55 protein-coding genes (1 of these 55 only partly in view) are annotated in these 56532 nt (G+C 67.6%); 42 read left to right on the forward strand and 13 right to left on the reverse strand.

The features are described from left to right. Positions 1 to 292: 292 nt before the first annotated feature. The 18 genes from H0T81_RS03170 to H0T81_RS03255 all read left to right on the forward strand — a co-directional run bounded on the left by H0T81_RS03170 (position 293) and on the right by H0T81_RS03255 (position 21635). On the forward strand, positions 293 to 844 hold the full coding sequence (locus tag H0T81_RS03170) for a division/cell wall cluster transcriptional repressor MraZ (protein WP_294009682.1): 552 nt from the start codon (positions 293 to 295) through the stop codon (positions 842 to 844). After that, complete coding sequence (gene rsmH, locus H0T81_RS03175; protein WP_294009684.1) at positions 841 to 1917, forward strand: 16S rRNA (cytosine(1402)-N(4))-methyltransferase RsmH; 1077 nt, start codon at positions 841 to 843, stop codon at positions 1915 to 1917. The genes H0T81_RS03170 and rsmH overlap by 4 nt, the downstream gene beginning before the upstream one ends. Next, a complete protein-coding gene (locus H0T81_RS03180) occupies positions 1914 to 2711 on the forward strand; it encodes a hypothetical protein (RefSeq protein WP_294009688.1) in 798 nt (265 codons plus the stop codon). The genes rsmH and H0T81_RS03180 overlap by 4 nt, the downstream gene beginning before the upstream one ends. Before the next feature lie 80 nt (positions 2712 to 2791). Next, on the forward strand, positions 2792 to 4408 hold the full coding sequence (locus H0T81_RS03185) for a penicillin-binding protein 2 (RefSeq protein ID WP_294009691.1): 1617 nt from the start codon (positions 2792 to 2794) through the stop codon (positions 4406 to 4408). 4 nt (positions 4409 to 4412) lie between these two features. Further along, complete coding sequence (locus H0T81_RS03190) at positions 4413 to 5828, forward strand: UDP-N-acetylmuramoyl-L-alanyl-D-glutamate--2,6-diaminopimelate ligase (protein ID WP_294009694.1); 1416 nt, start codon at positions 4413 to 4415, stop codon at positions 5826 to 5828. Next, positions 5825 to 7228, forward strand: a complete 1404-nt coding sequence (gene murF / locus H0T81_RS03195) for a UDP-N-acetylmuramoyl-tripeptide--D-alanyl-D-alanine ligase (RefSeq protein WP_294009697.1) — start codon at positions 5825 to 5827, stop codon at positions 7226 to 7228. Before H0T81_RS03190 ends, murF begins: the two co-directional genes overlap by 4 nt. After that, entirely contained in the window at positions 7216 to 8286 is a 1071-nt protein-coding gene (gene mraY, locus H0T81_RS03200) for a phospho-N-acetylmuramoyl-pentapeptide-transferase (protein ID WP_294009700.1), read from the forward strand. Before murF ends, mraY begins: the two co-directional genes overlap by 13 nt. Beyond that, a complete protein-coding gene (murD, locus tag H0T81_RS03205) occupies positions 8283 to 9635 on the forward strand; it encodes a UDP-N-acetylmuramoyl-L-alanine--D-glutamate ligase (protein ID WP_294009702.1) in 1353 nt (450 codons plus the stop codon). Before mraY ends, murD begins: the two co-directional genes overlap by 4 nt. Then, positions 9632 to 10852, forward strand: coding sequence for a putative peptidoglycan glycosyltransferase FtsW (locus H0T81_RS03210; protein WP_294009705.1), 1221 nt, complete (start codon positions 9632 to 9634; stop codon positions 10850 to 10852). Before murD ends, H0T81_RS03210 begins: the two co-directional genes overlap by 4 nt. A 4-nt stretch (positions 10853 to 10856) precedes the next feature. Then, complete coding sequence (murG, locus tag H0T81_RS03215) at positions 10857 to 12023, forward strand: undecaprenyldiphospho-muramoylpentapeptide beta-N-acetylglucosaminyltransferase (protein ID WP_294009708.1); 1167 nt, start codon at positions 10857 to 10859, stop codon at positions 12021 to 12023. A gap of 31 nt (positions 12024 to 12054) precedes the next feature. Then, entirely contained in the window at positions 12055 to 13500 is a 1446-nt protein-coding gene (gene murC / locus H0T81_RS03220; RefSeq protein WP_294009711.1) for a UDP-N-acetylmuramate--L-alanine ligase, read from the forward strand. Continuing rightward, the gene (murB, locus tag H0T81_RS03225) at positions 13497 to 14393 is read left to right on the forward strand and encodes a UDP-N-acetylmuramate dehydrogenase (protein WP_294009714.1); all 897 of its coding nucleotides are present in this window, start codon (positions 13497 to 13499) and stop codon (positions 14391 to 14393) included. The genes murC and murB overlap by 4 nt, the downstream gene beginning before the upstream one ends. A gap of 8 nt (positions 14394 to 14401) precedes the next feature. Beyond that, the gene (locus tag H0T81_RS03230; RefSeq protein ID WP_294009716.1) at positions 14402 to 15337 is read left to right on the forward strand and encodes a D-alanine--D-alanine ligase; all 936 of its coding nucleotides are present in this window, start codon (positions 14402 to 14404) and stop codon (positions 15335 to 15337) included. Beyond that, entirely contained in the window at positions 15334 to 16227 is an 894-nt protein-coding gene (locus H0T81_RS03235) for a cell division protein FtsQ/DivIB (RefSeq protein ID WP_294009718.1), read from the forward strand. The genes H0T81_RS03230 and H0T81_RS03235 overlap by 4 nt, the downstream gene beginning before the upstream one ends. A gap of 10 nt (positions 16228 to 16237) precedes the next feature. Further along, the gene (gene ftsA / locus H0T81_RS03240) at positions 16238 to 17494 is read left to right on the forward strand and encodes a cell division protein FtsA (protein WP_294009720.1); all 1257 of its coding nucleotides are present in this window, start codon (positions 16238 to 16240) and stop codon (positions 17492 to 17494) included. A gap of 173 nt (positions 17495 to 17667) precedes the next feature. Next, the gene (gene ftsZ / locus H0T81_RS03245) at positions 17668 to 19050 is read left to right on the forward strand and encodes a cell division protein FtsZ (protein WP_294009722.1); all 1383 of its coding nucleotides are present in this window, start codon (positions 17668 to 17670) and stop codon (positions 19048 to 19050) included. A gap of 108 nt (positions 19051 to 19158) precedes the next feature. After that, entirely contained in the window at positions 19159 to 20436 is a 1278-nt protein-coding gene (locus tag H0T81_RS03250) for a hypothetical protein (protein WP_294009724.1), read from the forward strand. After that, a complete protein-coding gene (locus tag H0T81_RS03255) occupies positions 20433 to 21635 on the forward strand; it encodes a deoxyguanosinetriphosphate triphosphohydrolase (RefSeq protein ID WP_294009726.1) in 1203 nt (400 codons plus the stop codon). The genes H0T81_RS03250 and H0T81_RS03255 overlap by 4 nt, the downstream gene beginning before the upstream one ends. Here the strand turns inward: H0T81_RS03255 and H0T81_RS03260 are convergent. After that, entirely contained in the window at positions 21632 to 22351 is a 720-nt protein-coding gene (locus H0T81_RS03260) for a CDP-alcohol phosphatidyltransferase family protein (protein ID WP_294009729.1), read from the reverse strand. The genes H0T81_RS03255 and H0T81_RS03260 overlap by 4 nt on opposite strands. 105 nt (positions 22352 to 22456) lie before the next feature. On the opposite strand from H0T81_RS03260, the gene H0T81_RS03265 reads away from it, so the two are divergent. After that, positions 22457 to 23905: a phospholipase D-like domain-containing protein gene (locus H0T81_RS03265; protein ID WP_294009732.1), complete on the forward strand. Its 1449-nt coding sequence runs from the start codon at positions 22457 to 22459 to the stop codon at positions 23903 to 23905. A 48-nt stretch (positions 23906 to 23953) separates the two neighbouring features. Here H0T81_RS03265 and H0T81_RS03270 read toward each other — a convergent pair whose 3' ends face one another. Further along, positions 23954 to 24319, reverse strand: coding sequence for a WGxxGxxG family protein (locus H0T81_RS03270; RefSeq protein ID WP_294009734.1), 366 nt, complete (start codon positions 24317 to 24319; stop codon positions 23954 to 23956). 119 nt (positions 24320 to 24438) lie between these two features. Here H0T81_RS03270 and argS point away from each other — a divergent pair, with 119 nt between their 5' ends. From argS to tatC, 9 genes are read left to right on the forward strand one after another with little or no spacing between them, the layout of a single operon-like run. Next, positions 24439 to 26172, forward strand: coding sequence for an arginine--tRNA ligase (gene argS / locus H0T81_RS03275; RefSeq protein WP_294009737.1), 1734 nt, complete (start codon positions 24439 to 24441; stop codon positions 26170 to 26172). Next, a complete protein-coding gene (locus H0T81_RS03280) occupies positions 26172 to 26972 on the forward strand; it encodes an SPOR domain-containing protein (protein ID WP_294009739.1) in 801 nt (266 codons plus the stop codon). The genes argS and H0T81_RS03280 overlap by 1 nt, the downstream gene beginning before the upstream one ends. Next, positions 26969 to 27646, forward strand: a complete 678-nt coding sequence (locus H0T81_RS03285; protein ID WP_294009742.1) for an SPOR domain-containing protein — start codon at positions 26969 to 26971, stop codon at positions 27644 to 27646. Before H0T81_RS03280 ends, H0T81_RS03285 begins: the two co-directional genes overlap by 4 nt. Beyond that, entirely contained in the window at positions 27646 to 28653 is a 1008-nt protein-coding gene (nagZ, locus tag H0T81_RS03290) for a beta-N-acetylhexosaminidase (RefSeq protein WP_294009744.1), read from the forward strand. The genes H0T81_RS03285 and nagZ overlap by 1 nt, the downstream gene beginning before the upstream one ends. Positions 28654 to 28674: 21 nt before the next feature. Continuing rightward, positions 28675 to 29427 carry a ScpA family protein gene (locus H0T81_RS03295; protein WP_294009747.1) on the forward strand — a complete coding sequence of 251 codons (753 nt, stop codon included), beginning with the start codon at positions 28675 to 28677 and terminating at the stop codon, positions 29425 to 29427. 13 nt (positions 29428 to 29440) lie between these two features. Continuing rightward, positions 29441 to 30022: an SMC-Scp complex subunit ScpB gene (gene scpB, locus H0T81_RS03300; RefSeq protein WP_294009750.1), complete on the forward strand. Its 582-nt coding sequence runs from the start codon at positions 29441 to 29443 to the stop codon at positions 30020 to 30022. A gap of 31 nt (positions 30023 to 30053) precedes the next feature. Continuing rightward, entirely contained in the window at positions 30054 to 30377 is a 324-nt protein-coding gene (locus H0T81_RS12750; protein WP_366474082.1) for a twin-arginine translocase TatA/TatE family subunit, read from the forward strand. A gap of 24 nt (positions 30378 to 30401) precedes the next feature. Then, positions 30402 to 30779, forward strand: coding sequence for a twin-arginine translocase TatA/TatE family subunit (locus H0T81_RS03310; RefSeq protein ID WP_294009752.1), 378 nt, complete (start codon positions 30402 to 30404; stop codon positions 30777 to 30779). Then, a complete protein-coding gene (gene tatC, locus H0T81_RS03315) occupies positions 30776 to 31615 on the forward strand; it encodes a twin-arginine translocase subunit TatC (RefSeq protein WP_294009754.1) in 840 nt (279 codons plus the stop codon). Before H0T81_RS03310 ends, tatC begins: the two co-directional genes overlap by 4 nt. Before the next feature lie 122 nt (positions 31616 to 31737). Here tatC and H0T81_RS03320 read toward each other — a convergent pair whose 3' ends face one another. Continuing rightward, positions 31738 to 33285 (reverse strand): sensor histidine kinase, encoded by a 1548-nt coding sequence (locus H0T81_RS03320; protein ID WP_294009755.1) that lies wholly within the window; start codon positions 33283 to 33285, stop codon positions 31738 to 31740. A 24-nt stretch (positions 33286 to 33309) separates the two neighbouring features. Beyond that, entirely contained in the window at positions 33310 to 33519 is a 210-nt protein-coding gene (locus H0T81_RS03325; RefSeq protein ID WP_294009758.1) for a NepR family anti-sigma factor, read from the reverse strand. 316 nt (positions 33520 to 33835) lie between these two features. On the opposite strand from H0T81_RS03325, the gene H0T81_RS03330 reads away from it, so the two are divergent. The 3 genes from H0T81_RS03330 to H0T81_RS03340 all read left to right on the forward strand — a co-directional run bounded on the left by H0T81_RS03330 (position 33836) and on the right by H0T81_RS03340 (position 35570). Continuing rightward, on the forward strand, positions 33836 to 34636 hold the full coding sequence (locus tag H0T81_RS03330) for a response regulator (protein WP_294009760.1): 801 nt from the start codon (positions 33836 to 33838) through the stop codon (positions 34634 to 34636). A gap of 73 nt (positions 34637 to 34709) precedes the next feature. Next, positions 34710 to 34847 carry a hypothetical protein gene (locus H0T81_RS03335; RefSeq protein ID WP_294009762.1) on the forward strand — a complete coding sequence of 46 codons (138 nt, stop codon included), beginning with the start codon at positions 34710 to 34712 and terminating at the stop codon, positions 34845 to 34847. 84 nt (positions 34848 to 34931) lie between these two features. Continuing rightward, positions 34932 to 35570: a sigma-70 family RNA polymerase sigma factor gene (locus H0T81_RS03340; protein ID WP_294009764.1), complete on the forward strand. Its 639-nt coding sequence runs from the start codon at positions 34932 to 34934 to the stop codon at positions 35568 to 35570. Between the two features lie 6 nt (positions 35571 to 35576). On the opposite strand, the gene H0T81_RS03345 is transcribed toward H0T81_RS03340, so the two are convergent. After that, positions 35577 to 35714 (reverse strand): hypothetical protein, encoded by a 138-nt coding sequence (locus H0T81_RS03345; RefSeq protein ID WP_294009767.1) that lies wholly within the window; start codon positions 35712 to 35714, stop codon positions 35577 to 35579. A gap of 109 nt (positions 35715 to 35823) precedes the next feature. Here H0T81_RS03345 and H0T81_RS03350 point away from each other — a divergent pair, with 109 nt between their 5' ends. Continuing rightward, a complete protein-coding gene (locus H0T81_RS03350; protein ID WP_294009769.1) occupies positions 35824 to 38514 on the forward strand; it encodes a bifunctional [glutamine synthetase] adenylyltransferase/[glutamine synthetase]-adenylyl-L-tyrosine phosphorylase in 2691 nt (896 codons plus the stop codon). After that, complete coding sequence (locus H0T81_RS03355) at positions 38511 to 38981, forward strand: peroxiredoxin (RefSeq protein ID WP_294009771.1); 471 nt, start codon at positions 38511 to 38513, stop codon at positions 38979 to 38981. Before H0T81_RS03350 ends, H0T81_RS03355 begins: the two co-directional genes overlap by 4 nt. Here H0T81_RS03355 and H0T81_RS03360 read toward each other — a convergent pair. The 4 genes from H0T81_RS03360 to H0T81_RS03375 are packed head-to-tail and all read right to left on the reverse strand — an operon-like array spanning position 38978 to position 42822. Further along, positions 38978 to 40360, reverse strand: a complete 1383-nt coding sequence (locus tag H0T81_RS03360; protein ID WP_294009774.1) for a M20/M25/M40 family metallo-hydrolase — start codon at positions 40358 to 40360, stop codon at positions 38978 to 38980. The two genes, H0T81_RS03355 and H0T81_RS03360, sit on opposite strands and share 4 nt — an antisense overlap. A 48-nt stretch (positions 40361 to 40408) precedes the next feature. Next, complete coding sequence (gene zapE, locus H0T81_RS03365; RefSeq protein ID WP_294009777.1) at positions 40409 to 41524, reverse strand: cell division protein ZapE; 1116 nt, start codon at positions 41522 to 41524, stop codon at positions 40409 to 40411. Beyond that, the gene (locus tag H0T81_RS03370) at positions 41521 to 42036 is read right to left on the reverse strand and encodes a PaaI family thioesterase (protein ID WP_294009780.1); all 516 of its coding nucleotides are present in this window, start codon (positions 42034 to 42036) and stop codon (positions 41521 to 41523) included. The genes zapE and H0T81_RS03370 overlap by 4 nt, the downstream gene beginning before the upstream one ends. A 6-nt stretch (positions 42037 to 42042) precedes the next feature. Then, positions 42043 to 42822 carry a succinate dehydrogenase iron-sulfur subunit gene (locus H0T81_RS03375; RefSeq protein WP_294009782.1) on the reverse strand — a complete coding sequence of 260 codons (780 nt, stop codon included), beginning with the start codon at positions 42820 to 42822 and terminating at the stop codon, positions 42043 to 42045. A gap of 187 nt (positions 42823 to 43009) precedes the next feature. On the opposite strand from H0T81_RS03375, the gene mdh reads away from it, so the two are divergent. The 6 genes from mdh to H0T81_RS03405 are packed head-to-tail and all read left to right on the forward strand — an operon-like array spanning position 43010 to position 51172. Then, complete coding sequence (gene mdh / locus H0T81_RS03380; RefSeq protein ID WP_294009785.1) at positions 43010 to 43972, forward strand: malate dehydrogenase; 963 nt, start codon at positions 43010 to 43012, stop codon at positions 43970 to 43972. Beyond that, the gene (sucD, locus tag H0T81_RS03385) at positions 43969 to 44853 is read left to right on the forward strand and encodes a succinate--CoA ligase subunit alpha (protein ID WP_294009788.1); all 885 of its coding nucleotides are present in this window, start codon (positions 43969 to 43971) and stop codon (positions 44851 to 44853) included. Before mdh ends, sucD begins: the two co-directional genes overlap by 4 nt. 19 nt (positions 44854 to 44872) lie before the next feature. Then, entirely contained in the window at positions 44873 to 47686 is a 2814-nt protein-coding gene (locus H0T81_RS03390) for a 2-oxoglutarate dehydrogenase E1 component (protein WP_294009790.1), read from the forward strand. After that, positions 47676 to 49037, forward strand: a complete 1362-nt coding sequence (odhB, locus tag H0T81_RS03395) for a 2-oxoglutarate dehydrogenase complex dihydrolipoyllysine-residue succinyltransferase (protein ID WP_294009793.1) — start codon at positions 47676 to 47678, stop codon at positions 49035 to 49037. Before H0T81_RS03390 ends, odhB begins: the two co-directional genes overlap by 11 nt. 23 nt (positions 49038 to 49060) lie before the next feature. Next, positions 49061 to 50464, forward strand: coding sequence for a dihydrolipoyl dehydrogenase (gene lpdA, locus H0T81_RS03400; protein WP_294009795.1), 1404 nt, complete (start codon positions 49061 to 49063; stop codon positions 50462 to 50464). Beyond that, positions 50465 to 51172 (forward strand): PepSY domain-containing protein, encoded by a 708-nt coding sequence (locus tag H0T81_RS03405; RefSeq protein WP_294009798.1) that lies wholly within the window; start codon positions 50465 to 50467, stop codon positions 51170 to 51172. A gap of 73 nt (positions 51173 to 51245) precedes the next feature. Here the strand turns inward: H0T81_RS03405 and H0T81_RS03410 are convergent, their stop codons facing one another. Beyond that, on the reverse strand, positions 51246 to 51494 hold the full coding sequence (locus H0T81_RS03410) for a hypothetical protein (protein WP_294009801.1): 249 nt from the start codon (positions 51492 to 51494) through the stop codon (positions 51246 to 51248). After that, complete coding sequence (gene sppA / locus H0T81_RS03415) at positions 51485 to 53347, reverse strand: signal peptide peptidase SppA (RefSeq protein WP_294009804.1); 1863 nt, start codon at positions 53345 to 53347, stop codon at positions 51485 to 51487. Before sppA ends, H0T81_RS03410 begins: the two co-directional genes overlap by 10 nt. 233 nt (positions 53348 to 53580) lie before the next feature. On the opposite strand from sppA, the gene groES reads away from it, so the two are divergent. Together groES and groL are read left to right on the forward strand one after the other, a co-directional pair. Next, positions 53581 to 53868 (forward strand): co-chaperone GroES, encoded by a 288-nt coding sequence (gene groES, locus H0T81_RS03420; protein ID WP_294009806.1) that lies wholly within the window; start codon positions 53581 to 53583, stop codon positions 53866 to 53868. Between the two features lie 41 nt (positions 53869 to 53909). Beyond that, a complete protein-coding gene (gene groL / locus H0T81_RS03425) occupies positions 53910 to 55553 on the forward strand; it encodes a chaperonin GroEL (RefSeq protein ID WP_294009808.1) in 1644 nt (547 codons plus the stop codon). Between the two features lie 51 nt (positions 55554 to 55604). Here the strand turns inward: groL and H0T81_RS03430 are convergent, their stop codons facing one another. Continuing rightward, positions 55605 to 55778 (reverse strand): hypothetical protein, encoded by a 174-nt coding sequence (locus tag H0T81_RS03430; RefSeq protein WP_294009811.1) that lies wholly within the window; start codon positions 55776 to 55778, stop codon positions 55605 to 55607. Between the two features lie 87 nt (positions 55779 to 55865). Continuing rightward, entirely contained in the window at positions 55866 to 56123 is a 258-nt protein-coding gene (locus H0T81_RS03435) for a circumsporozoite protein (protein WP_366474083.1), read from the reverse strand. Positions 56124 to 56312: 189 nt separating this feature from the next. On the opposite strand from H0T81_RS03435, the gene H0T81_RS03440 reads away from it, so the two are divergent. Beyond that, positions 56313 to 56532, forward strand: the 5' end (the start) of a protein-coding gene (locus H0T81_RS03440; protein ID WP_294009825.1) for a metalloregulator ArsR/SmtB family transcription factor. The gene runs 797 nt beyond the window's last position; the window shows 220 of its 1017 coding nt (coding positions 1–220); the start codon lies at positions 56313 to 56315; its stop codon lies off the right edge, out of view.

The following is a 56532-nucleotide window of genomic DNA, read 5'->3' on the forward strand; positions in this document are numbered from 1 at the left end:
CAACCTGAGTGCAATTATGGCGGAGCTGGCCGCGATCGACCGCTGATTCGGCTCGCCCCGACCGAGTCGCAAAGGCGAATCGATGCGCACAGACTTATCCACAGTGGAGACAATGAAGAACAGGTGAGGAACAACCCCAAGATCTGACGCGAAAAACCCGCGTTAATCCGCCGCTTTCCATGAATTCCCATGAAGTGGCATCAAAACCCATTGTATCCCGCGCATGGTTGAGTTACCAACATCGTCTGTAGCGCGGGGGAAGACCCATCCAATTCTACCCTGACGCGGGAACGTGGCGGTCAATCCGCGCGCCCGTGAACGGATCCCGTTGCGCTGCGAACGGGGAGTGGTCGTGGCGCTTGAGCATCTGTTCCAGGGCAGCGCGCTGAACGCGGTCGACGGCAAGGGCCGCGTCTCCGTTCCCGCCTTTTTGCGCGGCGTCATCGAGCGCCGCGGCGATGCCCGGAGCATCGTCCTCGCCGCCCACGAATCCTTCCCCTGCCTCAGCGCCTACGACCCCGCCTACGCGGCATTGAAGCACGGCAAGCTCGAGCGGCTGCTCGAAAAGGAAGAGACCAGCCCCGACGCCCAGCTCGAATATCAGCAACGCAATCTGATGGCCTTCGCCGCCACCGAGGAAGTGCCCTACGACAGCTCCGGCCGCATCGTCCTGCCGCCGATGATGCGCCGCAAGGGTTCGCTCGAGGACCTCGCGCTGTTCCTCGGCGCCGGCGAGACCTTCCAGATCTGGAACCCGGCGCTGTTCCTCGAGGATGCCCGCATCCCCGAGGACATGAAGGACATCGCGCGCTACCGGCTCGAGGAGAGGGGGCTTGGCGCATGACGCGCTCTTCCTCCGGTCCCCGCTCAAGCTCCTCGCACGTGCCGGTGCTGCTCGATGAAGTCGTCCAGGCGCTCGCCATTGCCCGTGGCGAGACTTTGGTCGACGGGACTTTCGGGGCGGGCGGCTACACGGCCGCCATGCTTGCGGCGGGGGCGGGGCGAGTGATCGGCTTCGACCGCGATCCGGATGCGATCGCGCAAGGGCCGACACTCGTTCCGGACGCCATTAGCTCGGGGCGTCTGACCCTGATCGAAGAGCGCTTTTCGCAAATGGACCGGGTGCTGGCGGAGCGCGGCATCGGCCTGGTCGACGGCATCGCGCTCGATATCGGCGTGTCGTCGATGCAGATCGACACCGCCGCGCGCGGTTTTTCGTTCCAGTCCGACGGCCCGCTCGACATGCGCATGTCGAAGTCGGGGCTGACCGCGGCGGAATTCCTCAACCAGGCCGACGAGGCCGAGATCGCGCGCATCCTCAAGGATTATGGCGAGGAGCCGCGGGCCCGCGCCGTCGCCCGTGCGATCGCTGCCGCGCGGCCGATCGAGCGCACCGCCGAACTCGCCGCGATCGTCCGCCGCGCCGCCGGCTTCCGCCCCGGGCAACGGACCGATCCCGCGACCCGCACTTTCCAGGCGATCCGGATTCACCTGAACGCCGAGCTCGACGAATTGGAGGACGGCCTCGCCGCCGCCGAGCGGGCGCTTAAGCCCGGCGGACGGCTTGCGGTAGTCACCTTCCACAGCCTCGAGGACCGGATCGTCAAGCGCTTCCTGCGGGCACGCAGCGGAGCGACCCCGGCCGGCTCGCGCCACCGCCCGGTCCTCACCGATCCGGCCCAGCCGACATTCGAGCGGGTCGCCAAGCCGGTCTCGCCGTCCGAGCGCGAGATGGCCGCGAACCCGCGCGCGAGGTCGGCCCGCCTGAGGAGCGCGGTGCGGACCGCCGCGCCCGCGTGGCAGTCCGGAAAGGCGCTCGAGGGCGGAAAGGCCTTCGAGGGCGGAAAGGCCTTCGAGGGCGGAAAGGCCTTCGAGGGCGGGAAGGCCTTCGAGGGCGGAAAGGAGCACTTGCAATGAGCGGTCGGAGCTTCCGTTCGGTGTTCATGGTCGCGAGCTGCGCCGGAGCCGCGCTTGGCTGCTATTTGGTTTCGCTGCGGGTCGCTTCCGAACGCGCCGCGCTCGAGCATGTCGAAACCCGGATCGTGCTCGCCCAGCGCGACATCAGGCTGTTGCAGACCGAGATCGGCACCCGCGGCCGGCTCGCCCAGCTCGAGCGCTGGAACGTCAAGGTGCTGGCGCTGTCGGCGCCGTCGGCCGACCAGTTCCTCGACGGCGGCTTCGCGCTCGCCAGGCTGGTCGCTCCGCAGGACAAGGTCGATCTCGACGCTCCGGTGGTGCTCGCCGCGGCTCCCGCGAACGGGCCCAAGCCGCAGGTCGAAGGCCGGCAGCCGCAACCGGCGCCGCAAGGCGAAGGGGTTTCGGCCGGCGAGATGCTCCACGTCGCCAGCCTCAAGCGCGCGCTCCGGCCCGCCGAGAATGCGGTCGCCGCGCCGAGGGCGGAGCCCGAAAAGCCGATCCAAAAGCCCGCGGCTTCTGCGAAGGCCCCGGCGGCCAAAGTCCCGTCCGCGAAAACCGCCAAGGCTCCGCTCGCGACTGCCAAGCGGGCGACCGCTGAGCGCGAGCCGGCGACGACTTCAAAAGCCCCACCCACCAAAGTCGCCAAGGCTCCGCCCGCGAAAGCCAAGCCGGCGACGGCCGAGCGCAAGCCGTCGGCATCCGACCCGCTCGCGCCGCTCGCTTCCGCGGCCAAGCCGAAGAAGCTCGCTTCAACCACCAATGCCTCCGGCAAGGACTCCGGCTCGAAGCAATGAACGCGCCGACGTCCGCCCTCGTCGCCCAACGGCCTGAGCGGCTCCGCCTTGTCGGCCAAAGACGCCAAATCCTGGCCATAATGCACCAGCGGCTGATGTTCGGAATGCTGGTGTACGCCGGTGTGATTGCACTGATCGTCGCGCGGATCCTGTTCCTCGCGGCGTTCGGCGACCACGCCGGTCGCAAGGTCGGGATCACCGCGCTGATTCCGGAACGCGGCGACATCGTCGATCGCGATGGTCAGCCCCTGGCGCGGACCATTGATGCCTGGACCATCGGCATGCACCCGAACAAGGTGATCGGCGACAAGCTCGATATCGCCCGGGCGCTGGCTCGGCTGATGCCGGAGCGCGACGCGGCGACCTATCACGCGATGCTGCGTTCGGGCCGCAACTTCTTCTATCTGCGCCGCCGGGCGCCGCCCGAACTGGTCCAGGCGGTCAACGCATTGGGCGAGCCGGGGCTCTCGCTCGACCGCGAGCCCGACCGGCTCTACCCGCAGACGAGCCTCGCCGCGCACGTCATCGGCTACACCGATGTCGACGGCCGCGGCAACGCCGGCATCGAGCGCGCATTCGACGAGCGGCTGTCCGACCCCGCCACCCGCAGCGAGCCGCTGACCCTGTCGATCTCGAGCCGGCTGCAGCAGGCGCTCGAGCACGAGCTGCTGGCTGCGATGACCGAGTTCTCGGCGATCGGAGCGGCCGGCATCGTCATGGATATCCACACCGGCGAAGTGCTGGCGATGACCTCGCTTCCGCAGCTCAATCCCAACGCGGCCGGGCAGGGTTCGGAAGAGGCGCGGTTCAACCGGGCGACTCTCGGCATCTATGAGCTCGGCTCGACCTACAAACCCTTCACCGTCGCGATGGCGATGGACTCCGGAGTGATCAAGTCGCTCGGCCAGATCTACCATTGCCCGAACCAGCTGCAGGTCGCCGGCCGGACGATCAACGACACGCACCCCTTCGGCCGTTCGTGCACGGTCGCCGAGATCATGAAGGAAAGCTCCAACATCGGCACCGCGCAGATCGCCGCTCAGATTGGTTCCAGCCGGCAGCGTGAGTTCCTCGACAAGATGGGATTCCTGAGCCCGATCGCGATCGAGCTGAAGGAACGCGGGCGAACGCTCAACCCGGGCAAGAACTGGAACCAGATCGAGACGATGACCGTCGGCTACGGGCATGGAATCGCGGTCACTCCGCTCCACCTCGCGACCGGCTACGCGACCTTGTTCAACGGCGGCATCTACCGGCCCCCGACGCTGATCAAGGTCGACCGCACCCACCCGGTCAGCGCGGGCCGCCGGGTGTTCAGCGAGGACACCAGCTACAAGATGCGATCGCTGCTTCGGCTGGTGGTCACGCACGGCACCGGGCGCAAGGCGGACGCGCCGGGCTACCGGGTCGGCGGCAAGACCGGAAGCGCCGAAAAATATCACAACCGGTCGCTGATGGTGACCAGCTTTGCCGGCGTTTTCCCGATGGACGAACCCCGCTATGTGATCGTCGCCATGCTCGACGAACCCAAGGCGACCGCCAAGACCTACGGCTTCCGGACCGCCGGCTGGAACGTCGCCCCGGTGATCAGCCGAACCGTCAGCCGGATCGCGCCGATGCTCGAAGTTCGTCCCGACAAGAAGCGCGAGGCGAACCTCGCCGAGGTGCTGCCCTTCGTCAACGCGACGGAGCGCTGACACCGTGCGCCTTCGGGAGCTTGCCGGCGTCGAATCCGATTCCGAGGTCACCGGCTTTTCGATCGATCATCGCAAGGTCGCGCCGGGAAGCGTGTTCGGAGCGTTTAAAGGCCAGGTGTTCGACGGCGAGGACTTCATCGGCCAGGCCGTGACCCGCGGTGCGGTGGCGGTCGTCGCTCGGCCCGAGGCGAAGGTCGAGAAAGTGCCGCACCTCGCCGACGAGCAGCCGCGGCGTCTATTCGCCAGCCTCGCTGCGAAATTCTTCGCGCCGTACCCGGAGGTCGTGGTCGCGGTCACCGGCACCAACGGCAAGACCTCGACGGTCGAGATGACCCGGCAGATGTGGCGGATCAGCGGCCAGCGCTCGGCGTCGATCGGAACGCTCGGGGTCACCACGTCGGACGACCAGGTGAAGACCGGGCTGACGACCCCCGACATCGTCACCTTCCTGTCCAACATGGCCGGGCTCGAGCGGATGGGCATCAGCCATGTCGCCTACGAGGCGTCCAGCCATGGGCTCGACCAGCACCGCTGCGAAGGCGTCCGGCTCGCGGCCGCGGCGTTCACCAGTTTCAGCCGCGACCATCTCGACTACCACCCGTCGATGGACGCGTATTTCGAGGCCAAGATGCGGCTGTTCGACGAGCTGCTCCCGCCCGACGCGACCGCGGTGGTGTGGACCGACGATGCCAGGTCGGGCGAGGTGATGGAGCGGGTTCGCCGCCGCGGCAGCAGGCTGATGACGGTCGGCCGCGAGGGCGAGACGATCCGGTTGCTCGACCAGGTGCCCACCCCGCTCGGCCAGACGGTCTCGCTCAGCCACGGCGGCACGACCCACAAGCTCGCCCTGCCGTTGATCGGCGCTTACCAGGCGGCCAACGTGCTGGTCGCGGCCGGCCTGGTGATGGCGACCGGCACGAGCTTCGAGGCGGCGTTCTCGGCGATGCAGCGGGTGTCGCCGGTGCGCGGCCGCCTCGAGCGCGCGGTGATCAGCCGCGGCGGGGTGCCGGTCTACATCGATTACGCGCACACCGGCGACGCTCTCGAGGCGGCGATCGCGGCGTTGCGGCCGCACGTGGAAGGGCGGCTGATCACCGTGTTCGGAGCCGGCGGCGACCGCGACCAGGGCAAGCGGCCACAGATGGGAACGGTCGCGTCGCGATTGTCCGACCTGGTCATCGTCACCGACGATAATCCGCGCACCGAGGATCCGGCCAAGATCCGCGCCGAAGTGCTGGCCGGAGCGCCGGGCGCGAGCGAGATCGCCGGCCGCCGCGAAGCCATTGCCGAGGCGATCCGGATCGCCCGCTCGGGCGACATCGTGCTGGTCGCCGGCAAGGGTCACGAGCAGGGGCAGATCATCGGCGACCGGGTGCTTCCGTTCGACGATGTGGTGGTCGCCCGCGAGTGCGCGGCATGAGCGTCCTGTGGACATCGAGCGAGATCGCCGACGCGACCGGCGGCAGCGTTCACGGCGAATTTGAAGTCACGGGAGTCACCTTCGACAGCCGCGAAGTGCGGGCTGGCGACCTGTTCGTGGCGATGCCGGGGACGGTCCACGACGGCCATGAGTTCGTCGCCGGAGCGATCGCGGCGGGCGCCGCCGGGGCAATCGTGTCGCGGGCCATCGCCGCTCCGCACGTGCTCGTCGACGATACCGCGCGGGCGCTCGAAGCGCTCGGCCGGGCGGCGCGCCAGCGCTCGCGCGCAAGGATCGTCGCGGTCACCGGTTCGGTTGGCAAGACCAGCACCAAGGAGGCGATCTACGCGGGCCTCGAGCGCTGGCGGCGCGGCCGGGTCCACCGCTCGGTCAAGAGCTACAACAACCACACCGGAGTCCCGCTGAGCCTCGCCCGGATGCCGCGCGACTGCGACTTCGCCGTGCTCGAGCTGGGGATGAACAACGCCGGCGAGATCGCCGCTTTGACTCGGCTGGTTCGGCCGCATGTCGCGGTGATCACCGCGATCGCCCCGGCGCATATCGAGAACCTCCATTCGGAGGAGGCGATCGCCGACGCCAAGGCGGAGATCTTCCAGGGACTGGAGTCGTTTCCCGGCGACGAGTCGGGCGGGGTCGCGATCGTTCCCAACGACAGTCCGCACCGCGACCGTCTGGTCCAGGCGGCGCGCCGCCACGCGGACCGAATCATCACCTTCGGAGGCGGCGATGCCGATATTCATGCGGTTCACGCGGTCAGCTCGCACGGCGGCGGCAGCCTGATCACTGCGTCGCTGCTCGACTGCGACCTGACGTTCACGATTTCCCAGCGCGGCGACCATTGGGTGTCGAACGCTCTGGCGGCGCTGGCTGCGGTCGAGGCGGTCGGCGGCGACGTCGCCGCGGCCGGCCTGGGGCTGGCCGACATGTCCGCCCTGAAGGGCCGCGGCGAGCGCCATCGGGTCGCGGTCGAGGGCGGCGAGCTGCTGCTGATCGACGAGAGTTACAACGCCAACCCGGCGTCCGTGGCCGCGACTTTGAAGAGCCTTGGCTCCGAGGCCCACGTCGAGCGGCGGATCGCGGTGCTTGGGCCGATGCGCGAGCTCGGCAGCCATAGCGACGCACTCCACGCGGGCCTCGCTCCAGCGGTGATCGACGCTCGGGTCGACCGGTTGGTGCTGATCGGCGAGGAAATGCGGCCGCTGGCCGACGCGCTCGAGGGCCAGGTTCCGGTCGATCGGACAACGGGCGTCGACGAGGCGGCCGAAATTCTGCTGAGGATCGCCCGGCCCGGCGACGCGGTGCTGGTCAAGGCGTCCAATTCGGTCGGGCTTGCGAGGCTGGTCGAACGAGTGTCAGGGCTTCAGCCATGCTCTATGTGATTGCCGAAGAGCTCGGGTTTCCCGGCCTGCTCAACCTCATCCGCTACATCAGCTTCCGGGCCGGGGCGGCGAGCGCGACCGCGCTGGCGATCGGCCTTCTACTCGGTCCGTGGTTCATCTCCTATCTGCGAACCCGCCAGGGGAAGGGCCAGCCGATCCGCTCCGACGGGCCGCAGAGCCACCTCGCCAAGAGCGGCACTCCGACCATGGGCGGCCTTCTGATCCTGATTTCGGTCTCGGTCTCGGTGCTGCTGTGGATGGACCTCAGGAACCCCTATGTGTGGGCGTGCCTGCTGGTCACGGCGGGCTTCGGGTTGATCGGGTTCCTCGATGATTACGACAAGCTCAAGAAAGCGCACCACGCCGGGCTTTCGGGACGGATGCGCCTCGCGCTGGAGTTCCTGATCGCCGGCTTCGCCACCTGGCTGATCGTCCAGGCCGGCAATACCCACCTCTACGTGCCGTTCGTCCAGGGTCCGGTGGTCGACCTCGGCTGGTTCTACGTCGCCTTCGGCGCCTTCGTGATCGTTGCGTTCGGCAATGCGGTGAACCTGACCGACGGGCTCGACGGGCTGGCGACGATGCCGGTGATTATCGCCTCGATCGCCTTCCTGCTGATCGCTTATCTGGTCGGCAACGCGCGCTTCGCCGAATATCTCGGAATTCCGCATTTGCTCGGGGTCGGCGATTTGACCGTGCTGTGCCTGGCGATCGTCGGCGCGGGGCTCGCGTTCCTGTGGTTCAACGCGCCGCCCGCCGCGGTCTTCATGGGCGACACCGGCAGCCTGGCGCTCGGCGGGGCGCTGGGCGCGGTCGCGGTCGCCACCCACCACGAGTTTGCGCTGGTGATCGTCGGCGGGCTGTTCGTCCTCGAGGCGGCCTCGGTGGTGATCCAGGTGATGGTCTACAAGCGCACCGGCAAGCGGATCTTCCGGATGGCGCCGATCCACCACCACTTCGAGCACATCGGCTGGTCGGAGCCGACCATCGTCATCCGCTTCTGGATCGTCAGCTTCGTGCTGGCTCTGGCGGGCCTCAGCACGCTGAAGCTGAGGTGATCACCGCTCGCGCCTTCGCCGGGAAGCACTACGCGGTGTACGGGCTCGCGCGCTCGGGGCTGGCGACCGCCGAGGCATTGCTGGCGAGCGGTGCGAAGGTGACGGCTTGGGATGCCAGCGCGGACGCTCGGGCCAAGGCGCCGGCGGGCGCGGAGCTAGCGGACCTCGACGCCGCCGACCTGAGCCAGTTCGACAGCCTGGTGGTGTCGCCCGGCGTGCCGCTCAACCGCCACCCGATCGCGAAGCGGGCGCGCGAGGCGGGGGTCGAGATCATCGGCGACATCGAGCTGTTCGCCCGCGCCCGGCCCGAGCTTCCAGAGCACAAGGTGGTCGGGATCACCGGCACCAACGGCAAGTCGACGACCACCGCGCTCGTCCATCACATCCTGCAGACCGCCGGCGTGCCCAGCGCGATGGGCGGCAACATCGGCCTGCCGATCCTCGCGCAGGACCCGCTCCTGGAAGGCGGGGTCTATGTGCTGGAACTATCGAGCTACCAGCTCGACCTGACGCAAAGCCTCGATTGCGACGTCGCCGTGCTGCTCAACATCACCCCCGATCATCTGGATCGCTATGACAGCTTCGAGGCTTATGCGGCGTCAAAGCTTCGGCTGTTCGAGATGCAGTCGCCTGAATGCGCCGCGGTTGTTGTTGCCGAATCCGATCTCACTAGTAGCATCGCTGAAAAACTCGGTGGCCGCGCAGCCTTAGTGCGAACCACTGGAGGCTGGACAGCCGAGGGTGTTTCGATCGCTAAGGCGGGAGTCATTAGACGCCAGCCTCGGCTCAATTTAGATGGCGAGCGGCTGACCGAGACCAATTGGCCGGCGTTACAGGGTCCGCACAACATGCAGAATGCTGCAGCTGCGATAGCCGCGGTGGATGCTGCCGTCGGAATGTGGCCATCGGAGGCAGAAGCCCTCCGCACATTCCCCGGACTGCCGCACCGCATGGAGCGGGTCGCCGAGCGCAACGGCGTGATTTTCGTCAACGACAGCAAGGCCACCAACCCGACCGCGGCGGCGCCGGCGCTGGCGGCGTTCCCGGCGATCCGCTGGATCTGCGGCGGCCAGGCGAAGAGCGACGATCTCGACGAATGCGAGCCGCACTTCGGCCATGTCCGCTCGGCCTACACCATCGGCGAGGCGGCCGAGCTGTTCGAGCGGCTGTTGAAGCCGCACATGCCGGTGAAAAATTGTCGCGAGCTTGAGGTCGCGGTGAAAGCCGCCGCAGATGATGCCCAGGCAGGGGACACGGTGCTGCTTTCGCCGGCGTGCGCGAGCTTCGACCAGTTCAGGGATTTCGAGGAGCGCGGCGACAAGTTCCGCCAAGTTGTGGGGGCGTTATGAGCACAAGCCTGTCCGGACGGATCAAGGCCAGCGCCGCATGGGCCGACCCGAACCGCTACGGCCGGTCGGACCGGTCGGCGGCGGGGCGCTGGTTCTGGGAAATCGACCGGGTGCTGCTGCTTCTGGTCAGCGTCCTGATCGGCATCGGCCTGATCGCGGTCGCGGCGGCCTCGCCGGCCGCGGCGACACGCTATTCGGGCGGCTCGGTCCAGTTCGGCGAGCTCTATTATTTCTACCGCCAGATCGCCTGGATCGCGGTCGGAGTGCCGGTGATGATCGCCATCTCGATGTTGTCGCGGGAGCGGGCGCGGCGGCTGTCGCTGTTCGGAGCCGCATTCTTTTTCGTGCTTCTGATCTTCGTTCCGGTGCTCGGCCCCGAGATCAACGGCGCCAAGCGCTGGATCGACATCGGTGTCGGGCAATTGCAGCCCTCGGAGTTCTTGAAGCCTTTCTACGTGGTGGCGATGGCCTGGCTGCTGTCCTTGCGCGAAGGCGACAAATCGCTGCCGGTGTTCGCTCTGTCGGCGCTGGTCACCGGCGGGGTCGCGGTGCTGCTGATGCAGCAGCCCGATTTCGGGAGCACGATCATCTTCGGCTGCGTGTGGATCGCGATGCTGGCGCTGGCGGGGATCAGCCTGCGGGCGATCGGCGGGCTCGGAATCGCGGTGATCGTCGGCGTGGTGATCGCCTATTTCACCTACGACGTCGCGACCGCGCGCATCGACGGCTTCCTGTTCGGCGAGGGCGACACCTTCCAGACCGACAATGCGATGCGCACGCTGACCGCCGGCGGGCTGTTCGGCATGGGCCCGGGCGGCGGCACCCGCAAGTTCGGCCTACCCGAGCCGCACACCGACTACATCTTCTCGGTGATCGGCGAGGAGTTCGGGCTGATCGCCTGCCTGGCGATCGCGCTCCTCTATTTGACCATCGTCGTCCGGGTGCTGATCAAGCTGCTCGACGAGGATTCGACCTTCGCCATTCTCGCCGCGGCGGGGCTGGTGATCACCTTCGGGTTGCAGGCGATGATCAACATGGCGGTCAACGTCCAGATCGCGCCGTCCAAGGGCATGACCCTGCCGTTCATTAGCTATGGCGGAAGCTCGATGCTGGCGCTGTCGATCGGCATGGGTTTGCTGCTCGCTTTCACCCGCCGAAACCCGTATCTCACCCGCTCGCCCTACGTCGTCAAATGGAGCGGGGATTTTCCGCAATGAAGCCATGGCCGGGATGAACTTCGTTCTCGCCGCCGGGGGGACCGGCGGACACATGATCCCAGCCCATGCCCTTGCCGCCGAGCTCAAGTCCCGCGGCCATGGGGTGATGCTGATCACCGACGAGCGCGGCGCCCGCTTCCCGGGCCTGTTCGACAAGGTGCCGGTGCATATCCTCCCGGCCGGGCGGCTGGGCGGCGGGCCGATCGGCTGGCTCAAGGCGCTGAGCTCGGTCATTGCCGGGCGCGGCGAGGCGCGCGGCCTCTACCGCAACCACCGGCCCGACGCGGTCGTCGGCTTCGGCGGCTATCCGGCCTTCCCGTCGCTGCTTGCCGCGTCGTCGATGCGGATCCCGAGCCTGCTCCACGAGCAGAATGCGGTGCTCGGGCGGGTCAACCGGCTGCTGGCCGGCGACGCGGCGGCGATCGCCACCGCGTTCGAGCGGGTCGAGCGCCTGAAGCCGCGCCACAAGGACAAGATCGTGGTGGTCGGCAACCCGGTCCGCGAGGAGATCGCGCGGCTCGGCGAAATGCCGTTCCCGGCGTTCGACGAGGTCGCTCCGCTGAAGATCCTGATCACCGGCGGAAGCCAGGGCGCGACCGTTCTCGGCACGGTCGTCCCCGAGGGGCTGGGACTGCTCAAGCCGTCGCTTCGCCGCCGCCTGCAAATCATCCAGCAGTGCCGCGCCGACGACATCGAGCGGGTTCGGGCGCGCTACGCCGAGCTCGGCATCCCGGCCGAGCTGATGACCTATATCGAGGACATGGCCGACAAGCTCGCCGAAGCGCATCTGGTGATCGGCCGAGCCGGAGCCTCGACCGTCGCCGAGCTGACCGCCGCCGGGCGGCCGGCGATCCTGATCCCGTTCCCGTCGGCCACCGACGACCACCAGACCGTCAACGCGCGCGAGATGACCAGGGCGGGCGGAGCTCGGACGATCCCGCAGACCGATTTCACGCCGCCGGTCCTGGCTCGGCAGATCGAGGCGATGGCCGCCGATCCGCTGGCGCTCGCCAACGCCGCCGCCCGGTCGCTGTCGGTCGGTCGCCCGCACGCGGCTCGCGACCTTGCCGACCTGGCCGAGCGGATCGGAGGCGGCCTGGCGCCGCTTCTGGTCGGCTCGTCGCTGACTCCGCGCAGCCGCCCCGCCTTTGCCGGTGGAGTCCCGGCATGAGGGCGGCGCCTGTGAAAAGACGCCTTCAAAAATGAAGGCTTTCGGGACCGACGTCGGGACGATCCACTTCGTCGGCATCGGCGGCATCGGAATGTCCGGGATCGCCGAAGTGATGCACCAGCTCGGCTACAAGGTGCAGGGCTCCGACATCGCCGAGAATTATGTGATCGAGAAGCTGCGCAAGGCCGGGATCCCGGTCACCATCGGCCACAGCGCCGACAATCTCGGCGAGGCGGCGGTGGTCGTCTGTTCGAGTGCGATCAAGGACGGCAATCCGGAGGTCGACGCGGCGGCGGAGCGGCGGCTGCCCCGGGTCCGCCGCGCCGAGATGCTCGCCGAGCTGATGCGGATGCAAAAGACCATCGCGGTCGCCGGAACCCACGGCAAGACGACGACGACCTCGATGATCGCCGCGATGCTCGACGCCGGCGGGCTCGACCCGACGGTGATCAACGGCGGGATCATCAACCGCTACGGCTCCAACGCGAGGCTCGGAAAGAGCGACTGGATGGTCGTCGAGGCCGACGAAAGCGACGGCAGCTTCCTGCGGCTCGACGGGACCATCGCGGTCGTCACCAACGTCGATCCCGAGCATGTCGAGCATTACGGCAGCTTCGACCGGGTCAAGGACGCGTTCGTCGAGTTCATCGAGAACGTGCCGTTCTACGGGCTGGCGGTGCTGTGCGTCGACCATCCCGAAGTGCAGACTTTGCTCAGCCGAATCCGCGACCGCCGAGTGGTGACTTACGGTTTCTCGGCGCTCGCCGACCTGCGCGCCGACAATGTCGCTCCGCGCGACGGCGGCACCCGATTTGACGCCGTCGTCCTGCAGCGCGACGGATCGCGGCGGACGATCGAGGCGATCCAGCTGCCGATGCCGGGCCGGCACAATGTCCAGAACGCCTTGGCCGCGATTGCCGTCGCGATCGAGCTCGGGATCGACGACGACAAGATCGTCGAGGGGTTCGAGCGGTTCGAGGGCGTCAAGCGCCGCTTCACCCGCGTCGGCGAGGTCGGCGGAGCGGTGATCATCGACGATTACGCCCACCACCCGGTCGAAATCCGGGCGGTCCTGGCCGCCGCCCGCGAGAGCGCCCAGAGCCTGTTGGAGGACGCTGATGGAGCAACCGGGGCCAGGGTCATCGCGGTGATGCAGCCCCACCGTTACACGCGTCTGCAAGCGCTGATGGACGACTTCCAAAGCGCCTTCAACGACGCCGACATCGTCCTGGTGGCGCCGGTTTACGCGGCCGGCGAGGAGCCGATCGAGGGCGTCGATTCCACCGCCCTGGTCGAGGGCCTGCGCGCCCGCGGGCACCGGATGGTCAAGCTGGTCGACAACGCCGAGGAGCTCGCCGAGAGCTTGCGCGACCTGGCCGCCGAGGGCGATCTGATCATCTGCATGGGCGCCGGGGACATCACCAAATGGGCGGCCGGGCTGGCCGACGGCATCGGGAAAGCGAGAGCGTCGAAATGAGCGACGTCGCCGAGATGCCGAAGGTCCGCGGCCGGCTGACCAAGGAGGCGCCGCTGGCGCCGCTGGTGTGGTTCAAGAGCGGCGGCAATGCCGAATGGCTGTTCGAGCCGGCCGAGGCCGACGACCTCGCCGAATTCCTGCGCGGTCTCGATCCCGACGTGCCGGTGATGGCGCTGGGGCTTGGCTCGAACCTGATCGTCCGCGACGGCGGGGTGCCGGGCGTCGTCGTCCGGCTCGGCAAGGCGTTCGCAAGCATCGAGCAATTGGACGACACGCGGCTGCGCTGCGGCGGCGGGGCGAGCGGGATCCTGGTCTCGTCGAGTGCGCGCGACGCCGGGATCGCCGGCCTCGAGTTCCTGCGCGGAATCCCCGGCACGGTCGGCGGCTTCGTGCGGATGAACGGCGGCGCCTATGGCCGTGAGGTGCAGGATATCCTGGTCTCGGCGACGCTCGTATCGCGATCGGGCGAGATCGAGGAATGGCCGCTGGAGAAGCTCGGCTACCGCTACCGCCACAGCCAAGTGCCGCAAGGGGCGGTGGTGGTCGGAGCGACCTTCCGCGGAATGCGCGGCGATCCGGCGGCAATCGGCGCCGAGATGGAGCGCATCGCCGCGGCGCGCGAGGAAGCGCAGCCGATCCGAAGCCGAACCGGCGGCTCGACCTTCAAGAACCCTCCGGGCCACAAGGCCTGGGCTCTGATCGATGCCGCCGGCTGCCGGGGAATGACTTTGGGCGGCGCCCAAGTCTCGGAAAAGCATTGCAATTTCCTGTTGAACCTAGGAAGCGCGACGAGCTCCGACATCGAGGCGCTGGGCGAAGAGGTCCGGCGTCGCGTGCGGGCGAAGACCAACATCTCACTCGAGTGGGAAATCCAGCGGATCGGCAGCGAGTGAACGGCACCGTGAACAGGGATTTGCACGTCGTCGTGCTGATGGGCGGCTGGTCGGCCGAGCGCGAGGTGTCGCTGTCCAGCGGCCGCGGCATCGTCGAGGCGTTGCGCGAGCGCGGCTGGTCCAACGTCACCGAGATCGACATGGACCGCAACGTCGCCCAGCTGATCACTGCGGTTCGGCCCGACGTCGTGTTCAACGCGCTGCACGGGACTCCGGGCGAGGACGGGACCGTCCAGGGGATGCTCGACCTGATGCAGGTCCCCTACACCCACAGCGGGCTCGAGACGTCGGTGATCGCGATCGACAAGGAGCTGACCAAGAAGGTGCTGGTGCCGCACGGCATCCGCATGCCGGCCGGCGAGATGGTCGAGAGCGAGAGCCTGTTCGCCGCCGATCCGATGGCCCGGCCGTATGTGCTGAAGCCGGTCAACGAGGGCTCGTCGGTCGGAGTCGCGATCGTGACCGCCGACGGCAATTACGGCAATCCCATCGGCCGCGACGTTCCCGGCCCCTGGCACGAGTTCGACGAGCTTCTCGCCGAGCCGTTCATTCGCGGCCGCGAGCTCACCGTCGCCGTCCTCAACGATGAGCCGCTGGCCGTGACCGAGCTCAAGCCCAAGGCCGGCTTCTATGACTATGCGGCGAAGTACACCGACGGCCTCACCGAGCATATCTGCCCGGCCCAGGTGCCGGACGAGGTGGCGCGCTCGATGATGGACATGGCGGCAAAGGCGCACCGGCTGCTGGGCTGCAAGGGCGCGTCGCGGTCGGATTTCCGCTGGGACGACGAGGCTGGCGAGGCCGGCGTCTATCTGCTCGAGGTCAACACCCAGCCGGGCATGACTCCGCTGAGCCTGGTGCCCGAACAGGCCAGGTATCGAGGCATCGACTACGGCGAGCTGGTCGAGCGGCTGATCGCCGAGGCCCTGGAGGGGCGCGAATGACCGCCGCGCACGTCCGACGCGGTGGCCCCGCCCGCCCCAAGCAGCGCAAGGCCAAGCCGAAGCGGGGCGCCGGCAAGGCTGGTCAGGCACGCGCCAACCGATTGGCGGGGCTCGCGTTTAGCGCGTTCCTGCTGGCGATGGGGGTGGTGGTGGTGATCGCGCTCGACATCCCGTCGAAGGCGGCGACCTCGACGGGGGCGGCGATCGGCCGAGCGGGCTTCACCGTCAGCGGCTACCGGATCGTCGGCCTCAACCGGATGAACCGGGCGCAGGTCGACGCGGTGATCGTCGACGAGCTTCGCCAGGCGTCGGAAAGCGCTGGGGGCTCGAAGCCCGCCCAGCCCCTGGTCGACGTCGCCGCGATCCGCAACCGGCTGCTGCAGTTCGGCTGGGTCAAGGACGCCCGGGTGTCGCGGCGCCTGCCCGATACTCTGGTGATCGACATCGTCGAGCGACGGCCGGAAGCGCTGTGGCAGGACAAGCAGCAGCTGGCGCTGATCGACGGCGATGGCGTGGTGCTCGACCGGGTGCGGGTCGACCAGATGCCGGACCTGCCGCTGTTGATCGGGCCCGGAGCCAACGCCCGCGCGCGCGATCTCGGCCGGCTGATGGATTTGGTTCCGACCCTCAAGCCGCAGCTGGCCTCGGCGACCTGGATCGGGCGGCGCCGCTGGGACCTCGCGTTCCAGACCGGCGAGACGGTCGCACTGCCGGAAGACGAAGGCGCGGCGCGCCAGGCGCTGACCAAGTTCGCCAAGGTCGACCGTTCGTCGGGCCTGCTCGGCCGCGGCCTGGTGCGGTTCGACCTGCGGGTTCCCGGCAAGATGACCGTCCGACTGCCGCGGGCGCCGGGCGAGGCGATCACTCCCGAAGCCGCGTCGGAAGGATAACGCCAGCACGATGTCGTCGCCCGCCGACACCAGGCTGATCGCCGCGCTCGACATCGGCTCGTCCAAGGTCAGCGCGCTGATCGTCACGTCCGACGACGACGGGCGGCTGCGCGTGCTCGGCACCGGCCAGCGCGAAAGCCGCGGCGTCAAGCGCGGCTACATCACCGACATGGAAGCGAGCGAATTCGCGGTCCGCGAGGCGGTCGAGCTCGCCGAGCGGATGTCGGGCGTGACCATCGACGAGGTGTGGGCGAGCTACGGCGCCGGCGGGCTGGTCAGCGACGTCGCCAATGTCGAGGTCGAGCTCGGCGGTCACCAGATCGAGCAGTCGGACATCGACCAATTGCTCGCCGGCGGCCGCAACGCGCTCGATCGCGGCGGCCAGGTCGTGCTCCACGCCCACCCCGCGCTCTACACCATCGACGGAGTCGAGGGCGTCAAGCACCCAACCGGACTCCACGCCGACCGGCTCGGGGTCGACATCCACGTCGTCGCCGCCGATCCGGCGCCGCTTCGGAACATCGATTACGTGATCCGCTCGGCGCATTTGGGGGTCAAGGCGATCGTCGCCTCGCCGGTCGCCGCGGCGATCGCCTGCCTGACCGAGGAGGAACGCGAACTGGGCGTCGCCTTGGTCGAGCTCGGCGCCGAAGTCACCAACGTCTCGCTCCACGCCGGCGGAATGCTGGTCGGGCTGCGCTCGATCGCATTGGGCGCCAAGGACGTCACCGACGACATCGCCTGCGCGTTCGGGGTCCAGCGGCGCGACGCCGAGCGGCTCAAATGCTTTTACGGATCGGCGATGACCTCGCCACGCGACAATCACGAGATGATCGAGGCGACCCAGATCGGCGCCGAGGAAGACGCCGAGCCGACGCGGATCACCCGGGCGCAGCTGATGATGGTGATCCGCCAGCGGGTCGAGGAGCTGACCGCCCAGATCGAGGCGGCGCTCAAGGAGCTCGGCTTCACCGGCCCGGTCGGCCGGCAGGTGGTGCTAACCGGCGGCGGCGCGGAACTGAAGAACATCGCGGACTACATGCAGGGCGTTCTCGGCCGAGCCGTCCGGGTCGGCCGGCCGCGGACCATCACCGGGCTTCCCGACGCGCACAGCGGACCGGCTTTTTCGACGCTGGTCGGGTTGGCGTTTTTGGCCGGCTCGAGGAGCAGCGACATCCGCGACATCGCGCTCGGCACCGTCACCCAGAAAAAGCCCGCGACCGGCATGTTCGGCCGGCTGATCGACGCCATGCGCGGCGGCTTCTAGCTAGCATCCTTCTGCACCAGCACGGGACACTGAGTCTTCGGCGCAACTATTGTCCCCAATTTTTTGTTGTTCGGTGACGTTTTCGCTCGCGCGAGGAATCGTATAATGCAATGATTCACCCAGAAGGTTCAGCACCTTGCGCTTTTCTGGGGCTTCTTGAGGGGGTTTTGGTCATGAGCATCGATTTCGTCCGGCCTGAAGTCGACGAGCTTCGCCCGCGGATCAGCGTCATCGGAGTTGGAGGGGCGGGCGGCAACGCGGTCGCCAACATGATCGCCGCCGACGTCCAGGGAGTCGACTTCATCGTCGCCAACACCGACGCGCAGTCGCTCAATTCATCGAGCGCCGACCGCCGCATCCAGCTCGGCCTCAAGATCACCCAGGGCCTCGGGGCCGGATCGCGGCCCGAGATCGGCCGCGCCGCCGCCGAAGAGACTCTGGACGAGATCGAGCGCGCTCTCGAAGGCACGCACATGTGCTTCATCGCCGCCGGGATGGGCGGCGGCACTGGCACCGGCGCCGCGCCGGTGATCGCCAAGACGGCCCGCGACAAGGGCATCCTCACGGTCGGCGTCGTCACCAAGCCGTTCGCATTCGAAGGGGCTCGCCGCGGCCGTGCGGCCGATGCCGGCATCGACGAGCTCCAGCAGCACGTCGACACGCTGATCGTCATCCCCAACCAGAATCTGTTCCGGCTCGCCAACTCGGACACCACCTTCAAGGAAGCGTTCGAAATGGCCGACGAGGTGCTCCAGCAGGGCGTCCGCGGGATCACCGACTTGATGGTGATGCCGGGCCTCATCAACCTCGACTTCGCCGACGTCCGCTCGGTGATGGGCGAGATGGGCAAGGCGATGATGGGCACCGGCGAGGCGGTCGGCGACAACCGCGCCATCGAGGCCGCCGAGAAAGCGATCTCCAACCCGCTGCTCGACGGAGTCAGCATGAAGGGCGCCAAGGGCGTGATCATCTCGATCACCGGCGGCGAGGACATGCGGCTGATGGAGGTCGACGAAGCCGCGAGCCACATCAAGGAGCTGGTCGACCCGGACGCCAACATCATCTGGGGCTCGGCGTTCAACAACGATCTCGGCGGCAAGCTGCGCGTGTCGGTGGTCGCCACCGGTATCGAGGCCGAAACCGGCACCCAGGCGCAGCCCGGCAAGGTGTTCACCTTCCCGGCCTCGCGCACCACGGCCGCGACGGCCGCCGCGCCCGAGCTGCCGATCGCGAGCGACGAGGATCCGATGCCGCTCGAACTTCCGGCCGACGAGGACAGCGACGAGCTGGTGCTCGACTCCGAGGACATTTTGACCAGCCCGGTTTCGGGCGCACCGATCGCGCCGCCGATCGATGAGGATTTCGGCGCGGCCGAGGATCTTGCCGGTGAGCCCGAGCCGCCGAAACCGGCGCGCGAAAGCGGCACTTTGTTCGAGCGCATGTCGAACATCGCGCGTGGCGCCGCCAAGGCGCAGGGCGAGGACGAGGAGCCGAGCGGCTATCGTCCCGAGCCGATCGATATCCCGCGCTTCCTCAACCGGCAGAACAACCAGTAACCGTCCGTTCCGTCCGCAGCCCCGTCTCACCGCCGGGGCTGCACGGCTCGTCGCTGGCGAGCTAGCCATAAAGCTTTGCGCAAGCTCCTCTTCGCCATGACGTTCGCGATGGCCACCCATTCCACCCGCCGAGTTCGCGTCGCCGCGCTGATTCTCAGCCTGGTCGGGCTCGCGCTCGCCGCCTCGTCGGCGCCGGTGTCCGCGCAACCGGCCTGGCGCGAAACCCCGGCCGCGGCGCTCGACCGGCACATTCGAGTGCTGGCGTCATCGCCCAGGGACTTCCTCGCGCTGATCGGAGCCGGCAAGGCGGCGCTCGAACTCGGCGATCATCACGCGGCGGTCGGGTTTTTCGGGCGTGCCGACGAGACCTTCCCGTCGAGCCCGCTGCCGAAAGCGGGACTGGGCGCGGCGATGGTGTCCGACGGCGACGCCCATGGAGCGATGCGCTACTTCGAGCGCGCGCGGCAGCTCGGCGCGACCGCGGCGATGATGGGCGCCGACCGCGGCCTCGCCTACGATTTGACGGGCCGCCACTCGGATGCGCAGGCCGATTATCGAGCCGCGCTGGCCGGGCGCGACGCCGACGAGGCCCGGCGGCGGCTGGCTCTGAGCCTCGCGGTGACCGGCGACAAGGACGCTGCGCTCGCGACTCTGGCGCCGCTCATCGCCCGAGCCGACATGGGCGCCTACCGGTGCCGGGCGCTGGTGCTTGCGCTGTCGGGCGACGTCGACGGAGCGCGGCGCTCGCTCGACGCGGTGATGCCGGGCTCGTCGGTGCGGATGGCGCCGTTTTTCGCCAAGCTGCCCTCGCTCCGCTCGGACCAGAAGGCGGCCGCGGTCAATCTGGGCATCTTTCCCAACACCGGCCAGCCGAGCTACGCCTATGTCGCTCCGCCGCGAGTGACGGCGCCGGCGACGCAGCCGCGGCCCGCCCCGAGCCGGCCGGGGGCGAATGTCGCCGGCGCGATGCCGATGTCGGGCGACCGCCTCGCGACCATCGACAATGTGCTGCGGCCGAACGCGTCCGCGGCGCCGTCGCGGCCGACTCAAATTGCGAGCATCCCGCCGCAAAGCCGCCGTGCGCCAGACAGCTCGGCGGCAGCGATGGCCAGCCGGCCGCGGGTCTGGGTACAGCTCGCCAGCGGCAGCAACCCCGACGCTCTGCCGGACCAGTTCCGGCGAATGAAGAGCCGCCACCGCGAGCTTTTCGAAGGTATCAGCGGCTATGTCGCCGAAAGCGCCGACCGCTCCCGGTTGCTGATCGGGCCGTTCAGGAGCGCCACGGACGCCGACATTTTCGTTCAGGACCTTGAAAGCGTCCGAGTCGACGCGTTTAGCTGGACCAGCCCGCCCGGATCGATGATCAGGAAATTGCCCACCGAATGATGCTTCCCGAAACCTTGGCCGCGCACCCGCAACGATCGCGCGGCCGGGCCCATCCGGAGCATCACAACGGCTCGCGCAGCCCGCACGACGTCTTCCAGCGCGACGCGTTCTCCCGCGACGCCTTTTCCCGCGACAGGGACCGGATCATCCACTCGGTCGCCTTTCGCCGGCTCAGGCACAAGACGCAGGTGTTCATCGCCCCCGACGGCGATCATTTCCGGGTGCGGCTGACGCACAGCCTGGAAGTCGCCCAGATCGGCCGGACCATCGCTCGGGCGCTCGGCCTCAACGAGGACCTGACCGAGGCGTTGTGCCTGGCCCACGACCTCGGCCACCCGCCGTTCGGGCACGGCGGCGAGGACGCGCTGACCGCCGCGCTCGCCGACGCAAACGGCTTTGACCACAATGCGCACACCATCCGTATCGTCACCCGGCTCGAGACTCCCTACGCGGACTTCGACGGGCTCAACCTGAGCTGGGACATGCTCGAGGGCCTTGCCAAGCACAACGGTCCGGTGACGACGCCCAATTGGGCGATGGCCGAGGCCAATTCAGAATTCGACCTCGAGCTCGCCAGCTGGCCGGGACTCGAGGCGCAGGTCGCGGCGATCGCCGACGACATCGCCTACGACAATCACGACATCGACGACGGTCTTCGGGCCGGGATCCTCGAGCTCGACGAGCTGGTCGCGCTGCCGATCGCGGCGCGGCACTGGCGTGAGATCGGCGAGCGGCACCCGGACATTGCGCCCGACCGGCGGCAGCGGGCGCTGGTCCGCGACCAGATCGGGACGATGGTCGGCGACGTTCTCGACGAGACCCGGCGGCGGGTCACGGAGGCTGGGGTCGAGACGATCGCAGAGGTGCGCTCGGCGGGGCGCCCGCTGGTCGGCTTTTCGGCCGCGCTCGCTGAGGAGGAGCGGGCGCTCAAGGCGTTCCTCACCAACCGGCTGTACAATTCACCCGAGCTGGTGCCGGTGCGCAAGGAAGCCCAGCGGGTCGTCGCCAACCTCGCCGCCGCCTATCGGGCCGAGCCGAAGAGCTTGCCGGAGGCGTGGCGGACCGATGCCGACGAAGGCGGCGGCGAGACCGCTCAGCTGCGCCGGATCGGCGACTTCATCGCCGGGATGACCGACCGCTTCGCCATCGCCCGCCACGAGGAGCTGGTTGGCCCGGTCAACCTCCCCGACCGCTTCTAGCGGCCGCGAAGGCTGCGCAGCAGGCCCATCGCGAGCAGTGTCGCGGCGGTCGCGACGGAGACGGCCGAGATGGCGAAACGCACGGCCGCGCCCCAGTCGGGCCACAGCAAGGCGCAGGTCGCGACGATCCACAGGATCGCCACCGCCGGCAGCCAGACGCCATAGTCGCGGACCCGGAACGGGTGGGCGAAGTGGATCGGAGCGAAGGTCATGACGACGAACAGAACGACCACCGCGGCGCCGATCGTGGCTCCGGGCTGGAGGACGAAAAGATAGAAGGCGACCACGCTCCACAGCGCCGGGAAGCCGCGGAAATAGCCGTCGTCGGTCTTCATGTCGGTGCGAGCGAACACGTACAGCGATGAAACGAGGATCGCCGCCGCGAGCCACGGCGCCAGGCCGGCCGGAACCAGCTCGGCGCGCCAGATGAACAGCGCCGGCACGAACACATAGGTCAAATAGTCGATCACCAGGTCGAGCGTATCGCCGTCGATCCGCGGCACTCGTTCCTTGACCCGCGCCCAGCGGGCGAGCGAGCCGTCGACTCCGTCGACCACCCCGGAGAGCGCCAGCCATGCCAGCGCCAGCGTCCACCGCTGCTGCTCGACCGCGAGCAAGGCGAGCAGCGCGAGCACCGCCCCGCTGGCGGTGAATGCGTGCACCAGCCAGGCGGCGATCGCCGGTGGTGCTTTCGCGACGGGCTTGGCGCGGGCCATTGGAAGCGGACGGTAATGCAAGCGCGGTTATTGCGAAAGCTGCCGGTGGCCCTTCGAAGAAGAGCGCGGTATGGCCGCTCGAATAGCGTACCGGGGGGACCCTTGTTGCTTGATCCGGGGCGGAACTGTTGGCGGATCGAGCGAGCCGGGCGGGCGGCGCTGATCGTCGATGCGTGCGACTATTTCCATCTCGTGCGCAGGGCGATGATGGCGGCCGAAAAGCAGATCCTGCTGATCGGCTGGGATTTCGACACTCGAATCCTGCTCGACCACGAGGACGGCGACGATGCCCCGCCGACGCTCGGCTCCTTCATCTCCTGGCTGGCCAGGCACCGGCCGCAGGTCAAAGTGCACATCCTTCGCTGGGATTGGGGCGCGACCAAGCTGCTCGCTCGCGGGACCACCCTCTTCCGGCTGATCAACTGGGCGCGGACCCCGCAGATCAAATTCAAGCTCGACGGCGCCCACCCGCCGGGTGCGAGCCATCACCAGAAGATCGTCGTCATCGACGACCGGCTCGCGTTCTGCGGCGGGATCGACATGACCGCGACCCGTTGGGACACGCGCGAACATCGCGACGGCGACAAGCGGCGCCGACGGCCGACGACCGGGCGCCACTACCGGCCCTGGCACGACTCGACGATGGCGGTCGACGGGGCAGCGGCGCAAGCGCTCGGCGAACTCGCTCGCGACCGATGGAAGACGGCCGGCGGCGATCCCATCGAGGCGCCCAAGGTGGACAGCGACCCTTGGCCGGACGCGCTCGAGCCCCAGTTCCAGGACGTCGAAGTGGCAATCGCCCGCACCCGCGGCGAGCACAAGGACGCGTCCGAGGTGCGCGAGATCGAGGCGCTCTTCCTCGACGTGGTCGCCCGGGCGAGGCGTTACTTTTATGCCGAGAACCAGTTCTTCGCCTCGCGAGTGGTCGCCGAAGCGATCTGCGAGCGCCTGCAGGAGGCGGAAGGGCCGGAGTTCGTGATCCTTAACCCGAAGATCGTCGAAGGGTGGGTCGAGGAAGAGGTGATGAGCCCGGCGCGGGCCAAGCTCCTTCAGATGCTGTGGAAGGCGGACCGGCACGGCCGGCTGCGGGTCTACACTCCGGTCACGGCCAGCGGCTGCGACATTTACGTCCATTCGAAGATCACGATCGTCGACGGCGAGCTGCTTCGGGTCGGCTCGGCCAATTTGAACAACCGCTCGATGGGACTCGACAGCGAGTGCGACCTGCTGATCGATTGCGGCCGAGCGGCGAACGCCGGCGCATCGAGCCGGATCGGAGCGATCCTGTGTGACCTCCTCGCCGAGCATCTGGGAGTTGCCCCTAACGACGTTCGAAGTCGCTTCGAAGCAACCGGATCGCTGGTGGCGACGATCGAGGAATTACGCGGCCGCGGCCGAACCCTGGTCCCGCTGCACATCGAGGAACCGAACGCGCTCGAGGCCGCGATCGCCGAGCGCGAAGCTCTCGACCCCGAACGGCCGGGTGAGTATTTTGAGCCGACCGCGCGCCGCGGACTGCTGCGCCGGCTGCGTTCGCTGGTGTCCCGTACTTAATAGCGCCAGGTCGCACGTCCACTAGCCAAAGCGTGCGGCCTCAGCTGTTCAGCGGGTGTTGCGAGTGGTGTCGACGCGAACGTCGTCGTCGCGCCGCCTCATTCCCAGCAAGCCGGCAAGCCCGAGCAGCCCGAGCAAGCCCCAGGGAAACCCGTCGCCGTCATCGCGCTCGGTCTCGTTGAACATCGGCTCGGTGACGAGCGGATCGGTGGTGGTGGTGGTCGTCGCCAGCGGATCGTTGGCCAGCGGATCGGTGACGATCACATTGGTCGTGTCGTTCGCCAAGGGGTCGGCCGTCGCGTTCAGCGCCGGATCGGCTGTATTCACGGCGGTGTTTTCCTGAGCGAATGCGGTGGAGCTCATCGCGACCAATGCCGCGGCGGCGCACGCCTGGGTGATGGAAAGCTTCGACATGGATTCCTCCTGTTGGCGGCTTTGCAAAGCCGCGACTGGGCAACGGACCAACGGCTCCCGCGTTCCGTTTTTCCGAGTTCGGGTGACCGTCCGGATTTCGTGCGCTAGAGGCGCAGCCGATGTCCCTTTATGCCCAGTTTGCAGCGCTCCTTAATGGAGTGCTCGACGAGCTTGTCGCCGACGGCGCTCTGCCGGACGGGCTCGAGCGGCGCGCAGTCGCGGTCGAGCCACCGCGCGACGCGTCGCACGGCGACCTTGCGACCAATGCGGCGATGGTCCTGGCCAAGGCGGCCGGAATGAACCCGCGAGCGCTCGCCGAGCTGATCGCGCCGAAGCTCGAAGCGCTGCCGCAAGTGACGGGGGTCGCGATCGCCGGGCCCGGGTTCATCAATTTGAAGCTGGCCCCCGACGCGTGGCGCGACGAGCTCAGGACAATCCTGACCGAGGGCGAGAATTACGGCGCTTCGAGGGTCGGCGCGAACGAGCGGGTCAACGTCGAATATGTATCGGCCAACCCGACCGGGCCGCTGCACATGGGCCATTGCCGCGGAGCGGTGATCGCCGACAGCCTCGCGCGCCTGCTCGAATTCGCCGGCTTCCGAGTGACCAAGGAATATTATGTCAACGACGCCGGGGCGCAGGTCGAGACGCTCGCTCGCTCGGTTCACCTGCGCTACCGCGAGGCGCTCGGCGACCAGGTCGGCGAGATTCCCGAGGGCATGTACCCGGGCGAATATCTGGTTCCCGTCGGAGCCGCTCTGGCCGCCGAATATGGCGACCGATACGCCGCGGCTCGGGAGGCCGAGTGGCTCGACCTGTTCCGCTCCCGAGCGGTCGACGCGATGCTCGAGCTCATTCGGAGCGACCTCGCCTTGCTTGGAGTCCACCACGACAAGTTCGCGTCCGAAGCCGAGCTCCAGGCCTCGGGCGCGGTCGACCGGGCGCTCGAGGTCCTGCGCTCCAAGGGCCTGGTCTATCAAGGCACGCTCGAGCGGCCCAAGAGCTTGGGGCCGGACGACGAATGGGAGCCGGTCGAACTGACCTTGTTCCGCTCGTCCCAGTTCGGCGACGACCAGGACCGACCGCTCAAGAAAGCCGACGGCAGCTGGACCTATTTCGGCTCCGACGCGGCGTACCATCTGCTCAAGGCGGAGAGCGCCGACCATCTGGTCAACATCTGGGGGGCCGACCACGCCGGCACCGTCAAGCGCGTCCAGGCGGCGGTCCGCGCGCTGACCGGCGGCCGAGTCGACCTCGACGTCAAGCTGGTGCAGCTGGTGCGGCTGTTCCGCGCCGGCGAGCCCATCAAGATGTCCAAGCGCGCCGGCGATTTCGTCACCTTGGCCGAGGTCGTCGGCGAGGTCGGCAAGGACGTCGTCCGGTTCATGATGCTGACCCGCCGAGCCGATGCTCCGCTCGACTTCGACTTCGCCAAGGTGGTCGAGGCATCGAAGGACAATCCGGTGTTCTACGTGCAATATGCGCACGCCCGAATTTCGTCGCTGAAGCGCAAGGCGGCCGATGCGGGGATCGACCTTGAAGCAATGGCGGACCTGGGGCTGCTCGACGAGGAGGAGCTCGGCCTGGTCAAGCAGGCCGCGCAATATTCGCGGGTGATCGAGGCCGCCGCGCACGCCCACGAGCCTCACCGGATCGCCTTTTTCCTCTACGAGCTGGCGGCCCAGTTCCACGCCTTGTGGAACCGCGGCAACGACGACCCGGAGCGGCGTTTCCTGCTTGAAAACAATCCACAACTATCTCGGGCGCGGCTGGAATTGGCGCTCGGCATCGGGCAAATCGTCAAGAGCGGCCTCGCGTTGATGGGAGTCGAGGCGGCAGAGGAGATGCGCTGATGGCCGACGGCCGAGCGGCCTACGATCCGGACCGGCTGCCCTGGCTCTCCGACACCCGGAGGCGGCGCCGTCCCAACGATTCAGCCTGGCTCCTGGCGTGGGCGCTGGTCGCGACCATGCTCGTCGCCGGAGCGTCCTACTGGATGGGCATGAAGAGCGTCGCCGAGCCCGACGCGATCGATTTCGGCCCGCTCCAGCGGCCAGCGGCGACGGTCCGACTTCCCGAGCCGGCGGTCGTGCCGCCGCCGGTGCGAGAAGTGCTGCCGCCGCCGGCGCCCGAGGTCGAGCCGGTCGCCGAGCCGGCCCCGATCACGATTCCGAAGCCCGAGCCGCCGCGAGCGGTCAAGGCGGAGTCGAGCAGTCGAGCGGCCCCCAAGGCGGAAACGAGCCGCCGGACGACCGCCACGTCGAAAACCGCGCCCGCGGCGCGCAAGGCGCGCGCTCGATCGGCCCCGGCGAAGAAAAAGGCGGCGACCCGGCGCACGGCAGCGTTGCGGGCGTGGCCGGCCGGCCAGTCGGCCGGAGCGTATGGACGCATGGTGCGGGTCGGCGCCTTCGACAACCGCCGCCAGGCGAAACAGGGCTGGGCGCGGATCGTGCGGGTCTATCCAGGCATTCGCGGGTTGAACGCGGTCGTCGTCCCGACCCCGTCATTGCGCAACGGCCGGACCTTTTACCGGCTGCAGTTCGGGACGACGTCGCAGGCGCATTCCACCGTCCTGTGCCAGCGGATGCGGATTGTCGGGCAGAGCTGCGTGGTGGTCGGACTGCCGCCGAGTCGGAGAGGGGTTCGGCGATGAGCGACAGCCGTTCGGATTATGGAGACGGCCAGCTGCCGTGGCTTGAGGGGGTCGACGACGAGGACGGGCCGCGCGGAGTCTCGGCGCGCAAGATGATCGCCGCGCTGCTGGTCGTGCTGGCCGCCGCGGCCATCGTCGCCGGGACCTTCTTCTGGCTCGGACGGCAGGACCCGGTCGGGATCGGAGCGCCGGAGCTGATTCGCGCCGAGCCCGGCCCATACAAGGTCAAGCCGAGCGATCCCGGAGGACTCGACGTCGTCGGCGAGAGCGGCACCGCGTTCGAAACCAGCGCCGGTCAGGACAGCGACGCCCAGCTCGACCTCAGTGCGCTGCCCGAGCAGCCGGTGGCGCGGCCGCCGAAGGACGAGCCGAAGCGGATCCCGCCGGGCGAGACCAAGGAGCCGGTCGAGGACCGGCCGGCGCCGCCGCCCGAGCAGCCGGGCGGGGGGTCGGGGAGCGTGATCCAACTGGGCGCCTACAAGAATGCCGCCCAGGCCGAGAGGGCGTGGACGGCCTTGTCGAGCCGCTACCCGAGCATTGCCGGGATGAACAAGCTGGTGGTGCCTTTTTCGGGCGGTTTCCGGCTGCGTGCGGGAGCGGCCTCGCCGGCGGAAGCCCGACAGGCATGCCAGGCGCTGCGCGTCGCCGGTGAGAATTGCTTCGTGGCCAACTGATGCAGGCGGCGATTTACGGGCCAGCGGGACCGGAGCTGACGGCCAACGAGCGGGACTTCTTCCGCGACGCCGATCCGGCCGGCTACATCGTCTTCAGGCGCAATTGCCTCGACCAGGAGCAGCTGCTGCGGCTGACCGATGGGCTTCGCGACCTTTCGGGACGTCCGGACGTACCGATCATGATCGACCAGGAAGGCGGGCGGGTGATGCGGATGCGGCCGCCGAACTGGCCGGCGTTCCCGGCCGCCGACGCGTTCGCCCGGCTCTACCAGGCGGCGCCGTCGTCGGCGATCGAGGCGGCTCGATCCAATGCCCGGGCGATCGCTCTGACGCTGCGGTCCGGCGGGATCAACGTCAATTGCCTGCCGCTGCTCGACGTCCGCCAGGAGGGCGCGCACGACATCATCGGTGACCGGGCGCTGGGGGCGGAGCCGATGCAGGTCGCCGCTCTGGGCCGGGCGGTGCTCGACGGCATGGCCTCGGCGGGCGTGGTCGGGGTCGTCAAGCATATGCCGGGGCACGGCCGGGCGCTGGTCGACAGCCACAAGGAACTGCCGGTCGTCGCCGCGAGCGCGGAGGAGCTGGAAAGCGACCTCGAGCCGTTCGAGCGGCTTCGCTCGGCGCCGATGGGGATGACTTCGCATGTCGTCTACACCGCGTGGGACCCGGACCATCCGGCAAGCCTGTCGCCGACGGTGATCGGCGACATCATCCGCGGCCGGATCGGCTTCGATGGGTGGCTGATGAGCGACGACCTTGGAATGGAGGCGCTGTCCGGCGATGCCGGAACCCGTGCAGCGGGCGTCGTGGCGGCGGGCTGCGACGTCGCTTTGCACTGCAACGGCGACATGGCCGAGATGGTCCTGGTCGCGAGCGCGGTGCCGGCGATGAGCGCCGAGTCCGAGGCGCGGCTGGCACGGGCGATGGCCACGGCGCTGGTCGAGGACGAGGGTCCCGACCTCGCCGAAGCGCTGGCCAAGCGGGACGCGCTGCTGGCGCTGGTATGAGCGAGGCGATAGGCTCGAGCGATGGAGGCCGAGACTTTCGAACTGGGGGTCCGCGACGAGGCTGAGCTGACTCTCAGCATCGACGGCTGGGAAGGGCCGCTCGATCTGCTGCTGAGCCTGGCGCGGGTCCAGAAGGTCGACCTCGCGGCGATTTCGATCCTCGAGCTGGTCGAGCAATATCTCGCCTACATCTCCGAGGCCCGGGCGCTGAAGCTGGAGATCGCCGCCGATTATCTGGTGATGGCGGCGTGGCTGGCTTATTTGAAATCCTGCCTGCTGCTGCCCAAGGACCCCGAGGCCGACCCCAGCGCCGAGGAAATCGCTCTTCGGCTGCAGATGCGGCTCCAGCGCTTGGATGCGATGCGCGAGGCGGGGGCCCGGCTGATCGGCCGCGACCGGATCGGCCGCGACGTGTTCGTGCGAGGCGCTCCGGAAGGTTTGCGTCTGGTTCGCAAGTCGGCTTGGCAGGCGCGCCCGTTCGACCTGTTCGCGGCCTATGGCAGCGTCAAGGCGCGCTCGACCCCGCCGCTGCACGTCGTCCATCCGCGCTCGGTGATGACTCTCGAGGAAGCGCTCGAACGGGTCGGGCGGATGCTCGGCACCAGGCTCGACTGGACGCTGCTCGAGGCATTTCTGCCGCTGACCGAAGACCCGCAGTTCCGCCGCTCCGCGCTGGCCTCGAGCTTCGTCGCCGCGCTCGAGCTGGCGCGGCTCGGCCGGGTCGACATCGCCCAGGACGAGCCGTTCGGGCCGCTGATGGTGAAGACGTCATGACGGGCAACGGCTGATGGACGAATTCGGGCTGGATGAGTTTACTCGGGCGGTCGAGGCGACCCTGTTCGCGTCCGCCAACCCTCTCAGCCTCGACGAAATCGCCGACTATGCGGGCGAGGGCGAGGTCGCCGAGGCGCTGGCGCGGCTCGCCGAGCATTACGCCGGGCACGGCATCGAGTTGGTCGAGCGCGGCGGGCGGTGGCATTTCCAGACCGCGCCCGACCTGGCGCACCTGTTGCGCCGAACGCGCGAGGAACCGCGGCGGCTGTCGCGGGCCGCGACCGAGACTCTGGCGATCATCGCCTACCATGAGCCGGTCAGCCGGGCCGAGATCGAGGCGATCCGAGGGGTCCAGATTTCCAAGGGAACGCTCGACGTCCTGATGGACGCGGGCTGGGTCCGCCCGGCCGGGCGGCGCGAAGGTCCGGGCCGGCCGCTGCTCTACGCGACCACCGCGGAATTCCTCTCGCACTTCGGGCTCGGGTCGAGGCGCGACTTGCCGGGGATCGACGACTTGAAGGCCGCCGGCCTGCTCGACCCGATCGACGAAGGCAGCTTCCAACTGCAACTGGAAAGCGAAGGCGAGGAGGACTAAGAGGGGCCCAAAGCCTTTTCGGAGTGAGCAAATGGGCAGTTTCAGCCTGATCCACTGGATCATCCTCGGAGTCGTCATCCTGCTGCTGTTCGGCGGCAACCGCTTCTCGGCGATGATGAGCGACGTCGCCAAGGGACTGAAGAACTTCAAGCAGGGCCTGTCGGAGGACGACAAGCCGGCCGACCGCACCGCCGACCAGCGGGGCGACCCGCGCTCGTTGCCGCCGCATTCCAACCGCGAGCCGATCGACGTCACTCCGCGGCGCACTCCCGATCCGGTGCCGCCGTCGCCGCCGGCCCCGACTTCGACGCCGGCCGCTCCGCCGCCCGCCAGCGACGAGCCGAACCGCGACTAGTCCCAAGCGAAGGACAGCCGGCTGATGTTCGGCGTCGATTCCATCGAACTGATCATCGTCGCGATCGCCGCGCTGCTGTTCATCGGCCCCAAGGAGCTTCCAGAGACCATGCGCACGGTCGGCCGCTGGGTCGGCAAGCTGCGCGGCATGGCCCGACACTTCAGTTCCGGAATCGAGTCCGTGATCCGCGAGGCCGAGCTCGAGGAAATGGACCGCAAGTGGCGCGAGGAAAATGAGCGCATCATGCGCGAGCATCCGATGCCGGAGCTGATGGGCGAGCTGAGCCCGACGGCCGAGGCGCAGGCCTATCTGGACCGGCCGGACGAGCCGCCGCTGCCGCTCGAGGCGCCGGCTGCGCCCGACGACGACCCGACGCCGCCATCCGAGCGGCCGCTGCCGTGAAGGACATCGACGACAGCAAGGCGCCGCTGCTCGAGCATTTGATCGAGCTCCGACGCCGCGTCTTATGGTCGCTGGCGGTGCTCGCGGCGCTGTTCTTCGCGGCGCTGTATTTCGCCAAGGACATTTTCGCCTTCCTCGTTCAGCCGCTGCTTGCGGCGGGGCAGGGACGGGTGATTTTCACCGACGTTTTCGAGGCCTTTTTCGTCGATGTGAAAGTCGCGCTGTTCACCGCGTTGATGCTCGGGTTTCCGTTTTTCGCGATCCAGATCTGGAAGTTCGTCGCGCCCGGGCTCTACGTGAAGGAGAAGCGGGCGCTGCTGCCGTTCCTGCTCCTGACGCCGGTGTTCTTCATCGGCGGAGCCGCCTTTGCCTATTATGTCGCCATGCCCTGGGCGCTGCACTTCCTGCTCGGGTTCGAGGGGGAGGTCGGTGGAGTCCAGCGCGACGCGCTGCCCGGAGTCGGGAATTATTTGAGCTTCTGCACCCGCTTCCTGTTCGGCTTCGGCGCCGCTTTCCTGCTGCCGATCCTGCTGATGATCCTCGAGCGCGCGGGCGTGGTCCAGGTCGAGCAGCTCAAGAAAGCGCGGCGCTACGCCATCGTCGGAGCGTTCGCCGTCGCGGCGGTGCTGACCCCGCCCGACGCGATCTCCCAGTTCATGCTGGCGCTGCCGCTGTACGCTTTATACGAGTTCGCGATCGCTGCCATTCGACTGACGCATTGGCGCCGGAGCAGGCGCGAGAGCCTATCGGCTCGTGATGTTGAAGGGCCCCGGACAAATGAGGGCCCGGAAGCGCCACCGGGGGGGGGGAGGGTTGGCGGTTCCGGGCCCATTTAAGCGGATAGCGAGAGCGGGGGGGCAAAAGGTCACTATCCTCTCGCAATAACGGCTCGCCCCGCCGGGGGTTCCGAGCCCGTGAAATTTTTTTCGTCGGACCCGCAACAATTTTCCGCTTTCCACTATGTGTCTGGAAACACAGGCAAATCTACGCTGTAACGGCCGAGCTTGCGCTCGAGGTCGGAGCGCAACTGCTTGGCGAGGCCGCCGACCACCCGCTCGAACTGCTCCTTGCCGGGGGTTTCTTCGTCGTCCGGGACCAGCACCGGGCTGCTCAGCATCAGCCGAGCGGTGAGCTCGCTGGTACGGCGAAGCGACACCTCGGCCGGATCCTCGGGACAATGGAGCATCGCATATTCGATGATCTCGGTGACGAGGAAGGCGACTGACACGGCGACGTCCTGGGTGGTGTGAACGGTCTCGACGTCCAGGTCGATGGTCAGCGAGCGGGCGGACTGCGGCGCACCGCCGCGAAGCTCGGCCGCCAGCTCCGAGAGCAGCGGGCGCAACGCGATGCCGCGATTTTCTTCCATCTCGGCGAAATGATTGCGGTGGACGATCGACAGAGCCCCGACCCGGCGGCCGATCGCCTCATAGGCGGCGCGCGCCTCCGCGGTTTCGGCGGTGCGGCCGTGGATGTTGAGCAGTGAGGCGACGACCTGCAGATTGTTCTTCACCCGGTGGTGGACTTCGCGGACCAGCCGCCGCTGCCCATCGAGCGCTTCGGCCATCTCATGCTCCGACTGCTCGATTCGCATCAGTCCGCGGGCGAAGGCGTCGCGCAGCTCCTGGATTTCGGTCGCCGGGCCGAGCTTGTCGGGAAGGACGTTGGCGCTTTCGCCGGGCTGGAGGCGCGTGACGGCGCGCTCGAGGCGACGCAGCGGGCGGATCAGCAGCCGAGTGACGAGGATCCAGGAAATCAGCGCCGCCAATACCCACATCAGCAGCGGCAACCCCAGAAAGAGACGCTCGACCGTCGCGATTCTCGGCACGTTGGCTCCGACCCGCGCCACCAGCTGGCCGTTTCCAAGCGGCCAGTTGCTCAACGAGTCGTCGTCGGGATCGTCCGGACTGGTATCGTCGATCAGGCGAAGCTCATCCCTGCCGTCGTGGATCACCAGCGATTCGATGCCTCGGTTGCGCTCAATGGCGGCGGCTCGCAGTTCCTCCGCGGTCAGTAGGGTCGTCGCCATCCCACCGATCACGCCCGCGCGCAGCGACAGCGCATCGCCCGACGGGGCGATCCGCAACCGGATGTCTCCGGGGGCGACAAGAACCGTTTCCCCGGGGGGTTCGGCGACAAGGTCGCCAACCGCGCACAGCGGGGTGCCGTCGGCACTGGCAAGTTGAAGCCGGTGCACAACGCCCGGAGCGACCGCCAGCGAGCGTTGGGCGCGGTCGCAGGCGCCTTCGGATCCGCCGGCGAGGGCACCGTTGGCCGCAATTCGTAAGGCCAGCGCATTGCGCGCAATCAGGCTCTCCATCCCGCGCGTCGCGGCCCGCGCCTGGTCCTCGGTGATTTCACGGGACGCCAGGTTGGCGTCGCGGATTCCGGACTCGGCAACCCACACCAGGGCAATGCCGATCGGCAGCAGCGCGGCGGTCAGGATCAGCAGCAGCTTGGCCGCCGTCGGCAGCGCCGCGAAGCGCTGGGCGGCGGCACTGGTCATGCGGCCGCCGGCGCCGGACAGGGATCAGCGAAGCTTGCCCAGCAGGTCGAGGAAATCGTCGGGGACGGATTCGCGAAGCGTGTCGTCGTAGATCGAGCGCAGGGCGCGGCCGAGATCCGACGTGCGCTGCCGGCGCCCGCCCTTCTCGCGAGGCGCGTCCTTGCCAGTGCGCGCGTTGCCGGTGCTCTTGCCTTTGCCGATGTTATCCGACTCGCCTTGCTGCCTGCCACTCAACCTCTCGTCCCCCCTCACGCGGGTGCAAGCGCGCGCCTTGAATACAAACCTCACGCGCACGGGCTCGAACCGACAGGTCGAAACTTCGCAGCGAATTGACCCGCCCCGAGCCGTCCGCAGCGGCGCACCGACACTGCCAATGACGGTGCCGAGCCGCGATGGAAACCAAATCGCCGGTGCTTTGTTCCAGAGGCGCGTCACTTCTCTGTGGACTAGTGCACAGTGGCAACGGGGCGGTCCTTCCAGGGTTGCAACAATGGGGTGGCGCGCTCAAAGAGCCGCAAGACGTTCAAAAGATCATGGAGAGCCTTCACTCATGTCGCTTGGCCAGGAACTCGCTCCGCATCTGCCCTTCCTTCGCCGCTACGCACGAGCGCTGACCGGGAGCCAGGCTCATGGCGACGCGTTCGTCCGGGCCACGCTCGAGGCGATCGTCGCTGAACCGGACGAATTCCCCCGCGACGTCGACCCGAGGCTCGGCCTCTACCGGACGTTCCACGCGATCTGGTCGACCGCCAACATCGAGGAAGGAGAGGAGCCCTCGCGGAGCTTCGCCGGAAGCGAAGGCATCGCCCAGGCCCGGCTGTCCCGAATCACGCCCTTGTCGCGCCAGGCGCTGCTGCTGACCTCGCTGGAGGGCTTTTCGTCCGAGGACACCGCTTACCTGATCGGAGCAACGCCGGCCGACGTCGATTCGCTGGTCGCCGAGGCACTAAGCGAGATCGAGCGCCAGACGCTCGCCGATGTGCTGATCATCGAGGACGAGCCGATCATCGCGATGGACATCGAGACCATCGTCCGCGACCTCGGCCATAACGTCACCGGGGTCGCCGTCACCCGCGACGAGGCGGTCGCCCAGGCCCGGCAGAACCCCCCGGGGCTGGTGCTCGCCGACATCCAGCTGGCCGATGATTCGAGCGGCATCGATGCGGTCAAGGACATCCTTGCCGAATTTTCGGTGCCGGTGATCTTCATCACCGCTTTCCCGGAGCGGCTGCTGACCGGGACGCGGCCCGAGCCGACGTTCCTGATCACCAAGCCGTTCCAGCGTTCGACCGTGAAGGCGGCCATCGCCCAGGCCTTGTTCTTCGACGCCGCGACCGTCCCAGCCGCCTAGCATTTCCATCCCACGGAACATGGCCTTGCGGGGCGCGTTGGCCTCCGCAAGTTCCATTCGTGACGAGAGCATAATGGTTGACGAAGAAGAGCATGTGACGACCACCGAGGCGCGGGCCGGGGCGACCCCGCACATGACCCGCTACGTGCTCGTGATCGGGACCGGCCTGGTGATCCTGTTGTTCGGGATCATCTTGCTAGTTGCCGCCTGAGCCATACATTCTAGCGCAATGTGCGATCATGTTAGGAACTGATCAGAGCCGCGGTGCGGCGCGCTTCAAACGGGTGGGGAAATAGTGGCCGAGGAATCGCAGGACGATGAAGCGCTATTGGATGCTCCATCCGATCCCGTTCCACTGTCCGATCCTGAGTTCAAGGACCAGCTGGGGGCCGTGATCCCCCACCTGCGCGCGTTCGGCCGATCGCTGTCCGGAAGCCGCGACCTCGCCGACGATCTGGTCCAGGAGACGCTGCTCAAGGCGTGGGCGGCGCGCAAGCGCTTCCAGGCCGGCACCAACATGCGCGCCTGGACCTTCATCATCTTGCGCAACCTGTTCCTCAGCCAGATGCGCCGGGCGCGCTTCAAGGGCGAGTGGGACGAGATCACGGCCGCGCGGATTCTCGCCGCTCCGGCGAGCCAGGACCGGCACATCGAGCTGGGCGACATGCAGCGTGCGCTGATGCATTTGCCGCAGCCGCAGCGCGAGGCGCTGATCCTGGTCGGCGCGGGCGGCTTTGCCTATGAGGAAGCGGCGGAAATCTGCGGCTGCGCGGTCGGCACGATCAAGAGCCGGGTGGCGCGTGGCCGAGTGGCGCTGGAATCCCTGCTGGCGAGCGGCAAGATGCCGTCGCGGCGCCAGCACCGCTCCGATCCCAATAAATCCGCATTGCAAACGATCATGGGGCAGGTCGACGAGCTCAGCCGCGACCGCTAGCGCCGTCTAGTTCAGTCGGCGAAGGAGCTCGGCGAAATCGCGCTCGCACGGCTCCGCAGCCGCCGCCTCGAACGCTCGGCGGAGCGCTGCGGTAATGCCGGCATGAGCGGGCGGTATGTCGACTCGGATGATTCTCCGATCCATGTTCACATCCGCCGCCGCAATTTGTTCGCCTTCCGTATTCACGGATGGAAAACGATGCCACGCCAGGTAAGTTTCGTCCGTTTCAGGGCGGGAACGGGGCAAAGGGTCGATGATAGGGTTAATCGACAGCGAGGCTCGACGGGACGCGGTGGAACGCGCGCGGCGCTTTTCGCCGTTCCTTCGCGAAGCGCTCGAAGCGCGGCCCGAGCTTGGCCACTGCTTCCTCGAGAAGGGTAGCCAGGCCGCGATTGCGGCGGCGCTGGTCGAGTCGGGCGGGCCGATCGAGGTCGAGCTTCGACGCGCCCGATTGGGGCTGGCGCTGACGATCGCGCTCGGCGATTTGTCGGGCGAGCTCGAGCTCGAGGAAGTCACCCGGAGTCTGTCGCAATTCGCCGACCGGGCGATCGGCCGGGCGCTGACGGCCGCGGTCCACGAACGTGTCGCCGACGGCGAGCCGGCGGGGATCGCGGTGATTGCGCTCGGCAAGCTTGGCAGCTGCGAGCTCAATTACTCTTCGGACGTCGACCTGCTGCTGCTGTTCGACCCCCGGCGGCTGCCGCGGCGCGAGCGCGATGATGCCGGCGAGGCGGCGGTGCGGATCGCCCGGCGGATGATCGAGATCCTTCAGAAGCGCACCGCCGACGGCTATGTCGCGCGGGTCGATTTGCGGCTTCGGCCGTCGCCCGAAGTCACCCCGATCGCGCTGCCGGTGAACGCGGCGATTTCCCACTATGAATCGTCGGCGCTGCCGTGGGAGCGGGCGGCCTTCATCCGCGCTCGCGCAGCGGCGGGCGACCAGGGGCTCGGCCGGCATTTCCTCGATTCGATCGAGCCGTTCGTCTGGCGGCGATCGCTCGACTTTGGAGTCATCGACGATATCCGGCAGATCTCCGCCCGGATCCGCGATCATTTCGCGCAAGGCGGGCGGCTCGGCCCCGGCTACGACCTGAAGCGCGGTCGGGGCGGCATCCGCGAGGTCGAGTTCTTCACCCAGATCCAGCAGATGATCCACGGCGGGCGCGACCCCTCGGTGCGAGTCCCCGCGACCCTCGACGCGCTCGAGGCATTGGCAGCGGCGGGCCGGCTGGATGGATCCGATGTCACCGCGCTCGCCGACGCCTATCGGCTGCTGCGCACCGTCGAGCACCGCGTGCAAATGATCGAGGACGCGCAAACGCACAAGATCCCGGCCGACGCCGAGGCGCTGGACGGGGTCGCCGGGCTGCACGGACTTACGAAAGGCGGCGACTTGCTCGACCTGTTGCGGCCGCATGTCGAGCGCGCCGAAAGCCTGTTCGACGGATTGGCTCCCGAAACCGGCCGGCGGCTGTCGAACGACCCCGACATATTGCTCGACGAGCTGCGGACGATCGGCTTTCGCGACCCCGAGGCGGCTGCCCGGCGGATCGCCGACCTGCGCTCGGGCCGGGCGCGGTCGCTGCGCTCGCCCGCCGCCCAGACCGCGTTCGAAGCGATGCTTCCGGGGCTGCTCGCGGCGATCGCCGCCGGCCCCGACCCAAGCCACGCGCTCAACCGGCTGACCGACATTGTCGAGCGGCTGTCGAGCGGGGTCAATCTCTACCGGCTGCTCGAGGCGCGGCCCAAGCTCGGACAGCTGCTGGCCAAGATTCTCGCCCATGCTCCGGCGCTGTCGGAACAGCTCGCCAGGCGGCCCGAACTGCTCGAGGGGCTGTTCGACGCGTCGAGCTTCGATCCGCCGCCGTCGGCGGAAGATTTTGCCGCTCGGCTCTCTGATGCGATGCGCGGCCAACCCTATGACGTCGCACTCGACCGTGCCCGGCGGATGGTCAACGAGCGGCGCTTCGCGCTCGGAGTCCAGCTGATCGACCGGCGCGACGATCCGCTCAACGTCGCGGCCGGCTATTCGCGGGTCGCCGAAGGGGCCTTGCTGGCGCTGGCCAACGCCGCGGTTCGCGAGTTCGAAAGCGCCCACGGCCGGATTCCGGGCGGCGAGCTGGTGATCCTGGGTCTCGGCCGGCTTGGCGGATGCTCGCTGACCCACGCGTCCGATCTCGACCTCATCTACCTCTACACCGGCGAGCCAGGAGTGCCGTCGGACGGCGCCAAGCCGCTCGGGCCCGCCGACTATTTCAACCGGCTGGCGAGCCGGATCACCGCCGCGCTCAGCGTCCCGACCGCCGCCGGGCCGCTGTACGACGTCGACACCCGGCTCCGGCCGCAAGGCGCCAAGGGCATGCTGACGGTGCCGCTCGACGGCTTTGCCGCCTACCAGCGCGAGGAAGCCTGGACGTGGGAACATATGGCGCTGTGCCGAGCGCGGCCGGTGCTCGGATCGCCGGCGGTGCGGGATGAGACGGCGGCGCTGATCGACGAGATCTTGCGGCGGCCGCGCGACGACGATCAGATCGCTGCCGATGCCGCCCGAATGCACGGCGAGATCGAGCGCCACAAGCCGCCCGCCGGCCGGCTCGACGTCAAGCTCGGTCCCGGAGGGCTGGTCGACCTCGAGTTCGCGGTCCACGTGCTGCAGCTGACCCGCCACGTCGGGCTGAATCCGCGGCTCGAGGAGGCGGTGCGGCAGCTCGCGGAAGCGGGATTGATCGAGAGAAATGTTGTCCAGGCGCAACGTTTGCTGACGCGCATGCTGGTCATGCTGAGGCTGGTCGCTCCGGATGGAAGCGAGCCGAATCCAGAGACCTGGGAGCTGGTCGCGGCGGCGTGCGGAGTTTCCGACGCCAGGCAGCTTCTTGCCGAGCACGATGCGGCGCGGCAAGACATCGCCGCGCTGTGGAACAGCATCAAGGGAGAACGTGGATGATGGATGTGGGCGACAAGGCGCCGGCGATGTCGATCGCCGCGAGCGACGGCACCGAGCTTAATCTTGCCTCGCCCGGTGCTCCGCTGGTGCTCTATTTCTACCCGAAGGACGACACCTCCGGATGCACTCGCGAGGCCCAGGACTTCACCGCGCTGGAGGGCGAGTTCAAAAGCGCCGGGGTCAAGGTGGTCGGCGTCTCGCGCGACGCGATGAAGAGCCACGAGAAGTTCATCGGCAAATACGGGCTCAGCGTCCCGCTTGCTTCGGACGAGGACGGGCGGATTTCGGACGCCTTCGGCACCTGGGTCCAGAAATCCATGTATGGGCGCAAATATATGGGGATGGAGCGAGCCACCTTCCTGATCGGCGCCGACGGCCGGGTGCTGAGGGCGTGGCGCAAGGTCAAGGTGCCCGGCCATGCGGCCGAGGTGCTCGAGGCGGCAAGGGAGGTTGCGGCGGAGGCCTAGCCGGCGAGTCGGCGCAGGAGCTCGACGGTGATCGGCACCTGCCCGTGGAAGCCCTCGACCCAGACCTTCTCGTCGAGCCCGTGGGCGCCCGTCTTCTGGCCGACGATCCCCCAGCTGCCGCCGACTCCATAGACCGGGATTCCGACCGCTCGAAGATAGGAGCCGTCGGTCGCTCCGGCCGACATGAACGGGATGACCGGAGCGCCGGGGAAGCGGGTCGCGACGGCGGCCCGGTACGCGTCGGTGATGTCCGAGCGCAGCGGCGAGGGCGCGGTTTCCGGAGTTGTCGACGCCTCGTCCGTGGCGACGGTCACGTCCCGCCCCGACATCGCCTGAAGCTGCTGTCGGACGATTTCGATCTTCACACCCGGGAATATGCGGCAATTGACGTTGGCCTCGGCCCGCTGCGGCAGCGCGTTGGGCGCATGGCCGCCCGAAAGCATGGTCGCGACGCACCGGGTGCGCGTCGAGCCGGGCTCGTTCGCCTCCAGGAGGTCGGCGGACTCGCGGTCCTTCGGGTCGGCGAGGAACTGCTTGATGAGCTCGCCCAACTGGCCTTTGTCGTTGGCCGCAAGCAGTTCGAACTGGGCGCGGGTCGCGTCGTTGATCATCGGTTCGAAGCGGTGAGCCTCGATGGCCTTCAGGGCGCTGGCGAGCGCATAGATCGCGTTGTCCGGACGCGGCCCGGAGCTGTGGCCGCCGCGGTTGGTCGCGACCAGCTTGTAGTCCGCGTATGTCTTCTCGGCGATTTGGAGATACCACGCGTCGACACGGCCGTCCTTATAGACTGCGCCGCCACCAGCATCGAAATTGAGGCCATATTCGGCGTCGATCAGTGGCCGCCACTCGGTCGATGCTCGGCGCACGCCGTGCATGTTCGTCTCTTCATCGCCGGTGAACAGGACGATGATGTCGCGAGTCGGCTGGAATCCCTGGCGCCTGAGCTCCTGAAGCGCGAGGACGATTCCGGTCAGCTGGCTTTTGTTGTCGGCGCTTCCGCGGCCGAGATAGTAGCCCGCTTCCTCGCGGAACTCGAACGGCGGGTTCTTCCAGTCGGACGCCTTGGCCTCGACGACGTCCATGTGCGCCATCAGCAGGATCGGCTTCTTGCCGCTCGGTCGGGCCGCCGGCCAGCGCGCGATCAGCGTCTGGGTGTTGTCATGGTCCTTGACCACGACATTGGTGATTCCCGCCTTCCGAAACTCGGCCGTCAGCAGGGTCGTCAGCTTGCGGAACTCGCCGGGGCGGCCGGCGACGGTCGGCATTTCGACGATCCTTTCGAACAGGTCGCGCTCGGCCTTGCGGCGCGAATCCTGCGGTGCCTGGGCGGCGGCGGCCGTCGACAGCAGGGCCGAGATAATGAGGCTGCGGATGATCATGAGTGGTTTCCTCTAGCCGGCGTCACGCTAAGGCCAGTCGCTGCAGCGTCAAGCCGCATCCATTCCGTGGCCCTCGGCGAGATATTGCGCGCTTCGCATCTCCTCGAGCCGGCTCGCGGTGCGGGCGAACTCGAAGCTGCCGTCGCCTTGCGGATAGAGCTGCGCGGGTTCGGCGTCGGCCGCTGCAAGCAGCTTGACCCGGTGCTCGTAGAGCGCGTCGATCAAGGTGACGAAGCGCGCCGCTTCGTTGCGCATCGCCCGGCTCATCACCGGGATGCCGACGATGATCACGGTGTGGAAGCGCTGCGCGACGGCGAGATAGTCGGCGGCGCCGCGCGGCTCCCCGCACAGCCGCTTGAACGAAAACACCGCCACGCCCTTGAGGCTCTTGGGCACGTGCAGAGTCCGTCCGCCGCCGACGTCGAGCTCCTCGGACGGCACCTTGGCCCGGTCCTCGACCGAAAAATCGGTGAGCTGGAAGAAGGCGCGCGACAGAGCGGCGGTTGCTTCGGGTCCGTTGGGCACGTGCCAGGCGCGGACCCCGGACAGCCGCTCGAGCCGGTAATCGGTCGGCCCGTCGACCGCCACGACCTCCATGCACTGCTCGATCAATTCGATGAACGGCACGAACAGCTCGCGGTTGAGCCCGTCCTTGTAGAGGTCGCTCGGCGGCCGGTTCGAGGTGGTGACGACCTTGACGCCGCGCTCGAGCAGCTTGTCGAACAGTCGCGACAGGATCATCGCATCGGCCGGGTTATTGACGACCATTTCGTCGAACGCGAGCAGCCGCGCCTCATCGGCGATGCGGTCGGCAACCTCGTCGAGCGGGTCGCCCTGCTCGCTCTTGCGTGCCTCGCGCAGCCGCCGGTGGGTCTCGAGCATGAACGCGTGAAAATGAACCCGGCGCTTGGGGGATACCGAGACATGGTCGAACGCGAGGTCCATCAGCATCGACTTGCCGCGCCCGACCCCTCCCCACAGGTAAACGCCGGCCAGACCGTTGTCGGCCGACCCGCGCAGCCGATCGAGCAGGCCGCCCTTCTTGGCCTTGATCGATTGGGCGAGGCGATCGAGCGCCGCCACCGCCCGAGCCTGCGCAGCGTCCGGCCGAAGCTCGCCGGCGGCGAGTAGCGCCGCAAAAGCGTTGCCGACCGGCGTGGTCATGAGCGCGGCTTGATGCGCTTCAGGGTGCCCGAGAAACTGTGGGTCGGCTCACCGTCCTGCTCGCAAGTGCCGATGAAGAAGACGTGGCCGCCGGAGGTCTGCTTGACGAGTCGAACGACGGCGTCGAGCGGCGTCCCGGCGCGACCGCGGCCGATGAACTGGACCGAGCAGTCGAGGGTCACGTAATGGCCCTCCTCCATCCCGGCGCAGCGGCCGCCGGCGAACAGCGCCATGTCGATGAAGCTCATCACCGCGCCGCCGTGGATCGACCCGCCCATGTTGAGCATCGCTTCGGTCGGGAAGATTCGGCAGCGGGCCCGGCCATCGCCGTCCGGCCTGAACAGGAGTTTGCCGGTCGCCGCGGCGAACGAGCCGCGCGGAAACTCGCCCCAGCTGTACCAGCCGGGATGGTCGGGATCTTCCTTGGCTCCGCTCGGAAGCCGCGGAACGTCGCTCAAGCGGCGGGTCCTTGCCGACGGGCCATCAAGCCGCCCGGCTTCTTCTTTGGTCACGGTCCGTCAAGCGGCCCGCTCCGCAATCAGTTTCTTGGTCTCGGCGATCGCCTTGGCCGGGTTGAGTCCCTTGGGGCAGACGTTGGCGCAGTTCATGATCGTGTGGCAGCGGTAGAGCCGGTACGGGTCCTCGAGCTGGTCGAGGCGCTCGCCGGTCATCTCGTCGCGGCTGTCGGCGAGGAAGCGATAGGCCTGGAGCAGCACCGCGGGGCCGAGGAACCGGTCCTGGTTCCACCAGTAGCTTGGGCAGCTGGTCGAGCAGCAGAAGCACAGGATGCATTCATAGAGGCCGTCGAGCTTGGCCCGGTCGGCGGGTGACTGCAGCCGCTCCCTGCCGGACGGGGCGGGGGTCGCGGCCTTCAGCCAGGGCTGGATCAGCGCATATTGCGCGTAGGCGTGGGTCAGGTCGGGGACGAGGTCCTTGACCACTTCCATGTGCGGCAGCGGAGTGATCTGCACCTCGCCCTTGGTGTCGGCGATCGGGGTTGTGCAGGCGAGGCCGTTGCGGCCGTCCATGTTCATCGAGCAGGAGCCGCAAATGCCTTCGCGGCACGAGCGCCGGAAGGTCAGCGTCGGGTCGATCTCGTTCTTGATCTTGATCAGCGCGTCGAGAACCATCGGGCCGCACTTGTCGAGGTCGATGGTGTAGGTGTCGAAGCGAGGGTTGGCGCCGCTGTCGGGGTCGTAGCGGTAGACCTTGAACGCCTTCAATCGCTGGCCGCTTTCGGGCGGATGGGCGCGCCCCTTCCTGATGCGGCTGTTCTTCGGCAGTCGAAACTCGGCCAACGGAGCTACTCCTTGCCCGACGCCGCTAGCATGGGGGCGAGCGCAAAGAAAAGGGCGGGTCGGCTAGCCGACTTACGCCCGGTGCTGTTGCCCGCGCATCGCGCCCGGTCTAGAGCGCCGCCGATCCGCCGCCCTTCCGTGACGGCGATGCCCGCAACGCACGTGAACACAGGGGACCGGTTCGCCAATGGCTCGAAGAAAGATCGCGTTGATCGGCGCCGGGATGATCGGCGGGACGCTCGCCCACCTCGCGGCGATGCGCGAGCTCGGCGATATCGTCCTGTTCGACATCGCCGAGGGCATTCCGGAGGGCAAGGCGCTCGACATCGCCCAGGCCGGCCCGGTCGACGATTTCGACGCCAAGCTGAAGGGCACGTCCGACTATGCCGACATCGCCGGCGCCGACGTGTGCATCGTCACCGCCGGGGTGCCGCGCAAGCCCGGGATGAGCCGCGACGACCTGCTCGGAATCAATCTGAAGGTGATGAAAGCGGTCGGCGAGGGCATCAAGGCGCATGCGCCCGACAGCTTCGTCATCTGCATCACCAACCCGCTCGACGCGATGGTCTGGGCGCTGCGCGAATTCTCGGGGCTTCCGCACAGCCGCGTCGTCGGCATGGCCGGAGTCCTCGACAGCGCCCGCTTCCGCCATTTCCTCGCCGAGGAGTTCGAGGTGAGCGTCGAGGACGTCACCGCATTCGTGCTCGGCGGCCACGGCGACACGATGGTCCCGATCGTCGAATATTCTACCGTCGCCGGGATCCCGCTCCCGGACCTCATCAAGATGGGCTGGTCGACGAAGGATCGGATCGACGAAATCGTCAAGCGCACGCGCGGCGGCGGCGGCGAGATCGTCGCTCTGCTCAAGACCGGAAGCGCTTTTTACGCGCCCGCGACCAGCGCGATCGCGATGGCCGAGAGCTTTTTGAAGGACAAAAAGCGCGTGCTTCCCGCCGCCGCGCACTTGACCGGCCAGTATGGAGTCGACGGCCTCTATGTCGGAGTGCCGGTGGTGATCGGCGCCGAGGGCGTCGAGCGGATCGTCGAGATCCAGCTCAACGACGAAGCCAAGGCCAATTTCCAGGTCAGCGTCGACGCGGTGAAGGAGCTGCTGGTCGCGTGCAAGCAAATCGACGGCAGCCTCAAGTGAGCATCCTCGTCGACCGGAACACGCGCGTCATCACGCAAGGCATGACCGGCGACACCGGCACCTTCCATACCCAGCAGGCGCTCGATTACGGAACGCAGATGGTCGGCGGCGTCACTCCGGGCAAGGGCGGTAGCGAGCATCTCGGGCTGCCGGTGTTCGACACCGTCCGCGAGGCGGTCGAGGCGACCGGCGCGACCGCCTCGGTGGTCTATGTGCCGCCGCCGTTCGCCGCCGATTCGATCCTCGAGGCGATTGCCGCCGAGGTGCCGCTGATCGTCACGATCACCGAAGGGATTCCAGTGCTCGACATGGTCAAGGTCAAGCGCGCCCTGACGGGCTCGAAGTCGCGGCTGATCGGGCCCAATTGCCCCGGCGTGCTGACCCCCGGGGAGTGCAAAATCGGGATCATGCCGGGCAACATCTTCTCCAAGGGCAGCGTCGGAGTCGTGTCGCGGTCGGGCACGCTGACCTATGAAGCGGTGTTTCAGACCACCAACGAGGGGCTCGGCCAGTCGACCGCGGTCGGGATCGGCGGGGACCCGGTCAACGGCACGGACTTCATCGACGTGCTCGAGCTGTTTCTCGCCGACGAGGAGACCCGGTCGATCGTGATGATCGGCGAGATCGGCGGCAGCGCCGAGGAGGACGCCGCGCAGTTCCTCGCCGACGAGGCCAAGCGCGGGCGCAAGAAGCCGGTGGTCGGCTTCATCGCCGGGCGCACCGCTCCGCCCGGTCGGCGAATGGGCCATGCTGGGGCGATCGTCTCGGGCGGCCAGGGCGGCGCCGAAGACAAGATCGCGGCGATGGAGGCGGCTGGAATTACCGTGTCCCCAAGCCCATCTGAACTGGGCAAGACGCTCAAACAGCTTCTGGAGAGTTAGTGCCCAGGTAATGGATGCATTGAGCAACCAACCCGAGTCCGGGCCGAGCTGGGCGCGGCCCAACTGGCCGGTCGCCGAGCTCGACGAGCTCAACCTCGGGCTCGATCCGACGCAGGCGGCGATCGAGCAATTCGCGGCGGTCGTGAAAGGCAAGGCCGAGGCGGCCGGGGCCGACCCCGCGGCGGTCCGCAAAGCGGCCGACGATTCGATCCGGGCGATGATGCTCATCCGCACCTATCGCGTTCGCGGTCATCTTGCCGCGCGGCTCGATCCGCTCGGCCTTCACCGCAGCGAATGCCCTGCCGACCTGACGCCCGCCTATCACGGGTTCACCGAGTCCGACCTCGACCGTTCGATCTACATTTGCGGCGTCCTCGGGTTCGAGCAGGCGACGGTTCGAGAGATCGTCCGAGTGCTCCAGGAGACCTACTGCGGCCACATCGGCTTTGAATATATGCACATCAACGACCTGGACGAGCGGCGCTTCATCCAGGAGCGGATCGAGAGCAAGGAAGCCACCGTCCAGTTCACCACCGAAGGCAAGCAGGCGATCCTCGCCAAGGTGATCGAGGCCGAGCAGTGGGAGAAATTCCTCGCCAAGAAATATGTCGGCACCAAGCGCTTTGGACTCGACGGCGGCGAAAGCGCGGTCCCCGGCCTCGAAGCGGTGATCAAGTACGGCGGCCAGTACGGAGTCGAGGAAGTCGCCATCGGCATGGCCCATCGCGGGCGGCTCAATGTGCTGTCGAACGTGATGGGCAAGCCGCACCAGGCGATCTTCCACGAGTTCGCCGGCGGGGCGACCAACCCGGCCGACGTCGGTGGCTCGGGGGACGTCAAATACCATCTGGGAACGTCGAGCGACCGCGAGTTCGACGGCAACAAGGTGCATTTGTCGCTGCTGCCCAACCCGTCGCATCTGGAAGCGGTCGACCCGGTGGTCCTCGGCAAGGCGCGAGCGGTGATGACCGCCAAGGGCGACAAGCACGGCAAGACCGTGCTTCCCATCCTGCTCCACGGCGATGCGGCGTTCGCCGCCCAGGGCGTGGTCGCCGAATGCCTCGGCTTCTCGGGACTGCCCGGCTACGGCACCGGCGGAACCATCCACTTCATCATCAACAATCAGGTCGGCTTCACCACCAGCCCGCAGTTCGCGCGCTCGTCGCCCTATCCGTCCGACATCGCCAAATCGATCCAGGCGCCGATCCACCACGTCAACGCCGACGATCCGGAAGCGGTGACCTTCTGCTGCAAGCTGGCGATCGAATTCCGCCACCGCTTCGGACGCGACATCGTCATCGACATGTGGTGCTACCGGCGTTTCGGCCACAACGAGGGCGACGAGCCGAGCTTCACGCAGCCGTTGATGTACGCCGCGATCCGCAAGCAACCGGCGATCAGCGAGATCTACGGCAAGCGGCTGATCGACGAAGGCGTCGTCGACTCGAAATGGATCGAGCAGCACACCAAGGCCTACGTCGACCACCTCGAGGAGGAATTCCAGGCGGCGGCCAGCTATTTGCCCAACAAGGCCGACTGGTTCGAGGGCCGCTGGGCGGGGCTGGGCCGGCCCGACGAGCCCGTGCTTGGCCGCCGCAACACGACGACCTGCATCCGCGAAGATGCCGTGCGGCAACTGGGCGATGCTCTGACCCGCGTCCCGGAAGGGTTCAAGATCCACAAGACGCTGCAGCGCATCCTCGATGCCCGCAAGACGATGTTCGAAAGCGGCGCCGGCGTCGACTGGGCCACCGCCGAGGCGATGGCGTTCGGAAGCCTGCTGCTCGAGGGGCACAATGTCCGGCTGTCGGGCCAGGACAGCGGCCGGGGCACCTTCAGCCAGCGCCACGCGGTGTGGGTCGACCAGTCGAGCGGCGAGAAATACATCCCGCTTTGCTCGGTCGAAGGCGGCCGCTTCGAGGTCCGGGACTCGCCGCTGAGCGAATTCGGTGTGCTCGGGTTCGAATATGGCTATTCGATCGCCGATCCGCGCACTCTGGTTCTGTGGGAAGCGCAATTCGGCGACTTCGCCAACGGCGCCCAGACCATCATCGACCAGTTCATCGCCTCGGGCGAGGCCAAGTGGCTTCGAGCGAGCGGCTTGGTGATGCTGCTTCCCCACGGTTTCGAAGGCCAAGGGCCGGAGCACAGCTCGGCGCGGCTAGAGCGCTACTTGCAGCTTTGCGCCGAGGACAATCTCCAGGTCGCCAATTGCACGACTCCGGCGAATTATTTCCACATCCTTCGGCGCCAGCTGCTGCGCGATTTTCGAAAGCCGCTGATCCTGATGACTCCAAAGTCGCTGCTGCGGCACAAGCTCGCGGTCTCGGACATCGGCGAATTCACCGGCGAGAGCCATTTCCGCCGGATCCTCAGCGACCTCAATGCGCCGGGCGAAGGCGACACCAGGCGTCTGGTGCTGTGTTCGGGCAAGCTCGCCTACGAATTGATGGAGGCGCGCGACGATTCGGGCGACCTTGGAGTCGAGATCGTCCGAATCGAGCAGCTCTACCCGTTCCCGTCGGAGCCTCTGGTCAAGCGGTTGAAGGCGATGCCCAAGCTCGAACAGCTGATCTGGGCGCAGGAAGAGCCGAAGAACAACGGCGCCTGGTTTTTCGTCGAACCGCTGCTGGAAGCCTGCCTGGCCGAGGCGGGCTTTGCAGGCATGCGGCCGCAATTTGCGGGACGCGACGCGGCGGCGTCGCCCGCGACCGGCCTCGCCAAGCGTCACGCGGCCGAGCAGGCGGCCTTGATCGCCGGCGCCCTCGGGCATAGCAGCCGCGACGAGCGCCCGGCAGCCGCGCCCAAGGTAAAGGAACATCATGGCGACTGACGTTCAGGTCCCGGCGCTCGGCGAATCGATTACCGAAGGGACGCTCGCCCAGTGGCTCAAGAAGCCCGGCGAGGCGGTCGCCGCCGACGAGCCGATTGCCAGCCTCGAGACCGACAAGGTGACAGTGGAGGTGCCCTCGCCGGTCGCCGGAGTGTTCGGCGAGGCGCTGGTCCAGGAAGGCGACACGGTCGCGGTCGGGGCGGTGATCGCGCGGATCGAGGATGGGGCGGCTCAGCCGTCCAGTTCGACGGATGCCGACGCCGCCGAGGCTACGACCAACCCGGCCGGGGCGGGCGAGAATCCGACGCTGCGCGGAGCGGAGCATGCACCCGAGCCCGGCCCTGGAGACGAGACTTCATCCGGCGACCAGCCGGAGCCGGCCGAACAGCCGCAAGGCGCCGACACCGTCACCACCCTGTCGCCAGCCGTTCGCCGGGCGGTGCTCGAGCATCATGTCGACCCGTCGAAGATCAAGGGCACGGGCAAGGACGGACGGCTGACCAAGGACGACGTGATCGCCGCGGCCGAAGCGCAAAAGGGGCAACCGAGTTCCCCGGCGCAGGCCGGGGCCCAGGCGCCGCAGGCGAAAGCTGCGCCAGCTCAGGAGACGAAGGCTCCGCCTCCTGGGCCCCGGCCTTCGCCGGGGAACGACAGGAAAGAAGAGCGCGTCAAGATGTCGCGGCTTCGCAAGACGATCGCCGCTCGGCTGAAAGAAGCGCAGAATACCGCGGCGCTGCTCACCACCTTCAACGACGTCGACATGTCAGCAGTGATCGAGGCGCGCACCCGCTACAAGGATCTGTTCGAGAAGAAGCACGGCATCCGGCTGGGATTCATGGGCTTTTTCGTCAAGGCGGTGACGCTTGCGACCCGTGACCTTCCGTCGGTCAACGCGCGCATCGACGGCGACGAGATCGTCTATCACGACTATCTCGATGTCTCGATTGCGGTCTCCGCGCCCAAGGGGCTGGTGGTTCCGGTGGTCCGCAATGCCCAGGCGCTGAGTTTCGCCGAAATCGAGAAGACCATCGCCGACTACGGCAAGCGTGCCAAGGAAGGGACGCTGGGCATCGAGGAGATGCAGGGCGGCACCTTCACCATCTCCAACGGCGGCGTGTTCGGGAGCCTGCTGTCGACCCCGATCATCAACCCGCCGCAGTCGGCGGTGCTGGGCATGCACCGGATCGAGGAGCGGCCGGTCGCGAAGGATGGCGAAGTGGTGGTCCGGCCGATGATGTATCTGGCTCTGTCCTACGACCATCGGCTGGTCGACGGGCGCGAGGCGGTCACGTTTCTGGTCCGGGTCAAGGAAGCGATCGAGGACCCGACGCGCCTGCTGATCGACCTTTAAGCTACCGCCGCGAAAGAGAAAGAATGGCTGACGAGTTCGACTTCGATATATTGGTGATCGGCGCGGGGCCGGGCGGCTATGTCGCGGCGATCCGGGCGGCGCAGCTGGGGTTGAAGACCGCGTGCGCCGAAAGCCGCGAGACGCTGGGCGGCACCTGCCTCAACGTCGGCTGCATCCCGTCCAAGGCGCTGCTGCACGCGTCCGAGCTGTACGAGGAAGCCAAGGGCGGCGCGCTGGCCAAGTTCGGAGTCAAGCTGGGCGATGTCGATCTCGATCTGGACGCGATGCAGGCCGAGAAGAGGAAGGCGGTCGGCGAGCTCACCGGCGGCATCGAGTTCCTGTTCAAGAAGAACAAGGTCGAATGGCTGAAAGGCGCGGCCGCATTCGAAGCTCCCAACCGGGTCAAGGTCGGCGACCGAACGGTCAGCGCCAGGAACGTGGTAATCGCGACCGGGTCCTCGGTGACCCCGCTGCCGGGCGTCGAGGTCGACAATGACGGCGGCCGGATCGTCGATTCCACCGGTGCTCTGGCGTTGCCCGAGGTGCCCAGGCGGCTGGTGGTGATCGGCGGCGGAGTGATCGGCCTGGAGCTGGGATCGGTGTGGCGCCGCCTCGGCAGCCAGGTGACGGTGGTCGAGTTCCTCGACGAGATCCTGCCCGGCATGGACGGCGAAGTGCGCAAGGAATGCGCGAAAATCTTCAAGAAGCAGGGATTCGACATTCGCACCGCGACCAAGGTGACCAGCGCCAAGGTCGACGGCGCGACCGTTGCTTTGAGCGTCGAGCCGGCCAAGGGCGGCGACTCGCAAGCACTGGAAGCCGATGCGGTGCTGGTGTCGATCGGCCGGCGTCCCAACACCGATGGGCTTCGGCTCGAGGCGATCGGCCTCAAGACCAACAACCGCGGTCAGATCGAGACCGACCATGAATTCCGCACCTCGGTTCCGGGTGTGTGGGCGATCGGCGACGTGATCCCCGGGCCGATGCTCGCCCACAAGGCCGAGGACGAGGGCATCGCGGTCGCCGAGAACATCGCCGGGCAGACCGGGATCGTGAACCACGCGGTCATTCCGACCGTCGTCTACACCCATCCCGAGATCGCCGGCGTCGGGCTGACCGAGGAGGAAGCGAAACAGCAGGGCGAGGTGAAGACCGGCAAGTTCCCGTTTCTCGCCAACAGCCGAGCCAAGACCAACCGCGACACGGACGGCTTCGTCAAGGTGATCGCCGACGCCAGGACCGACCGCGTGCTCGGCGTCTGGATGGTCGGCTCGCTCGCCGGGACGATGATCGCCCAGGCGGCCCAGGCGATGGAATTCGGAGCAACCAGCGAGGACATCGCCTACACCTGCCACGCCCACCCGACCCACAGCGAAGCCTTGAAGGAAGCGGCGATGGCGGTCACCGGCAAGCCGATTCATATCTAAATGGGGGCCGTCCGGTCACGATTGCGCCGCTGGCACGTGTGGCTCGGCTGGGTGGTCGGCCTGCCGATCCTGTTCTGGGTCGTGTCCGGGCTGGTCATGGTCGCCAAGCCGATCGAGGAGGTGCGCGGCGAGCATCTATTGTCCGAGCTGAGGCCGGTGCGCATGGCTTTGCCGCCGGTCCCGCCGGCGGTCGGCGGCGTTCCACTGGCTTCGCTGAAGCTCGAGCAGCGGGCCGCGGGACCGCGCTGGGTCATCGGGATGGCCGGCGGTCCAACCCGGCTCGCCGACCCCGCGAGCGGGGCGCTGCTGCCGCCCTTGTCCGCCGCCGATGCGGTGCGCGAGGTGACGGCGCGGTACATCGGCACGGCGAAGGTCAGATCCGCGACCCGCACCAATCCCCAAAAGCCGCCGCTCGAGTTTCGCCGCCCGGTCGCCGCGTGGCAGGTGGCGATGGACGACGGGACCAACTTCTACGTCGACGCGAGCTCGGGCGAGGTTGTCGCCCGCCGCACCAGCTGGTGGCGGTTCTACGACTGGATGTGGGGCCTCCACATCATGGACCTGAAGACCCGCGAGGACGCGCACAACCCGCTGACCATCGGGTTCGGGATCGCCGCCCTCACAATGGCGCTGCTGGCGCTGGTGCTATTGCCGCTGTCGACCCGATGGCGGCGGCGGCGGAAACCCAAGCCTAGCCGCCCGAGTTGAACAGACCTTCGAACGGCAGCGGCTCGGTGGGCGAAGCGGCGCGCGGAGCGAGCTCCTTCTGCACAGGCCGACGTCAATCCACTCGCCCAACTTGAAGCCGGGTCCGGAACGGCGAGCTGCTGGCGAACCCGAGGATCCGGCCGGCCTCCTCCCCGACCAGCCACGGGTGGAAGCCGGGACGATCGGCGGTGATCCGGAGCGCCATTTCGGCGGAGTCCGGCGCCTGCTCCTCGAAGCTGATCCGGCTGTCCTCGACGTACGGCCGATAGACCTCCCCTATTCCGGCTGCGTCTGCCTGGTTCGCCAGTCGGATCAGAACCATTCCGCGAGCAGGGCCAGCAGGCCCGTGTCGCCTCGGCTCAACACGGCAGGAGCAACCGGGCCGCATTCGAGGCAGCGCGCCTGGATCCGCGGGCCCGACAGGATCGAGCGCAGGTCGCTAATCGCCGCCGCCAGCTCGTGCGCGGGCGAGCCGCCGATCATCGCGAATGCATCGGTCGGAGCGGTACCGTCGTCGAGTTCCTCGTTGGCCAGCATCGCGAGCAGGCTGTCGGTCAAGCTCTGCGGCCGTTCAAGGTAGCGGACTCCGCGGTCGCCCTCGCCGAGCTTGGCGAGCTCGGCCGCCTTGGCGATCGCTTCCTCCATGCCGCCAAAGCCGTCGACCAGCCCGAGCTGGCGGGCGGTGCCCCCGTCCCACACCCGGCCCTGGGCGATGCGATCGATTTCGACCGCCGGCTTGCCCCGCGACCGGGCGACGATTGCGAGGAAGTGCCGGTAGACCGATTCGACCGACGATTGGATCAGCCGGTTGGCCTCGGGCGACGGGCCCTTGAGCAGGTCGGGCTCGCCCGACAGCGGAGTCGTCTTGACGCCGTCGGCGCCCATTCCGAGCTTCTCGAGCGATCCCTGGAAGCTCGGCAGGATTCCGAACACCCCGATCGAGCCGGTAATGGTCGACGGCTCGGCGAAAATATAGTCGGCCCCGGCTGCGACCCAGTAGCCGCCCGACGCCGCGACATTGCCCATCGATACAATGACCGGCAGCTTCTTGGCCTTGGCGGCGAGCATCGCCTGGCGGATTTGCTCGGATGCAAGCGCCGAGCCGCCCGGGCTGTCGACGCGCACGACCAGCGCCTTGAGGCCATCGTCGCTCAGTCCCTTCTCGATCGCCCGGGCAATGCTCTCGCCGCCGGCAGTGCCCTCGGGCGCCTTGCCGTCGACGATCATGCCGGCGACGGTGACGACCCCGATCGGCCCACCGTCGTCACGCTCGATCCGATCGGCGATGTAGGAATCGAGCTTGATCCGCTTGTAGCCGCCGAATGCGTCCTGATCCTCGCCGCCGAGCTCGGCCAGGCGCGCCTCGAACGCTCGGCGGTCGGCGATCTTGTCGATCATTCCGGCGTTCAGGGCGGCGCGGGCGAGGTTGCCGCCGGCCGCATCGACGACCGCGGGCAGGTTGCCCACATAGGCGTCGAGCTTGGCCTTGGGGCGCGCGCGCCGGACGTCATCGCGCCAGCTCTCGAGCAGGGCCTCGCCGAGCGCCCGGTAATTCTGCTCGGCCTCCGGCGACATGTCGTTGCGGGTAAACGGCTCGACCGCGGCCTTGTAGGTGCCGACCCGATAGACGTTGGCGGTCACTCCGAGCTTGTCGAGCAGCCCCTTGAAATAGGGGTTCGATCCGCCGGGGCCGGCGATGGCGACGAGTCCAAGCGGGTGGAGCCAGACTTCCGACGCCGCCGCCGCGAGCTGATAATGGTCGTCGGTGTAGCCGACCGAGTAAGCGATGACGGGCTTGCCCGCCGAGCGCACCCGGCGAAGCGCATCGGAAAGCTCGGACATCGCCGTCTGGCCGCCGCCGAGGAAACCTTCGAGATCAAGCGCGACCGCTTTGACGCGATCGTCGTTCCGTGCCTCGTCGAGCACGGCGACAAGGTCGCGGAGCCGGTACTCGTTGAGCCTGTTGCCGCCGGCGGCGAGTTCCGACAGCTCCGCCCGCGCCGGCTGCTCGACGACCGTTCCGTCGAGTTCGAGAGCGAGCACTCCGTCGGTCACCGGATCGGGGCGCGCCGAGAGCCCCGCGTAGAGCAAGCCGAAGAACAGCAGCAGGAGCAAGAGCACCAGGGCATCCTTGATGCCGACCAGCAGCTTCCAGATCGCGCGCACGAATTTCATCGGTTCAATCCTCGGAAACTATGTGCGCGGGTCGCTAGCGCAGAACAACCGTCATTGCGAGGCGAGCGATGCAATCCGGTGCGGGGCTGGGGATCGGCGGTGATTCAAAATTCGCCTTGGAGCCGTTGACGCCCAGCGCTTGGGCAACCATATGCGCGGCATCGCTGGCACTCTCATGGGCAGAGTGCCAAGCGCGATTCGTGAGCAACCAAATTTTCAAGGGGCTACAGGCTATGGGTTTCAGGCCGCTTCATGACCGAGTCCTCGTCCGCAGGGTCGAGGCCGAAGAGAAGACCGCCGGCGGGATCATCATTCCCGACACGGCGCAGGAAAAGCCGCAGGAGGGCGAAGTCATTTCCGTCGGCTCGGGAGTTCGGGCCGAGGACGGCAAGGTGACTCCGCTCGACGTCAAGGCCGGCGACCGGATCCTGTTCGGCAAATGGTCGGGCACCGAGGTCAAGATCGCGGGCGAAGACCTGCTGATCATGAAGGAAAGCGACATCCTCGGGGTGGTCGCCTGACGAGTTCCAACACTGAAATTTGATTTGAAAGGGAGCCAATCATGGCAGCCAAGGACGTAAAATTCTCGCGCGACGCGCGCGAGCGGATTTTGAAGGGCGTCGACATCCTCGCCGACGCGGTCAAGGTGACGCTGGGGCCCAAGGGCCGCAACGTGATCCTCGACAAGAGCTACGGCGCGCCGCGCATCTCCAAGGACGGAGTCACCGTCGCCAAGGAGATCGAGCTCAAGGACAAGTTCGAAAACATGGGCGCGCAGATGGTCCGCGAGGTCGCCTCGAAGACCAACGACGTCGCCGGCGACGGCACCACCACCGCGACGGTCCTCGCCCAGGCGATCGTCCGCGAGGGCATGAAGTCGGTCGCGGCCGGGATGAACCCGATGGACCTCAAGCGCGGCATCGATCTCGCCGTCAACAAGGTCGTCGAGGACCTGAAGGCGCGCTCGAAGCCGGTCTCCGGATCGAACGAGATCAGCCAGGTCGGCAGCATCGCCGCCAACGGCGACACCATCGTCGGCGAGAAGATCGCCGAGGCGATGGAGAAGGTCGGCAAGGAAGGCGTCATCACCGTCGAGGAGGCCAAGGGGCTCGAGTTCGAGCTCGACGTGGTCGAGGGAATGCAGTTCGACCGCGGCTATCTGTCGCCGTACTTCATCACCAACCCGGAGAAGATGTCGGTCGAGCTTTCGGACCCCTACATCCTGATTCACGAGAAGAAGCTCAGCAACCTCCAGGCCATGCTTCCGATCCTCGAATCGGTGGTGCAGTCGGGCCGTCCGCTGCTGATCATCGCCGAGGACATCGAGGGCGAGGCGCTGGCGACCCTGGTGGTCAACAAGCTGCGCGGCGGCCTCAAGGTCGCGGCGGTCAAGGCGCCGGGCTTCGGCGATCGCCGCAAGGCGATGCTCGAGGACATCGCCATCCTCACCGGCGGCGAGATGATCAGCGAGGATCTCGGCATCAAGCTCGAGAACGTCAGCACGGCGATGCTCGGCACCGCCAAGCGCATCACCATCGACAAGGACAATACGACGATCGTCGATGGCGCCGGCAGCCACGAGGCCATCAAGGCGCGCACCGAGGCCATCCGCCAGCAGATCGAGAACACCACCTCCGACTATGACCGCGAGAAGCTGCAGGAGCGGCTGGCCAAGCTCGCCGGCGGAGTCGCGGTGATCAAGGTCGGCGGCGCGTCCGAGGTCGAGGTCAAGGAGCGCAAGGACCGCGTTGACGACGCCCTCCATGCGACCCGCGCCGCGGTTGAGGAAGGCATCGTTCCGGGCGGCGGCACCGCCTTGCTCTACGCGACCAAGGCGCTCGACGGCCTCAAGGGGGTCAACGACGACCAGACCCGCGGCGTCGATATCGTCCGCAAGGCGCTCTACTCGCCCGTTCGCCAGATCGCCCAGAACGCCGGCCACGACGGCGCGGTGATCTCGGGCAAGCTGCTCGAGGGCGAGGACCAGGCGATGGGCTTCAACGCCCAGACCGAGGTCTACGAGAACCTCGTCAACGCCGGCGTGATCGACCCGACCAAGGTCGTTCGCACCGCGCTCCAGGACGCGGCCTCGGTCGCCGGACTGCTGATCACCACCGAAGCGGCGGTCAGCGAGCTTCCGGAGGACAAGCCGGCAATGCCGATGGGCGGCGGCGGCATGGGCGGCATGGGCGGAATGGACTTCTAAAGGAAGCTCCACCCGGCCGGACGCCTTGCTCTATCTGTCGAAGGCGCCCGATTAATCGGAAGGGCTGGAGGAGCGATCCTCCGGCCCTTCTTGATTCGACGCTTCCTGGTTGAGCAGCTCTTCGACCTCGTTGAGCTGGTCCGACTCCTCGGCCGTCGGCGCCGGCGGGCGCTCGTCGCCGCAGCCGGCCAGCAGCAACAGGATCGGGAGAAGGGCGCGGGTCATGGGGGCCAAGTACCACTTCGCACGCTCATAGAAAAAGGGCCGCCCGCGAATGCGGACGGCCCTTCAGTTCAATCTAACCGCGAACGCTTAGTCGGTGGCGTTGTCGGCGGCGTTCTCGACGGCTTCGCCGGCGTTCTCGACGGCGTTGCCCGCGTCCTCGACGGCGTTACCGGCCGTATCGAGCGCATTGTCGGCGGCGTTGGCTGCATCGTTGGTCGCAGCATTGGTGTCCGCTTCCGCGGCATTTTCGACATTGGCGTCGTTCTCGACGGCTTCCTCGGTCCGGCTTTCGCACGCGGCGAGGCCGAGCGCGAGGACCGCAACGGTCACAGCAAATGTCTTCATGATCGTTCCACTCCTTAAATGCCCAAAACCGGGCACGGGCCTCGGCCTGTCGCGCGATTCGAACAGGCCAGCGCGCGCCCATACAGACGAGCGAACTGCCACGCAATTGCCATAATTCGTCGAAGCCACGGTTCGTCGCACAATTTGCGTTCAGCGGGTAATGCCGTTCTCCTTGATAATTTGACCCATATAAAGATATCTTTATATCCTTATCTGGTGACTCCGACGCTTCCGCTCTCCGACCTGTTTCAGGCCTTGGCCGACCCGACGCGGGTGCGGATTTTGGCGCTGCTCAGGATCATGGAGCTGTCGGTCGGCGAGCTGGCGCTGGTCCTCGGACAGAGCCAGCCGCGGGTCTCGCGTCATTTGAAGATTCTCGCCGACGCGGGAGTCGTCGAACGGCGCAAGG

Origin of the sequence: Sphingomonas sp., from assembly GCF_013812825.1 — a bacterium.
Lineage (GTDB): Bacteria > Pseudomonadota > Alphaproteobacteria > Sphingomonadales > Sphingomonadaceae > Sphingomicrobium.

Coding starts and splice junctions, on each gene's coding strand:
- rsmH (WP_294009684.1), top strand. CDS start 841: ATGACGCGCTCTTCCTCCGGTCCCCGCTCAAGCTCCTCGCACGTGCCG.
- H0T81_RS03180 (WP_294009688.1), top strand. CDS start 1,914: ATGAGCGGTCGGAGCTTCCGTTCGGTGTTCATGGTCGCGAGCTGCGCC.
- H0T81_RS03185 (WP_294009691.1), top strand. CDS start 2,792: ATGCACCAGCGGCTGATGTTCGGAATGCTGGTGTACGCCGGTGTGATT.
- murF (WP_294009697.1), top strand. CDS start 5,825: ATGAGCGTCCTGTGGACATCGAGCGAGATCGCCGACGCGACCGGCGGC.
- mraY (WP_294009700.1), top strand. CDS start 7,216: ATGCTCTATGTGATTGCCGAAGAGCTCGGGTTTCCCGGCCTGCTCAAC.
- H0T81_RS03210 (WP_294009705.1), top strand. CDS start 9,632: ATGAGCACAAGCCTGTCCGGACGGATCAAGGCCAGCGCCGCATGGGCC.
- murG (WP_294009708.1), top strand. CDS start 10,857: ATGGCCGGGATGAACTTCGTTCTCGCCGCCGGGGGGACCGGCGGACAC.
- murC (WP_294009711.1), top strand. CDS start 12,055: ATGAAGGCTTTCGGGACCGACGTCGGGACGATCCACTTCGTCGGCATC.
- murB (WP_294009714.1), top strand. CDS start 13,497: ATGAGCGACGTCGCCGAGATGCCGAAGGTCCGCGGCCGGCTGACCAAG.
- H0T81_RS03235 (WP_294009718.1), top strand. CDS start 15,334: ATGACCGCCGCGCACGTCCGACGCGGTGGCCCCGCCCGCCCCAAGCAG.
- ftsA (WP_294009720.1), top strand. CDS start 16,238: ATGTCGTCGCCCGCCGACACCAGGCTGATCGCCGCGCTCGACATCGGC.
- ftsZ (WP_294009722.1), top strand. CDS start 17,668: ATGAGCATCGATTTCGTCCGGCCTGAAGTCGACGAGCTTCGCCCGCGG.
- H0T81_RS03250 (WP_294009724.1), top strand. CDS start 19,159: ATGGCCACCCATTCCACCCGCCGAGTTCGCGTCGCCGCGCTGATTCTC.
- H0T81_RS03255 (WP_294009726.1), top strand. CDS start 20,433: ATGATGCTTCCCGAAACCTTGGCCGCGCACCCGCAACGATCGCGCGGC.
- H0T81_RS03260 (WP_294009729.1), bottom strand. CDS start 22,351: ATGGCCCGCGCCAAGCCCGTCGCGAAAGCACCACCGGCGATCGCCGCC.
- H0T81_RS03270 (WP_294009734.1), bottom strand. CDS start 24,319: ATGTCGAAGCTTTCCATCACCCAGGCGTGCGCCGCCGCGGCATTGGTC.
- argS (WP_294009737.1), top strand. CDS start 24,439: ATGTCCCTTTATGCCCAGTTTGCAGCGCTCCTTAATGGAGTGCTCGAC.
- H0T81_RS03280 (WP_294009739.1), top strand. CDS start 26,172: ATGGCCGACGGCCGAGCGGCCTACGATCCGGACCGGCTGCCCTGGCTC.
- H0T81_RS03285 (WP_294009742.1), top strand. CDS start 26,969: ATGAGCGACAGCCGTTCGGATTATGGAGACGGCCAGCTGCCGTGGCTT.
- nagZ (WP_294009744.1), top strand. CDS start 27,646: ATGCAGGCGGCGATTTACGGGCCAGCGGGACCGGAGCTGACGGCCAAC.
- H0T81_RS03295 (WP_294009747.1), top strand. CDS start 28,675: ATGGAGGCCGAGACTTTCGAACTGGGGGTCCGCGACGAGGCTGAGCTG.
- scpB (WP_294009750.1), top strand. CDS start 29,441: ATGGACGAATTCGGGCTGGATGAGTTTACTCGGGCGGTCGAGGCGACC.
- H0T81_RS12750 (WP_366474082.1), top strand. CDS start 30,054: ATGGGCAGTTTCAGCCTGATCCACTGGATCATCCTCGGAGTCGTCATC.
- H0T81_RS03310 (WP_294009752.1), top strand. CDS start 30,402: ATGTTCGGCGTCGATTCCATCGAACTGATCATCGTCGCGATCGCCGCG.
- H0T81_RS03320 (WP_294009755.1), bottom strand. CDS start 33,285: ATGACCAGTGCCGCCGCCCAGCGCTTCGCGGCGCTGCCGACGGCGGCC.
- H0T81_RS03330 (WP_294009760.1), top strand. CDS start 33,836: ATGTCGCTTGGCCAGGAACTCGCTCCGCATCTGCCCTTCCTTCGCCGC.
- H0T81_RS03335 (WP_294009762.1), top strand. CDS start 34,710: ATGGTTGACGAAGAAGAGCATGTGACGACCACCGAGGCGCGGGCCGGG.
- H0T81_RS03345 (WP_294009767.1), bottom strand. CDS start 35,714: ATGGATCGGAGAATCATCCGAGTCGACATACCGCCCGCTCATGCCGGC.
- H0T81_RS03350 (WP_294009769.1), top strand. CDS start 35,824: ATGATAGGGTTAATCGACAGCGAGGCTCGACGGGACGCGGTGGAACGC.
- H0T81_RS03355 (WP_294009771.1), top strand. CDS start 38,511: ATGATGGATGTGGGCGACAAGGCGCCGGCGATGTCGATCGCCGCGAGC.
- H0T81_RS03360 (WP_294009774.1), bottom strand. CDS start 40,360: ATGATCATCCGCAGCCTCATTATCTCGGCCCTGCTGTCGACGGCCGCC.
- zapE (WP_294009777.1), bottom strand. CDS start 41,524: ATGACCACGCCGGTCGGCAACGCTTTTGCGGCGCTACTCGCCGCCGGC.
- mdh (WP_294009785.1), top strand. CDS start 43,010: ATGGCTCGAAGAAAGATCGCGTTGATCGGCGCCGGGATGATCGGCGGG.
- odhB (WP_294009793.1), top strand. CDS start 47,676: ATGGCGACTGACGTTCAGGTCCCGGCGCTCGGCGAATCGATTACCGAA.
- lpdA (WP_294009795.1), top strand. CDS start 49,061: ATGGCTGACGAGTTCGACTTCGATATATTGGTGATCGGCGCGGGGCCG.
- H0T81_RS03405 (WP_294009798.1), top strand. CDS start 50,465: ATGGGGGCCGTCCGGTCACGATTGCGCCGCTGGCACGTGTGGCTCGGC.
- H0T81_RS03410 (WP_294009801.1), bottom strand. CDS start 51,494: ATGGTTCTGATCCGACTGGCGAACCAGGCAGACGCAGCCGGAATAGGG.
- sppA (WP_294009804.1), bottom strand. CDS start 53,347: ATGAAATTCGTGCGCGCGATCTGGAAGCTGCTGGTCGGCATCAAGGAT.
- groES (WP_294009806.1), top strand. CDS start 53,581: ATGGGTTTCAGGCCGCTTCATGACCGAGTCCTCGTCCGCAGGGTCGAG.
- groL (WP_294009808.1), top strand. CDS start 53,910: ATGGCAGCCAAGGACGTAAAATTCTCGCGCGACGCGCGCGAGCGGATT.
- H0T81_RS03430 (WP_294009811.1), bottom strand. CDS start 55,778: ATGACCCGCGCCCTTCTCCCGATCCTGTTGCTGCTGGCCGGCTGCGGC.
- H0T81_RS03435 (WP_366474083.1), bottom strand. CDS start 56,123: ATGAAGACATTTGCTGTGACCGTTGCGGTCCTCGCGCTCGGCCTCGCC.